A 42345-nucleotide genomic window follows, 5' to 3' on the forward strand; every position below is an offset into this window, starting at 1 on the left:
ACCTCGATCCCTGCCGAGCTAGAGCAGGCATGCCTCGATGCATGCGCTCGTTGGCTCAAGCGTCGTGATTTCATCGGGCAAGATTCCATCACCGCTGATGGACAGACGACACAGTTTGACAAAGATGATGTGCCAAACACCGCTAGGAACGTATTAGACCAATATGTTCGCCGTCGTTAAGTATTAAACAATATGCAACACGAAGCGATATTTCGAATGTTTTTGACTCCCTCAACTCCTGTTTATGGGTGGGTGTACCTAATCACCAATATGGTGAATGGGAAGGTATACATCGGCCAAACAACACGAACCCCTGAGCGATATTGGAAATACCAGCATTTGGGTTCAGTTCGATCAAAGCAGAAATGGGGCAAGTATCTCTATCAAGCGATTCGAAAGTATGGCAGGGACAAATTTACGTTTGAGATTCTTGCAGAAGCACCGGACAAGGCTTCACTGGATCATTTCGAGGATTTCTACATTCTGTCATTTCGGTCAATGGATCGGACACGAGGCTACAACCAAAGGCGGGGTGGGCATCGCGGGAAGCTATCAGCAGAACACGCCAAGAAACTGCGTGCATCAAGGGTTGGAGTTCCACGGCCAGATTTCAGTGAGTACCAAACGCTTCACAACGTAGCTACCCGCCCAGAAGTCGCTGCCAAAATTTCTGCTGCCTTGACGGGCAGAAAACAACCACGGAAACAAGTGGAACGTCGGGCGGCTGCTCTCCGCATGCGTTGGGCAATTACCCCGCGTCCACCAATTTCAGAAGAGACCCGGCAGAAAATGCGCGACTCCGCTAGAAACAGACGGTATCCCCAATGTCCATCGAAGTAAGCTTCAACGGGTCGAATGAGCGGGTTGTCAGCTACATCCGGAATACGGGCCGTAGGGTCGTCGTGGAACTGCTGCGCGAGATGGAGCGGCAGATGATCATGCTCCGCGACCGGGTAGTGGCGACAAAACTGAGCGGTCAGGTACTGAAGAACCGGACAGGAACTCTGCGTAGAAGCCAGCATTACAGCGTCACGCAGACTGAGACCAGCATTACAGGCATCGTCAGCACCGATCCGGCAGCCAGCAAATATGGCGCTGTCCACGAGTACGGCGGCAGCTATACCGTCCGGGCGCACTTGCGTAAAGGACATCTGGTGAAATCTCACACTGTCACGTTTTCGGAGCGCAGCTTCTTGCGGAGCACGCTGCGGGAAAGCACCCCCGGCATCATGGACGGGCTACGCGCTGCCGTACAACGGGCTATTAAGGAATCATAATGAACGCACCACGAGAAGACATTTACGCCGCACTTTTCACGCTGCTGAACGGCCTTGCGGATTGGAAGTTCACCGACCGCAAATATGTACCCATCAGCCAGATCGGCGATACCAGCTTTCCTGCCATGATGATGTGCCAGAAAGACGAGCAGCCAGAGGTCAATGGCCGAGGCATTCCCATCAAATGGCACCTGAATGTTGAGGTAGTGATCTACGTGGACACGGGCGGCGACCGAGAGGACATGGTACCGGCCCAATTGCTGAACCCATTGCTCGATACCATCGAGAATGCCATCCAGCCTGATCCCACCATCAGAGGGCCGCAGACGTTAGGTGGATTGGTCTCCCAGACCCGCATCAACGGCAAGGTTGAAACAGATGGAGGCGTCCTACTTAACCGTGGCTGGGCTGTTGTGCCTGTCGAGATCATCGTGCCTGCTTAAGCCTCTGCCTAAATCCCTGCATTCCTTCCGCAACACCGTATGAGTAACTGACGCCAATTAGGTGGCGGAAGGATTCATACATGATCTACTTTGCTAACGGCACTTTGTTTGGAACGCCTAACGCAGGCAACCTTGCACCCAACCCGACGCCGATGAAGTTCGGGTTCTTACAAGACATTTCAGTTGAACTCTCTGGCGACTCGAAGCAGTTGTTCGGTCAGTACCAGTACCCGGTTGACACGGCTCGTGGCAAGACCAAGATCACGTGGAAAGCAAAGTTCGCCCAAATTAACGGCAAACTCTTCAACGATCTCTTCTTCGCCGAGACGATGACGACTCCGATGAACCTCGTCGCCGTTGACGAAGCGGCTGCGATTCCGGCAAGCCCCTTCACCGTGACCGTTGCGAATTCCGCAAAGTTTGTCGAGGATAAGGGCGTCGTTGATGTCTCGACCGGACACCAGCTTGTCAAAGTTGCTTCGGCTCCCGCTACGGGTCAGTACAGCGTCTCGGCTGGCGTTTACACGTTTGCCGCTGCGGATACTGGCAAGGCTGTTTTGATCAACTACACGTACAACGCTGCAACTGGCGTGGGTATGCGTATTCCGATCACGAACCACTTGATGGGCTTCGGGCCGATCTTCAGCATGACGCTGACAAACGCCTACAAGGGGCAGAACCTCAGCATGACGCTGAATGCCTGCCGTGCAGAAAAGTTGGCCTTCGCTACCAAGCAGGACGACTACATGATCCCCGAAATTGACGGCTCAGCTTTCGCCGATGCCTCAAACAACATCGGGTACCTCGATCTCAGCGAATAACTAATCCTTCAAGGGGCTACGGCAAGTAGCCCCTACCACCTTCCGGAACCCGATCTGGCGTTCCTCAATTCATCTCAGGAAACCTACCTATGTCTAACGAAGTAATCGAATGCCTTTCTGATGCAGACATTGCCGCCGAAGTGCGTGCGACAAACAAGATCAAAGCTGTGCCTGCGCCTCCCGTTGAAGGACAGTTGTTCAAGCTGTGCGGTGTGGACGTTACCGTCCCCGCGCTCAAAGTTAAACATCTCGTGAAGTATGCCTCGCAGATGCAGCAGCTATCCAAGGTGACAAGCGATACCCCGCCTGAGGAAATCTTCCTCGCGGCTCTGCCGATCATCACCGCTGCCTTGCAGCGCAACTACCCAAGCCTGACCTCCGACGACGTGACCGAACTGCTGGACGTTGCCGTCCTGCCTGCCGTGACGATCTCGATCATGGGCGGCAGTGGCTACCGGGCACTCAAGCCGGGGGAAAAGTAACCGGAGAGGGACAGCCCAATTGGGGGTGGATATACAGCCACATCCAAGCCTCGACCGGAATGAATGCACGGGAAATAGACGAGTTGGAGTACAGCGAAGTAGCCGCACTTTTCGACTACTGGAAGGAAACTCCTCCGGCTCACATCCTCGTTAAAGCGTTCTTCAAGATGGGCGGCGAAGAGCCAGAAAGCAAAGAAATCACAGACGAACAGTTCAACGAACTGGCGTCGATGTTCCCAATAAAGCAGACGTAACATGGCCGACAATCAACTAGACATACGGGCAACAGCAGACTTCGGACAAGTAAATGAGTCGTTCGATGCTACTGCTACCAACACTCAGAGAAACACTGAGTCCATGCAAAGCGCATGGCAACGGTTGCGCCAGAGTGTGTCGTCCGCCATGAGCGGAGTCGCGTCATCCGTGCGTGAGGGTGCTACTGCCGTAAGTGCGGCAACCACGGAGATGAAAGAGAAGTTGGTCGAGACTGCGGAGGCAGCGAACCTTGCCAAGGGCGGGTTCAATGCATTCGGTGCAGCCACGGCTGTTCTCGGTGCTGGTGCTGTCGTCGGCATGTTGGGCGAGATGGCCCACAAAGCCGCCGAATCCGCGATTCAAATTGGAAACCTCTCTGACGCTACAGGCATTGCGGTCAAGTCGCTCTCCGAGATGCAGTACGTCGCTGCCCGTCAGGACGTGTCGTGGGAGAGCGTAGAGAAATCTATTCGCAAGATGACTGCCGCGATGGATGCGGCTCGTAACGGCGGTCAGCAACAGGAAGAAGCGTTCAAACGTTTGGGCGTGTCGATGGCCGACTTGAAATCGAAGTCGCCTGAAGAAGTCATGCTCAAAATCTCCGACTCGCTGAACAAGCTGGAATCTCCGGCTCAGCGTGCCCACGCTTTGACGACGCTGTTCGGTCGTGGATGGGTGGATGCCGCTACGTTCCTTCGTGGCGGATCAGACGAAATCAAGAAACTAATGGAGAACGCCGACGCGCTCGGCGGTGTCCTCAACGATGAAGCTGTTGCATCTGCTCGTGAGTTTGACGATGCGATGGACGACCTCTCACAACAGTTGAAGTCGCTTTCCATTCCCCTCATCGAAGGAACCAACTACGCCCTCAAGGGTCTGCTCACCGGGTTCGGTGCGCTTAAGGTCGGCATTGTCGTTATCGGCGACACGGTCGCTGCCTTCCTACTCACGCTTTATGACGGAGTGGTGGGCTCTGCGAAGGCTCTGGAGCGTTTAGCTCATCTTGACTGGAGCGGAGCAAAGGCAGCCGCATCGCAGGCTGCGGACAACATCAAGGGTAGCTGGAAAGCCGCTCTCGATGACATGACCGACTCCGCTGTGAAGTTCGATGAGAGCCAGCAGCGGCTATGGGCCAAGCCGTCACAACGCCCGAAGGACGGCAAGCTCGGACTCGCTGATGACAGCGGTGCTTCAAGTGCGGGTAAGGATACTCGCCTACAGCAGTGGCAACAGGAACTTCAGCAGAAGAAGGACGATGAAGACACCTTCCACGAGTTGAGCAAGGAAGCGGAAGCGCAATTCTGGCAGAGCAAACTCTCGAAGGTCAAAGAAGGCACCGAACTATACAAGCAGGTATCCCACCTGTTCCGGGAAGCTGAAAAAGCGGCGGACAAGGAATACCTCAAAGACGTAGACCAAGACGAACGGCTCAAGATTGAAGCCACAAAATCAGGCACACAGCAACGCATCAACGCGATCAACGATGCGATGAAAAAGGTCGAGGCGATTGGTGGCACCGAGACCGAGGCTTACAAGGGACTTCAGAAGGCTAAGGTCGAGGCTGAGAAGGCACTCCACGAGCAGGAAGTTAAAGACGCTCAGGATGCCGCCAAGCGTTTGCAGCAGATCGCTCAGACAACCGCAGAAGGCGAACTTGCCGCTGCCAAGTCAGCAGCCGACGCGAAGCGTCAACAGTCTGACTTCGAACTCCAACTCGGGCAGATCAACTCCAAGAAACATTTAGCGATGCAGAAGCAGGCGCTTGATGAAGAGTATCAGGCGCAGCTTCAGGCATTAGAGAAAGAGCGCGACCTGCTCAACAAGCTGAGCCCGGATTACCCAAACGAGTTCCTGAAGAACAAGAACAAAATCTCTGCCCTTGAAGCGCAGTGGCGTCAGAAGTCTCAGCAGCTTGATCAGAAATTTGTTCTCGACAAGCAGAAGACTTGGAACAGCTTCTTCAACGGTATCAGCCGAGGATTCAGCGGCACCATTCAGGGCATGATCCAAGGCACTCAGACGTTCGCACAGGGCATGGCGAACATGTTCACTAACATCCTATTGAGTTTCGTGGACATGCTCGTCCAGATGGGCGTGCAGTGGGTCGCTAACTGGCTATTCATGCACCTGTTCAAACGGTCGCTGGATGCCTCTTCAACTGAAGCGGCGATTGCAGCAGCATCCGCAGAGGCGGGTGCTAAAGGCACAGCGTCATTCGCTGGTGCGCCGTGGCCCATTGATATGGGCGCTCCTGCTTTCGGTATGTCGATGGCTGCGGCTGCGGCTGGCTATTCGTCCTACGGCTTCGCCGAGAAGGGCGCTCTGGTTCAGGACGATCAGCTATTCCAGCTACATAAGAACGAGACGGTTCTCCCGGCTGAAATCTCAAACCCGATGAGGGCAATGCTTTCAAAAGGGACTTTCGGTGGACGAGATCAGCAGATTACTTCGAACACCACCCTCAATATTCAGGCATATGACGGCACGAGCGTTAAGCAGATGTTCGAGACGCACGGCGATGTGCTCGGTCGAATCATGGTTACCAAACTCAAGAAGGCTGTGAAGAACGGCGAGTTCCGGGGGAGCATGTAATGAGCAATTCATTCTTCCCACAGGTGCCCGGTCTGGCATGGGACGTTAAGAAGAAACCATTCTTCAACAACATCATCCAGACTCCGGCCAATCTCCGGAATGAAGTCCGTGTCGCTGTCACAACGCAGCCACAATACCAGTTCGAATGCAATTTCGAGTTTCTTCGCCAAGACGGATCACGCGGTCTGTCTGAGCTATCGACCATCGAAAGCTTCTTCCTCGCACGTGGCGGCAACTTCGATTCGTTCCTGATCGACCTCTACAACTTCACCGGGGACGGAAACGACCATCAGGTGACGAATGCCCCTGCCATGGTGAACGGTGACGGCACCACGAAGATATTCCAGCTTGGCCGTACGTATGGCAGCTTCCGCGAGTCGGTCGATGCCGTGGACTCCGGAACCTTCCAGTTGTACGTCGGGGGAGTATTACAAAGCAGTGGCTACACCCTACAAAACAACACAGGGTACGTGACCTTCACTTCAGCGCCGTCGAACGGCGCGGTGATCACGTGGAGCGGCTTTTATTACTACCGCGTCCGTTTCTTGGAGAACAGCTACGAATTCAATTTGATGCAGAACAAGCTTTGGGAACTTCAGACCCTCACCTTCCTGCAAATCACGACGTAAACGACAGTTTGCAAATTTGTCGTCTACAGACCCCCACATTAGGAGCCCCTATATGAGTTTCACCGCAACAGACATTTGCCTTGATGGCTACGAAGACAAGCCATTCAGTTTCAGTTTTGACAGCCACAAAGTAGCTAAGCAGCTTCGAAGACTCGCAGACGACCTCGACGTTAGCCCGGCTGAAGACCCGAAGTTCCCCGTTGACCGCGAGTTCCTGTGCCTTCAAAGCGTGGGCCAGAGCGAAGAATCGGTACGGGACGATTACACCATCACCACGATCACATTCAAGCTCGTGAGAAACCGCACGAAGTAACTCAATGAAGACCGCTTCAAGCACGTTAATCGCTAATTTGGCCAACAACGCTGAGTTTTACAGAGCCGATCTGTGGACGATTGTCCTTCTGAACGGCTACGGAACGCTCCAGTACACGTCTTGGCCGAATCAGATAACGACGACCGACGCACGTACTTTCCTTCCCGGCCCTCCGAACTTCGTCCGTAACAGACTGACCTCCGAGATCGGGGTGAAGGTCACAACACTAAATCTTGAACTGCATGCCTCCGACACGAACACCATGCCGGACGGTACGCCCCTTATTAGGTTCATCGCTGGCGGTGGATTCACAGGAGCAACGTTGACGCTGGAGACAGCGATCATGCTCAACCCCGGCGATACGTCCGCAGGCACGGTGGTGGAGTTTGTTGGTGAGGTTGGTGGAGCAGACTCAATCGGTCGATCCTCAGCCAAGTTCACGGTCAACGCGCTGACGAACAGACTGAATCAGCAAGTGCCTCGCAACGTAATCCAGCCGTCTTGTCCTTTTACCTTGTTCGACTCAGCCTGCACGCTCAACCAAGCGTCGTTCGCAGTCAACTGCACGGTACTGTCGGGCTCTACGGCGAACCAGATCAATGCCAGCCATGGTAAGGCAGCCAGTTACTTCGCCCTCGGGAAAATACAGTTCACGTCCGGCCTCATGAACGGACACTGGTTCTCGATCCGCGACAACACCACATCGGCATTGAGCCCCGTAAAGAACATGGGCTTCACTCCTACGGCGGGTGACACGTTCACCGCATATCCCGGATGCGACAAGCTGCAAACCACTTGCAATACCAAGTTCAGCAACCTCGTTCATTTCGGTGGTTTCCCGTTCGTTCCGGAGCCAGAGGCAGGAATTTAAGCATGACTCCAGCAGAAGCAAAAACGGTTATCGAAGAGTCCCGTACATGGATCGGAACGCCGTATGCCCACATGGCGATGGTCAAGGGTGCGGGTGTCGATTGCGCCATGATCTTGAAGGCTGTGTACGAAAAAGTGTTCCCCGAACTGTTCGCGGGTGTCGAGATCGAATACTACCCACCGGATTGGCATCTCCATCGAGACGATGAACGTTACGTGGACAACATCCTCCGGTACGCCGAAGAGATTCCGGAGTCCGAAGTGCAGCCGGGCGACATCGTCGTCATCAAGTTCGGACGCAGTTTCGCTCATGGGGGAATCGTGACGGGATGGCCCAACGTCGTGCATGCCTACATGAATGCACGCTGCGTCATTGAAGAAGATTTTCTGAAGAACAAGGAACTGGCTGGACGCCCTCGGCGATTTTTCCGGCTGAAGAAGTGTAAGGAATAGCGATGGGACTCAGTAGAGGAAAAGGCGGCAAGAGTACACCACTGGCACAGCAGCAGACGATCCTGTCTGCGATCCGCGTGCAGACTGCGAACTTCGGTTCGGCAGAAACGCTGGTCTATGGTCAGCAGCGTGTCTCCGGCAAGCTGCTTGATTACACGGACTTCCTTCCCATTCCTCATACTTCTACCACTCGCACAGGAGGCAAGGGGGGCGGTGGTGGACAGACCACGACCACAACGACCTACACTTATCAAGCTGCATGCGTAATCGGTATCTGCGCAGGCCCGATCACCGCACTTAAAAATGTGTGGGACACCAAGGGCAAGCTGGCGTTGGTTTCTGGAAGCTCCACCTATACGATTCCGGTCGGCGGTGGGAGCTACACCCCGACAATCCCGAGCAGCGGTCAGTACCACGTGGATGAAGGCGCTGGATATTACTCGCCTTATAGCTTTTCAGCCAACGATTACGGCTCTGACGGATCAAGGCTTTACTCCGGCACACAGACGGTTCCCTTGCGGTATGTGGCTTCCGCTCCTGCGGCAGGTCAATACAGCGCGAGTGGGGGAACATATACCTTTGCTGCTGCCGACGCTGGCAAGCAAGTCGTTCTCAATTATGTGTATAGCGTCCCGGATTCTTCCGGCGATGCCTCTGCACCAGCAACCAAACTGAGCTTATCTCTGTTCACGGGCGACCTCGGCCAAGCGCCTTGGGGCTACATGTCCTCGAAGCATCCTGACCGCGCCCTCGGTTACTCGGGCATGGCTTATGTGGCCTCGTCCGCATTCGACCTTGGTAGCTCAGCATCACTGCCCAACTACAGCTATGAAGTCGCCGGACTGTTGCAGTTCGGGGCAGGCATCGTTGACGCCAATCCAGCGGATGTGGTCAACGACATCATCACGAATCCATACCACGGAACCACATTCCCGTCCGCTAACTTGGGCAGCCTCACGCAATACAGCAACTACTGCGTAGCGAATGGGCTGTTCCTGTCTCCCGTGATCGATTCTCAGACCACAGCCGGAGACATCATCAACCAGATCACCAGCCTGACCAACACCGCAGTCGTGTGGAGTGAAGGCAAGCTGAAGTTCATTCCTTACGGGGACACCACGGCTGTCGGTAACGGTGCGACGTTTACCCCGAACACCACTCCCGTGTATGACCTGACAGATTCGGATTTCATCTGCAATACGGGTGAGGAACCGATCACGATCAGCATCGTCCCTCCGGAAGAACAGTACAACGTCTGCAAACTGGAAATCCTCGACCGTTCGAATTCTTACAACCCGTTGCCCATCGAAGATAAAGACGACGCTGCCATTCAGGTAAACGGACTTCGCACTCAAAGCGTAATCACGGCGCATGAGATTTGTGACTCGGGCGTTGGCAAGAAGGTGGCAATGGCGATCAATCGTCGCACTTGCTACATCACTCGCCAGTTGCAGTTCAAGCTCGGTCTCAAGTACATCCTTTTAGAGCCCATGGATTTGGTCACGGTTACCGATTCCAGACTCGGGCTTAATCAGTATCCCGTTCGCATCCTCTCCATCGAAGAGGATGAAGACGGCTTGCTCCAGATCACGGCTGAAGAGTTTCCATGGGGAACGGCGACCGCGACCGAATATCCAGCACAGAGCCCGTCGTCTTACTCCCCGAACACGGGAGTCGATCCGGGAAGCATCAACACGCCGATCATCTTTGAAGCTACGGATCGCCTGTCTGAGTATCGCGGAAACGAGATCATCATCGCCGCATCCGGCTCCAACGCCAATTGGGGTGGGTGCAATGTCTGGGTTTCTCCCGATGGCACGACGTACAAGCAGATCGAAGGGGGAACAATCTCCAGTCCGGCTCGTATGGGCGTTCTGACGGCCCCATTGGCATCGGGCTCCGATCCAGACACGACCCACACTTTGTCCGTCGATCTGACGCAGAGTCGTGGCACGTTGAGTTCCGGCACTGTAGATGACTGCGACAACTTCCGCACTCTCTGTTGGGTGGACGGCGAGTTGATCAGCTATCAGACGGCCACTCTAACTTCCGCTTACCACTACAACCTTGGAACCAAGCTGCATCGAGGAGTCTACGGAAGCACGATTGGTTCGCATGCAAGCGGAGCGCAGTTCGTCTTTTTGGATGGCGCTGTCCTGAGCTACAACTACGACCCCACGTGGGCTGGAAAGACAATTTATCTGAAGTTTACGTCTTTCAATTCCTTTGGTGGGGGTGAGCAGTCGCTCGGCAGCGTGACGCCATACACGTTCACAATCCCCGGCGTTTACAAAGGAGCCGTTAATTCAGGTACGGGTGTCGTTGTGCCGACCTCGGTGGATTTCAGTCAGGGTTACGTAAACCAGACGCTTGACTACATTGCCGATGGCACAACCAGAAAACTTGGCAACGGCTACGTCGTAAAGAGCCGCACATCGAACTTTTCGACTGTGGCTTGGGACGTGAACCTAGTGAACACGGGCACGAGCACCGTCACGGGAACGCTCCCTGCGGCAGGAACGAACGATAACAACATCATCATCTTTAAGAAGGTTTCGGCGGACTCGAACACCCTAATCATTAACCCGATAGGTGGAGACACGATTGAAGGGACGAGCAACTTGGTACTGAACTACAAGAACAGTTGCGTGACCCTGATCAGCGACGGAACCAGCAATTGGGACATTTTGTAAGTGAGGCATCATGAGCTTTTTTGAGCAGATTAAACAAGGCAGTGGCGGATCAGGGACAGGCATCAGCTTCAGTGATTCGTGGTACGTGACGTTGACTGACGGCACACAGGCAATCGGCGTGTCCGGGCATCCGGTGGTTGTCAGCATGAGTGGGACTGTCGATGTTAGCGACCGGGCAGGGCGTCAGCTTGGTCTTGTATATCAGGGCACCAGCCCATGGGTGACAAACATTTCGCAGTTTGGCGGCAACGCCGTTGTAACGGGGACGGGGGCAAGCGGCTCCGGAATCCCTCGTGTCACTGTTGCGAACGATTCCAAGATTCAACTTTGGGATGGCACGCATACCGCAGCGGTAACAGCGGGTGGAAGCCAGAGTATCAGTCTGGATGAAGTTGGTGGTGTGGCCACCACGCTTGGTCAGAAGACCATGGCGAACTCGATCCCTGTGGCAATCGCATCCGACCAAGACTTGACGGTCACGGTGGGCGCGGTCTTCACTGAGACAACGGGTGTCGTTAACAGCGGTACGCAGGGTCAGTCAATTGGCAGCAGCAATCTCATCATCAACAACCAGTTCAAGTACACGACACTGATCATCGTCTTCGACGCCACGGGGGTGTTGGGTACAGGCGGTGTCATCGAGATTCAGGGATCGACGGACAATGGTAATTTCATTGCAATGCCATTCGAAGTTTTGACGAATGACATCACCTTCGAGACCACACAACTTACCACGGATGAAATCAACGCCTCGCCATACAACGTCGGCGGTGGTGGTTTGGTCGCGGTGCGTCTCAACACAACGGGCTTCCCGTATGTTCGCATCTACACGACCACAGGATGGACAGGCGCACCAAGCCTCGGTTACGAAGTATCGCAGTCTACAGGTATCAACAACTTCTCAACCGCATCCACGATTGTGAGCCCGGTCACGGCTCTCGGCACGAGCGCCACGAAAGCGGTCAACACGATCCTGCTGGATCAGGCAGGCAACACGATCAACACCCTGCCGTGGCAATATCAGTACACGAGCACGAACGTCTTCCGTCCAATCTTGGTGCAAGCTGCGCCGTATGGTGCTTCAAGCTTCACGAAGACACTGACAGTGGGCAACGCCGTAATATCCATCATCGTCGCAGCGAAAGGTTCCGGTCTCAGCGGATATGCCAACGAGCTTTATGACAGCGCAGGTAACCTCTATACCAAGGTCAACGGCTATGTCGGTGGCAATGGCACCTACATCGTCTACTACGGCGTAATCACACAGGAGCACGACCTGCTGCCGACTGGCTTGCCGGGCACGATGAACTTTGAGTACCAGAATTTAGGCGTGCTCCAAGCCGCAGGTATTCAGTTTTACACAAGCACAACGTCATCCACATCCGGCAGTCAACAGGATGTCGTCGGCCCTTCGATCACCGCAGGCCCGGCTGAGTTCATTGGCTTCGTCAATGCTCAGTACCCGCACAGCACAATCACGAACGTTTCAATCAACGGTTCGAACGTAGCAACCCTGACTGGATCGGGGATGACCTTCTCGTCCGGTCAAACTGTGCATCTGAGCAACTTCACGAACGCCACGTTCCTGAACGGTCAGACGGTCACTTTAACGGGCGCTACGTCCACGACGCTGACGTTCAACTTCACCCACGCTTCATACAGCACGGGAGACACTGGATGGGCAACAACCTACGGCGGAAGCGTTCCACTGACATTGGCCAGCGCCATCGACAGCTACAGTTCGCTAACGCCCATCCGTCAGCAGTTCAACCCGGATGCCTATACGGCAATTGCGGTTGCTGACTGCTATTTGCCGTCCAGCAACACAGAAGCGATTAGCTGGTACTCGGTAACGAGCGCCAACGTCTTTGTCGCCGATACGATCCTCATGGCGTACAAGCCTGCTCTTAAAGGTCAGACTATGTTGGGCCTTTCAAGTGATGGCACCGTTGAGCCTCTGAGTGTCGATGCGTCAAGTGGTGGACTGAAAGCGTATGTCACTAATCTTGCTTCAACGTTGAGTGTTGCAGGTACGAAGACAAGCAACTCAACGGCGGCGAACAACGAATGCTTGCAGACTCTTCCGGCAGTTGCAACGACCAGTGCCCCGACCTACGTGTCTGGGCGGTCGGTCGCTCTCTCAACTGACCTGAGCGGAAACGTGCGCATGGTCGGCAGCGGCACCACATATTCCTCTGGCGTTCCGACCGGAACCACCTACCCGATTCAGGTCGATAGTCAGGGACGTTTGGTTCTGCCAGTCACTTCTGTCACCGTACAGAACACCAGCATCCCCGTTACTCAATCGGGTGCGTGGTCAATTAGTGCAACCAATCCGTCTGTCAGTGGTACAGCAGCAGCGGTTCCTGCTTCGGCGACCTATCTCGGGGGCAATAAGAGTGGCAACTTAGTTGGACTCACACTCGATTCCTCATCGAATCTGAATGTGGTGGTCAACAACACGGTTCCGGTCTCTGGATCGGTGTCTGTATCAGGCACGATTGCAGCTACACAGAGCGGAACATGGAACGTTGGAACGCTCACATCGATCACCAACGCAGTCACGGTTGCACAACCCACCGCAGCAAACCTCAATGCTACGGTTGTCTTCCCATCCGCTCAACCTGTCAGTGTTTCGTCTCTTCCAGCGGTTGTCGGCAACCTCACCAACAACAATGCAGTCCCCGTTGCGAACAACATCGGCGTGCTGCCTGCTGTTGTTGCCCCGACTGGAACGACCTACACAACAGGCGACCAAGTGTTGCTCACGACAGATGGCACTGGCGCTCTGCGTGTCATCGGCGCGAGTGGTCAACAATACTCTGACGCAACTCCGGTTGGAACCCCAACTGGTGTCGTGAACATGGGATACGACGGGGCAAGCGTTTATGCGCTTCGTCTCGACGCCTCGAAGAACCTGAAGGTTGCTCAGCAAGGCACCGTCACGGTAACCGGATCGGTTTCCGTAAGCAATTTCCCAAGCAACCAAACTGTGAACCTGAGTCAGTTTGGCGGTACACCCGTAAGCCTTGGACAAGGCTTCATGTCGGCATCCCTGCCCGTTTGCATTGCTTCGGATCAATCGAGTATTCCAGTCACGGTATCCGGCACTGTCTCTACTACTTTCAGCGACCCCGCTGAAGGAAGCACGAGTGCCGCCGTGCCGAGTAAAGCAATCTACATTGGCGGCAACCAAAGCGGAAACCTCGTTGGGTTATCGCTCAACGGGTCGGGTCAACTCAATGTTGCCGTCAACGGCAGCGTGGGTCAGGGCAGCCCGGCAACAGTAGCCAACGCTTGGCCGATCAAGATCACTGATGGAACTAACACGGCAACCATCGCTGCGTTGACGAATTCCAAAGCGCAGCATGTCGCCATTGTCGATGCTTCCGGCAACCAGATCACGTCGTTCGGCGGTGGCACACAGTATGCGCAGTCCACGTCGAACTCTACTCCGACTGGTACGGTCGCAATGGGTCTCAACCCATCAAACCTGCTGAAAGCGATCAGTCTCGACGCTAACTCTGCTCAGTACGTGAACATCCTTGCTTCTTCCACCCTGAACGTCGCTCAGAGCGGAGCGTGGAATGTTGGACAGACGGGAACGTGGAACTTCAATCTTCCCACGGGCGCTTCGACCAATGCTGGTGCGGCAAACGGAGCAAGCGGTCAGGTGTCCATCGCAACCACGGCAACTTCTATTGTGTCGGCTCGTGCGACTCGACGCAGTATCAAAATCACGAATCTTGGCACGACGGATGTCTACATCGGCTTTAGCAGCGGTGTGACCACATCGACAGGCGACTTACTACTTGGCTCCAAAGGATCGTTCGTCAGCTTCCCGACGAGTTCAGCGGTCTACGCCATTGTTGCGTCAGGTACGCAGAGCATCAGCTATAGCGAGGTATACGACTAATGAGTGACATTTATGCAGGCATCGCCCCGGCTTCCGGTGGAGTAAACGTCGTTGGCACGGCGACGAAAACAAATCAAACAGCCAGCATCGGCAGCACGACTCTGTACGCAATGCCGACTACTGGCATGTATCGGGTCTCGTATGTGCTGATGACCAGCGCCACAGGTACGGGCGGCACCGTGACTCTCACTGTCGTTAACGGTTACTCGGGGCTCGGCCAAACTACGTCAGCCTTGTCGCTGACCGCTGCTGTGGGTACACAAGTCGCCGGGGACTTTGTCCTCTGGGCGACTGGTGGTAACAGCATCACGTATTCGACCACTGTGTCCGGAGGCAGCGGAAGTTTCGCGTATCGGCTCGATCTTCGAGTTGAGCCTCTGAGCTAGTAGTCAGCACAAAATATGGAAGCCCCGGCAAAAAAGCCGGGGCTTTTTGCTGCCTCAGCGAAATCCTGCTCTGACCATGTTTTGCGCCGTATGAGTAATTGTGGGTCGAACCGAACCACAACACTATTTCGGACTTATACATGACACCTTACGAGACAGTAGTCGAATTCATTAAATCGCTCACGTGGCCGACGGTGGTATTAGGTTTCCTCGGCGTATCAGGGAGCATCAGCGCATTGGGATGGAAGCTACGCGGCGGGGCGAATCGCCTTCAAAGCACAGAAAACTACGTCGAACAGATGGCCACCAACGACTTCCCGCACACCTTTCACACGCTCCTGAATATCGACAAAAACATCGCCAAATTTACTGGCGGAACAGAAGTCAATTTCACTGAGCTTGAAGCGGCACTGGCAGCCAAGAGGGCAGCCCGTAAGAAGTAAGGAATACATGTATCCGGTTTACCTCATCACGTGTTTTCACCCTGAGTATGTCCAACACCTGAAGCCATATGTCGGCTGCATCGTGACTGCCGGAAAGACGGTTGAGGACAGATTCGCTGAACATCTGAAGGGTCGCAGGAGCGGAGCCGCTTATCTCCAACGAGCGATTAAGAAGTATGGCAAAGAGTGGTTCCGCGTCGAGCAGGTCGATGCCGGGAATACACCGGAGCAGGCTCTTGAGCTTGAGGCATGGTGGGTAAAACGCCTTGGCACGCTTGCACCAGAAGGTGGTTACAACCTGACAGCGGGTGGTCGTGGTTCTCGTGGACGTAAAGCAAGCGACGAAACCAGACAGAAGATGTCTGACTCGCTCAAGGGATTGACGCCTTGGAACAAGGGAAAGACGGGTATTTACTCCGCAGAGACTCGCCAAAAGATGTCCAAAAGCCGGATCGGAAAATCTTCGTGGAACATGGGCAAAGCATGGAATGAAGAGATGAAAGCCAAGCTCAGCGAGGCTCACAAGGGATATTGCCCCCCACCTGAACGAGTGGAGAGGATGCGAATTGCTCTGACAGGAAGGCCGAAACCCGACAGTTGGAGAGAAAAGAACAAGCTTCGCCAGAGGGATGAAGAAGGTAGGTACTTATAAAATGCCAACATTTGAAGCACAACTACAGACGGCAAGAATGTTTGCGGAGATGGCACGCGCTGCCAATCATCCGTTTCCAGAAATGGCAGCGGCGGAAGCTTGTTTGGAGTCTTGCTTCGGCAAGAGCCATTTGGCTGTGGATGGACACAACCTGTTCGGGGTCAAGCAGCATGCGCATCCCATCTACGACACCATCGTTATCCCTACCCGCGAGTTCATTGACGGTCAGTGGGTGATCGACGGCAACACAGCATGGGTCAAATATCCCAGTTTCAAAGAGAGTTTTGAGGATCGGGTAGCCACTCTTAAGCGGCTGGCCCCGAAATACCCGCACTACAAAGCGGCACTCGAAGCCAAAAACCCAATCGCGTTCATCACTGAAGTATCGAAGACGTGGAGCACCGATCCGCAACGCGGTGACAAGTGCATTCACTTCTTCAAGTCGTACTTCCCGGCGCTCTACGCCGAGGCGACCGCGCAGCCGGAAGTAACGGAAGAGACGCCAGCAGCATAAAAGCTAGGCCGCAAGCCTAGCTTTATACACCTTGCGCCGGGGCGGCACGTCACCGCCCTTCTTGTAGCATTCCGCCAATATCTGTAGACGTTCCCGGCCAGCGACGAACACGTTCGATGCCCATCCGAGCATCACCTGAGCGTCACGCAGAGTGTTAGCGGTGGCGATTGCATCCATCAACGGCAGCAGATCGGGATCATGCTTCGCCACGAACTCCCGATAACCCCACACATGTAGCCTCTGCTCTTGCTTCACGTGTTCGGCTTCCGCCGTCTCCTGAGATACATCTTCTATTCCAAGATCGAGCACATCATCGGTGCTACGCTCAGCGCCATGGAATGCCGATCCTAATGTGCCATCCGGATTGATCGGGAACGCATTTGGCTTGCGTAGATAATCCCGCTTGCGGTGATCGAGCAGATCACGGAAGCGGTTCCAGAGGATGGCATCGAGGTAGCGGAACCAGCGGCTCTTCGAGGCACCCTCACAACGACGAGGGTCAAAAGTCTCAATGGCATCGGAAATTTTGCGTGTCTTCTGCCGAGGTTTGCGCTGCATCAGGAACAGCAATAGCTCGTTTGTCCACTCTTCGACATCAGCACGGTCGTAGGTGAGCGACCGCAGGTTCATCGCTACCCAACGCTGCGCGTAGTTCGGGAAGCGATCATAGAATTCCGCAAAGTCTTTGGGGCAAACAAAGCCGTCGGCTCCGACCCAATGTCCCTTACGTCGGCGGAAGGCTTCCGGTTTATGCTTCATAGCCGGAACCCGCCAGTTCAATCAGAATGTTGTCCCGTGTTGCCTCATCCAGAGTGGCCCAAGGACGCAAATAACTGCCTTCGAAAATTCCCAATAGATAGCCCCGGTGGACGTACACAACTCCGTGCCGGGTGTTGATCCGTCCAGTGACGTGACCAGCGAGGTAACGTTCCATACCAGCCTCCTAATGAAGAGGCCGAAAGTTCAAAAACTTGGAACGCACGTGTTCTGGTGCTATCGGGTTAATACTTGCGGAGGGGAGTTTTGCGGGGAATCACAGTGCCTTGCTGAGGCCCAAACCGATCCCGATACCGATGCCAATCGATTTCGCGGTGCCTTTGACCTTCGACCAGAATCCCTTTGGCTTCTTGAGGCTGTCTATTTCTTTCTGCTTTTCCGCTGTGATCGCTACCTGCTTCTGGTAGTTGTCATCGTTCTTGGCTGCGATTTTCGTTTCCGTGTCGAGATTCTTGGTGCAGGCATCCAGCTTAGCGTCAGTGATCCGGCATTGACTGAGTGTCGTGAAAAGCGGAATGGCTTTAACGGCGCTGTAGTCCGGAGCATCTGGGATGCTGTGCGCATCCAGTTCAGGATTAGTCTCTGCAATTGCAGGGATTGCTTGTGCTGGAGTCTTGACCCGCTCCTGCTGCTGGACGATGACATCGATCTTCCTCTGCGCTGCTTTATTCACATCATCAATGGACTTTTGGAGGGTTGCGATCTGATCGTTGTTTGCCTTGATTTGATCCTTCAAGCCTTTGACCACTTGCTCACTGATCTTGATCTGCTGCTCAGCGAGTAGCCGGGCGTCCCTCTCTTGTAAATACGAGTGCAGGCCCACATATCCGACCACGAGAGCGATAATCCAAATCAAATGACTAAACAGCCAGTGTTTCCAGTCCAAATTCATACTGCTTTTCTTTCCAAATACTCCGCTGCTTTCCGCAAAGTCACAGGATCATCATCAAACTGACCGATGGCTCGGTTGCATTTGTCGTGCAGCAAACCTCGGACACAACCTCCACACGTTCGGGAGCCCGGACAGCAGCGATGGTCATGATCCACGACTGGCTTTAACTGCTTATCACCTTCGACGAATGGCTGATCACAAATCAGACAGCGATGCGCTTGCGCCTGTTTCATCGCACCAAAAGCTTCGGAGCTTAATCCGTATGTGGTCTTCAGATGCTTTTTGGCTCCGGCTACCTTATGGCACGTCTTGCATGAACGGTGGCCGTTGGTACGGATATACGCATTGTCAGGAGTCAGTTCATGACCACGGGCGCAATGAGTCTTTCGTGGTGTCGCTACCGTGCGTAGTTTCGTCTTACCCTTCGTGGCCCTCGACAGGTTTGCCCGATGCTCGGCCGAGAAAATTCTCCCTTTCAACCCTCGGGAGATTCTTGCTCTGTGTTCCGCCGACAGATGTGACCCTAATCTCACGCTTACTTAATACTCAGTTTTTGTTGATGTTCTTCACGATGTAGGCTCGGCCTTCGGCTCTTCCGGGGGCTTGTTGTCCTTCTTGCGAAGAAGCCAATCGCCGATGCGGTTAACTCCGTACGGACTCTGACTGAACACCGCTAAGGCTCCGATGATGTAGGGCAGGTTTGGGAGCCACACGGCTAGCTTGTCCGCTGGCTGGCACATCAGGTGCCGGAACAGAACCGCCAGAATTAACAGACTGCCCATGCTCAGGATGAAGCTCACGACCCGGCTGGATGACGGTGCTCCGTTGTCCGAGAACACTCCCTGCACGAACTGCTTTATCGGTAGTTGAAAACGATCATCCGCCACGTTCATCCCCTAATGCCTCATACGGGACGAGAGCGGATCATGCAGAGCCTTACCAAAACTCGGCTCCTCCCAATTTTCTCCGTATTAAGTCAGTGGAACGCTAACGAGTGAAATTCTCGCTATCGGATGCCTTAGTAGGAGAACCAAATGTCAGATTTCACAATTACCAATCCCAAGAGATTCATCCTCGGCACCGGAGGCCCAAGCCTCGCTGACGTGCTCGACCGCCTCGACAAACTAGACGACCGCATGGCCGTCGAAGATGAGTCCAACGATGTGCCCCTCTTCATGCGTGTCGCTGCCATCGAGCGTCGTCTCGATGCAGTGAAATATTCCGGCCTGCGTCCGCTCACAGATCAAGAGAAGAACACACCGATTGTCTGTCAGTCAGGGACATGGAAGGCTGTGGACTTCACCCCCGCACCATCTAAGAAGATCACGCCCAAGCAGATTTGCGAGATTGCGGACGAGTTCATTGGTCGTCCTATTACGAAGCGGCCTCCGGTGACGGAAGCATTCGCTCGTTATCTCGCCGACAAGATCAACGAATTTTTCAGGGCAAAGTAGATGAACTACACCGACACGCTGATCTGCACGGTGCTCACGACCAAGAACGAACGCAAGATGGTAGAAGTGCCCGGCTATTTCTTCCGCATGCATCCGACCCAGCTTGCGCAGTATTGGCGCAAGAATGGCGTCCGATCACTTCTGGCGGCAAAGGCAAAAGAACATGAATAAGAAATCCATCGAGGCAGTACGGTTGGAATTCGACCGCACGTTAGCCCGGTACATCAAAGAGAACCCGGCTGAACCTTATAAAAGCATAGCCACGAAATTCGAAATTGGTATCGATTGGGTGATCCGTGTCGCCAAGGCAAATGGCATCACCCGGCCTCGTGGTCGTAAGCCCCGCCTCGCAGCCTAAATCCCAATTCTTCTCGGAAATTTCTATGTCAACGGAACTCGAACTCGAAGTGTCGCCAGATGAAGTGTCCCCCGACGTATCTACGCCGGAAGAGGCCACGAGTGCCGAGTTCGTCGCACCCAAAACTTTCGAAGAGTTTCTGGAGCGGTATCCCAAACTTGTACGCAGCTTCGTGTACCGCAATCCTCGTATTCCTCAGCCGATGAAAGATGACTTGGTGCAGGAGCTTCTGCTCAAGCTGGTCAAGAGCCGTGCCATTGAACGATTCGATCCTGCTAAGACAGGTGGTACCGATAAGAGGCTGTTTTTCAACTTCGTGTACATGGTCATGCGCCGGGAGATGGCAAATCAGGTTAATAAACATCAAACCGATGCATTCGGCAACCTGATCAGAAATGAGGAAGAAGGATCGGAAGACATCAAGAAGCAACTCAAAAGAGCCGAGATGTCGAACACCACAACCCCTGACATCAGCGCCATTGAAGAGTTCCGTGCGTTTGTCAGCAAGCATCGCCCGTATCTGCTGGACACGTTGGACATGATTCTCGACGGGCATTACTGCTACGAGATCGCCGATGCTTACGGGTTGCACATTGGAAGTGTGACCAGCCGTAAGAGCGTTTTGCGAAATTTGTACCGCGACATGTTGCAGGGAAAGCAGCCACGACCGATCAGGGGTGGCAGGCCGCCTCGTTTGGCTCAGAAGAAAACCCGTAAATAGATTTCTCCAATATCAAACCCTCTCTTTAGAAGCCCAATCAGGGCACCTGAGGGAACGATGAAAAAGAGAAAAGCAATAGAGAAACCTGCCGACCGGAAGCTTAAGGCGATGTCGCCGACGCAGGTTGAGAAGGCACAGAAAGCAATTGATTGGTTATATGAGCATGGCGATGCGAAGTTTTACAGCGAACAGTGGTACGCGCAACAGAAGGCTCACATCCTCGAATGCTCGAAGCTATGGGGGCAGCAATGAAACGTGCAACGAATGACCCGCTCTACGCCCAGTACATCCGTCGCAACGCCGACTGGTTCAAGCAGCAATTTGGAAAGCTTGCAGCAACACGCCCGGACATCTGGGTATGCAAAGACAACGTAGCTCGTATCAGCGAGGTCGTTTATGAACTCTGGCTGATGCACGACGGCGACTGGCTTCCGGACTGGCAGGAATTTTCGGAAATCGCCAACCTGCTCGGGCCTGAACTCACACCCTATCCACATGCTTACGTGCGACCGTCCCGATTCAAGCCGGGCGCAAGCCTGAAATTTCCTCGTGACGATTTCTATGAGTTTGCGATGCGCTTGTGGCGACAGACGCCCTACGAGCCGTGGGGGGACATCCGAAAGACGAGATTGCCCTGAATACCGACCACCACATTAGCAACAGTCTGCAAAGTCCGAACCTGTATCACTCAGATTTTGCAGACTTTACAATTTTGGTGTCCGCAATTCCGGGCAGCAAACAAATAATTCACAGGACATTCCTGTTCTGGCCGTAGTATCCGGGAGCTATGTCTTGCTGTATGTCGAAGCCGTGGATTGAGTTGAAAGAAGCCCGAGGCAAGACGGTCAAGAAAATGACCGTCGCCTTCGACCCCGACTACAACTGCATCGAAGTCGAATTCACAGATGGAACCTGCATGGCTGTCGATGTCGTGTCCGCAGTAAGGTTGCGTCCCCAATTTCAGAACATCAAGACAGGTGATACCAAGATACTTCGCACGTATCGTTCGAGACTTTCGATAGCGGGGCAATTCTAGCCTCGCTTTGCCTTCGCCCAACGCTTCTTGGCTGCTTCGCTGAGCTTCTTACGTGAGGCAGCCGAGAGATGCCTCTTCCCCTTGCCAGTCGAATTCGCAACCTGCGGCGTAGTACCTGAGGCACCAGTCTTGCTCATTGCTCTCGTCAACTGCCTGATCGCAATATCCAACTCCGCTCTTTCAGCCTGAAGCTTCGCCAGAAGCTCCTCACCAGTAATGTTACGTGCCATGCCTCGTTCCTCTCTTGTAAGCAACGAGGCATTGTAACGAGATGCTGGAATTTAGGCCAGTATACGAGATTCCGACTACCAAATTCATAGGCAGAAAACAGTAGGCCGAATTGAGCCTCTGTGCTAGTTTAAGCGTGGAATCAGAAGCCTAGTTAAGCTGTTGAAAACGCTCAGGGCACCCATACTCGAACCGCAAACTGCCTTGGGCGCAGGGGGTCGTAGGTTCGAATCCTATCGCCCCGACCATTCAAATCCAGGGCGAGCGGCCGCTCAGAACCCTCAATCAAATCTTCCTGCATCCAGCATGTTTCTAAGTGGCTGAAAAAAAGCATGTTGATCCTGCCAGATGCTCGTGCCTGAATGTGCCAACCAATCCTCACGAATTGAGATACAATCCCCGGCACTTGTGGGGGCACCATGGCCACTGTACCGGTTCGTGTGAAATCGCCTCGTGAACGAGAGCGTCTGATCTTTACAGCGGCATCCATTGCTGCGGCACTTGTGGTGGTCGCTGGATTTTCGCGTACCTATTACCTGAAGGAACTGTTCGGCACTCCGCAGCTTTCGCCACTCGTGCATCTCCACGGATTGCTGTTCTCGTCGTGGGTGGTGTTGTTCATCGTTCAAGCGTGGTTGGTTTCGTCGAGGCGAACGCGGCTGCACATGAAATTGGGGATCGCCGGATTCCTGCTGGCGGTAACGATGATTATTGTCGGCACGCTGACGGCGGTTACGGCAGCTCGTCTGGGACACGCTCCGCCGGGCGCACCTCCGCCGCTGATCTTCTTCGTCATACCTTTCTTCGATATGGTCGTATTCACGATCCTGATCGCCGCGGGATTTCTCTTTCGCCGACACACTGACTACCACAAGCGCATCATGGTAGTGGCGACGCTTGGACTGCTAACGGCAGCGTTCGGAAGGCTGACGATCATCTTTCTAGGTTCAGGAAAGCCGATGCTCGCGATGGCCGGGACGACACTGCTGCTTATCGGGATTGTCATTTGGGATTCGCATTTGCACCGGAGACTGCATCCTGCGTTTGCATGGGCCGGCGCGCTTCTCGTCCTGTCGTACCCAACTCGATTTCTCGTTGCGCAGACCGGCGCCTGGATGCACTTCGCCCGCTGGATCACCGGATAAATTCAGCCACGCTGCAGGATCTGATGGACCATGTGCACGGCAATCGAGCCTTCGCCAACGGCCGAGGCGACACGCTTCACATTGCCTGAACGGACATCGCCGACGGCGAGAACACCGGGCAGGCTGGTCTCCAGCAGGTAAGGCTGGCGCGTGAGCGGCCAGTCGGCGCCGAGCAGTTCGCGCTCATTCAGGTCCCGACCGGTTTTGACGAATCCTCGCTCATCGAGTGCGATGCAGCCTTCCAACCACTTAGTATTCGGAGCGGCACCAGTCATCACGAACACATGCCGGATGGCATGCGTTTCCTCAACCCCTGTCTTCTTGTGTTTCCAGCGGACGCATTCAAGATCATCCCTTCCGTCGAGCGCGGCGATCTCGGTGAATGTGCGCAACTCGATATTGGGGTTTTCCTCGATGCGGCGGATAAGGTACTTCGACATGGTTTCGGCAAGCCCCTGCGATCGAACCAGCATATAAACCTTGCTGGCATGTTCGGCGAGGAAAACCGCAGCCTGTCCGGCTGAGTTTCCTCCTCCCACAACAACAACCTCTTCACCGCCACACAATTGCGCTTCGATGTAAGTTGCGCCGTAGTAGACGCCTTTGCCTTCGAAGCGCTCGAGGTTAGGCACGGCGAGTTTGTTGTAGGCGGCCCCGCAGGCGATGATCACGGTGCGTGTCGTGATGCACGTGTCCTTGTCTAGGCTGACCACGTACGGCTGCTGGTCGCAGTGCAGTTGCGTGGCCGATTTTGCTACCACGATTTCTGCCCCGAACTTCTGCGCCTGGGTGTAGGCGCGTCCTGCGAGATCCATGCCGGAGATGCCGGTCGGAAATCCTAGATAGTTTTCGATCTTGGAACTTGACCCTGCCTGTCCGCCGGGGGCACTGGTTTCCAGAACGACCACGTCGAGCCCTTCGGAAGCGGCATAAACGGCAGCCGCAAGACCTGCCGGTCCCGCACCAATGACCGCCACATCGCGGATGTCTTCGTGACTGAGCTTCGGGTTCAGGCCCAGGCACTCAGCCACTTCGTGATTGGTCGGATTCTTTAGAACCGTTGTGCCACGGCAAATCACCACCGGCACGTCGAGGACACTGACATTGAAGCGCTCAAGCAGGTGCTGCGCTTCTTCGTCGCGGTCAAGGTCCACATAGGTGTGAGGATGGCCGTTGCGTCCGAGAAATTCGCGGACCCTCAACGTGCCCGCCGAGTGACGCGAACCGAGGACTACTACGTCTCCGAATCCACTTTCGATGAGCGCAAGACGGCGCAGGATGAACGCGCGCATGATGGTCTCACTGAGGTCGGCTTCAGTCTGGATGAGGCCGCGAAGTTTCTCCTGCGTGATCTCAAGGACCTCGCCATCGGTGATCATGCGGCCGCGAACCAGCGATCGGCGATTCCAAAGCATGCTGACTTCGCCGGTGAAATGTCCCGGGGTGTGGGTGGTGATCGGACGCTCGGTCGACTCGGTGGGCTGGACGATGTCCATGGTTCCTTCAAGAAGAACAAAGAATGGAACCTGCACGTCTCCCTGTTCGAACAGGATTTCGCCACGGTGGACCGAGCGGCAATCTCCGAAGCGGCGAAGGCGGTCGATCTGCGCTGTCGTTAAGGTGGGAAATGCCTGTTCCGGCTTGGTATGGACCGGAGCAACGGGATTCACAACGGTTTCCATCGGGCGCCTCCTTGCGAGCGGCGGTTAAACCTCGATCTGATCTACGTAACACCAGCGCCAGTCTTCTCCGGGCTCGAAGGACTGGATGATGGGGTGCTTCGTGGCATGGAAGTGTTTCGTGGCGTGCCGGTTGGGGGAGCTGTCGCAGCAGCCAACATGGCCGCAGGTGAGGCACAGCCGCAGGTGGACCCACCGGGCGCCGATCTTAAGACAGTCTTCGCAGCCCTTGGCGGAAGGGGTTACGTCCTGGATCTGGGAAATGTGCTTACAGGCGGGTGCCATGGCCATCCTCCGGGAGACACGGAGCTAGTACAGATGATCCAGAAGGAAGAAGGATTCAGGGCAGACTCTGGATATAATCCCTGCACCATGGATCTTGCCCAGAAACTCGAAGAATTGAAACGACGTGATTCGGCGGCCGAAGCAGGTGGTGGGCCGGAGCGCAGAGAGCGCCAGCATAAAGAAGGAAAGATGTCGGCCCGCGAACGGATCGAGTTCCTGCTCGACGAAGGTACGTTCGAGGAGACCGACAAGTTGGTGACGCACCGGTGCAACGACTTCGGCATGGACAAGCAGAAGTACTACGGTGACGGCTTCATCACCGGATACGGGCGGATCGAAGGCCGGCTGGTGTTCGTTTTTGCGCAAGATTTCACCGTCTTCGGCGGCTCGCTGTCGGAGGCCAACGCCGCGAAGATCGTCAAGGTCATGGACATGGCGATGAAGGTCGGCGCACCGGTGATTGGCCTGAACGATTCAGGCGGAGCGCGCATCCAGGAAGGCGTGATGTCGCTGGCGGGCTACGCTGATATCTTCCTGAGGAATACGCTCTCGAGCGGGGTGATCCCGCAGATCTCAGCCATCATGGGCCCGTGTGCGGGCGGTGCGGTGTATTCACCCGCGATTACGGATTTCATCTTGATGGTGGAGAACACGTCGTACATGTTCATCACCGGACCCGACGTGATCAAAACCGTCACGCACGAAGAAGTCACGAAGGAACAGCTTGGTGGCGCCATGACGCATAACCAGAAGTCTGGCGTGGCGCACTTCCTCGCCCATGATGACGCCGAGTGTTTGTCGGAGATCCGCGAACTGCTGAGCTTTATTCCGTCCAACAATTTGGAGGATCCGCCGAGACGCGAGTGCACGGACCCCACCGACCGCAAGGATGAAGCACTGGATTCGATTGTTCCGGCGGAGTCGAACAAACCGTACGACATCAAAGATGTCATCCGCACCGTGATCGACGACGGATACTTCTTCGAAGTACACGAGCATTACGCGACGAATATCGTGGTGGGATTTGCGAGACTGAATGGAAGGCCGGTCGGAATTGTTGCCAATCAACCGGCAGTCTTGGCAGGCGTGCTCGACATCAATTCCTCCATTAAGGGTGCCCGGTTCGTGCGCTTCTGCGATGCGTTCAACATCCCGCTGATCACGTTTGAGGATGTACCTGGATTTTTGCCCGGAGTGCAGCAGGAGCACGGGGGCATCATCGTGCACGGCGCGAAGTTGCTGTTCGCGTTTGCCGAAGCGACGGTGCCGAAGATTACCGTGATCACGCGCAAAGCGTATGGCGGGGCTTACTGCGTAATGGCGTCGAAGCACATTCGTGCAGACGTCAATTATGCGTGGCCCACCGCCGAGATTGCGGTGATGGGTCCGGAGGGCGCCGTGGACATCGTCTACAAGCGCGAACTGGACAAAGCGAAGTCTCCGGATGAACGCGGCAAAAAACGGGCAGAGAAGATCGAAGAATTCAAAGAACGGTTCGCGAACCCATATGTTGCGGCTGATCGCGGATTTGTGGATGCGGTGATACGTCCGCAGGAGACGCGGATGAAGCTGATCCAGGCGCTTGAGATGTTGCAGACCAAGCGGGACAAGAATCCGCCGAAGAAGCACGGCAATATTCCGCTGTAAGCAGACGATTTCAAAGACCAGCGGCAATTTGTCTCTGTTGAAAACTTCGTCCCAAAGTCCCTTCCGGTTTCGGAAGGTGAGGCGTACTATTCTCCCGCTCCAACAGGAGAGGCCCCAGACCTCGAGTAAGAGTGGAGGTTCTGCATGTCGGGGGACCACCAAACGACGCGGATTCTTGAGGAGATCCGCCGACTTGAAACTCGCCGCGCGGAAGTGGAAGCGATGATCAAGCGTGACCGCTCCGCTTCGCAACAACGTCAACTACAACAACATTTGGCCACCGTGGAACGCACACTCGCCGCTTTACGCCAGCAACAGCGTTCACGATAAATCACACACGATAAGTCACAAGGATATTGGGCAGAGGCCGGTTGCGACCGGCCGTCTATCTTTGCTCGGTACCAGGCGGAGTGTAGCTGAGATATTTCTCCATCGGGATCTCGAAGTACATGAGTTCCTGTCCCTCATGATTCGTAAGCCCGGTGAAGAAAAGGCGCGCGCCCGCGAGCGGCTGCGAGATTCCACTGACGTCGAAAAACATGAACCCTGCCTGGCTTTCGCCGGGAGCCACTGCCTTGGCCGAAAACAGCGCCATGCCGATTTCATCACGGCTGTTTTTCTTCACGCCGACATCCGGACCGCCTCCGGGCAACGGGATGGGAAGCGGATTACGGCGGGCTTCATCGCCGCGGCGCCGGATCTTGGAGAACCGCCGATAAAGGTCATCTTCGTCCGCGGGCTGAATTTTGTCGCGGTTGCGGGTGATCAACTGCACCTTCATCTCGTTCATGGCAACGGGTTGATCGCCGTCGTTGGTGAACACGACGAAGATGGGCAGGTATCCCTTCGAGCGGTAATCGATGGTGAAGACCGCAGCCTTGTCAGCCATGTCGTAGGGATCGGCTGCGATCGAGAACCTTTCCATCGGGTGATCGTCATGCGCTGGATACGTCTTCGCCGGATACACCTTTGGCATGACGAATTCCTTCGCGGCGAAAGCAACTACCGAAGCGAACAGCAGAAGAACAAAGCACAGCCTGACCACGCGTTGCATGACTAAATTATGGTCCCTCGCGCACCTAAGTACAACTTGGCGGTTATCGCGGAAGATCGGCATCATTGCTGAATTCGCTGGGCTCCCAGCGGTACTTCTTTCCGTCCCAGAAGACCAGGGCGTTGAGTCCGCCGCCTTCCTTTGCGGCGATACCGGTCACGGTCCGCTTCTTATAGGGAACTGTACCCAAACCAAGTGACTCGAACGGCAGATTAATAATCACAAACTTGGCTTTGGGTTTTTGGTTACGCCAGTCGTGGATTACGTTCACACAGTGCGAGGTGCCGTCTCCGAAGCCGCTGAAACGGGCTGTAACTTTCGCATCGCCGAACCCGAAGTACTCGTCGTACGGGTCGACGACCTTGTAGTTTTTGTCGGCGCTGCGAGCCAGCGGATCTTTTCCAAACGTCACGATCGCGACGTCCTCAACCCCGTCACCGTCGAAATCGGCAGGCAATGGATGGAACTTCGGATCAACCTTGAATCCTTCGCCAAATTGCGAATCCAAAAATTGCTGGAGGGAGTTTTCCGGTACCGGGTTTGCCGCGGGCTGTTGGGCTGGTGCTGCCACAGAGGCGAAAAGAAACGAGGAAAATAGTACGATTCGGAACAGCATGCCGCTAATGTAACCCGGAAGTACCCCGATGCAACGAAAGGAATCGCATCGGGCAACAATGGGCGGCAGTTTTCCGTGGGAGGGAAAGATGAGGATCGTGGTAACGGGAGCCAGTGGACTCATAGGCTCAGCGTTGGTGCAGTCGCTCGAGGCGGATGGGCACGAAGTCATCCACTTAGTGCGTCGGGCGCCGGCAAACGACCGTGAGCGGCGGTGGGATCCCAACGGTCAGCCCGATCCGGAAATGGTCGAAGGCTCCGATGCTGTCGTTCATCTGGCGGCCGAAACGATCTCCGGCTGGTGGACGGAGAAGAAGAAGTCTCGAATCCTCAACAGCCGTGTGCGCGGTACGGAAACGATCGCAGCGGCCATCGCGCGGGCCGAGAAAAAGCCCAGGGTGTTTCTCTCGGCTTCGGGGGCCGGCTACTACGGCAACCGGAAAGACGAAGTCCTCACCGAACAAAGTACGCCGGGTTCGGGATTCCTGGCGGACTTGGCAAAGCAATGGGAAGCAGCAACGAAGCCGGCTTCCAGTGCAGGGGTACGCGTGGTGCTCATGCGGATCAGTGTGGTGCTAAGCAAGAACGGGGGCGCACTCCCCCAGATGTTGCCGTCTTTCAAGATGGGACTGGGTGGAAAGATCGGCAACGGCAAGCAGTACTGGCCGTGGATCACTATCGACGACGTCGTGCGGGCAATCCGGTTCGCCATGGAGAACGAATCCCTGAATGGTCCGGTCAATCTTTGCTCGCCTCAGCAAACCACGAACAAAGCTTTCACGAAAGCACTGGGGCGCGTACTGGGGAAGCCGACATTTTTCCCGCTGCCCTCGGTGGCCGTCACCCTCATGCTCGGCGAAATGGGGCAGGAGGCGCTACTTAGCAGCGGGCGGGTGGAACCCGCAAAGCTGAAGGCCGCCGGCTTTCAGTTCCAGCATCCCGAAATCGAGCAGGCGCTGAGGTCCGTTCTGGGTTAGCGCACAGCCTTACCAAGTTGCATCTAAGAGTTCGGCGGATTGTCGTCCTCCGCCTCTGACTATCTCTGGAGTGAGTACGTGGCTGATCGACAACCAGACGCCTATCCGCTGATTCGCAAGCTTCTTCCCTACACGACTGCCCTCCTGGTGATCGTCACGATTTATGTGGGCTACATCGTTTACTCGCGCTGGAAAGACCGTCGCGACGCCGCTGAGCAGGTATCGACCGAAGAAGTGCAGGGAGCGCAGAAGAGCTACGAAGCCTACGGTAAGGGCCAGGTAAAGGTACTCAACTTCACGGCCGACCCGGGAGTCGTCCATCCGGGGCAGAAGGTCAGCATCTGCTACGGCGTGTCGAACGCCAAAACGGTGGCAATTGAGCCCAAACCCGAGGGCGAGACCTGGCCATCTCTGGCGCGATGCGTCAGCGCCTCACCGACGAAGAGCACTGCCTACACGATCACCGCAAAAGACGAGAGCGGTAACGCGGACACCAAGACCATCCAGGTAAACGTGGATTAGCGACATCCCCGATGTTCGCCAATTTTTAGTGCTGTCCTGCTCCGACACTCTCTTGTTGCTGCTGCCCGAAGACCTTGCCGAAGTAGTCGCCGGGGTTCCAGTTCGGACGCGAGTTCATGTTCGCAATGGCGTACCCGATCGCGTAGTTCAGGCGGGTGAACCTCGCCGCCGCTTCGAAGCTTAGCGGTTGGCTCATGTCGTCTTGCGGAGAATGGTAGATGTGCTTCATCCATTCGCGGGTTACGGCCGCGCCGTCCACCTTGGCATCCGAAGCTTTGTCTCCACCGGTTATGGCCACCGCCGGAATGCCTTTCTGAACCAGCGAGTATTGGTCGCTGCGGACAAAAAAGTTCTCCTCCGGCATGCTGTCGGGACTCAGTTCCACGTCCTCGGACCTGGCAGCGGCCTCAACCAGCGGGCCAAGGCTCGAGTGATCGGCGCCGAGGGCTACCAGATCCTTGAAGTCGAAGGTCATCGGGATTTCGTCCATGTTCACGTTCGCGGCGATTCGCGTGATCGGCACCGTCGGGTAATGTGCGAAGTAGTCTGAGCCGAGCAGGCCTTCTTCTTCCGCGGTTACGGCGAGGAACATGATCGAACGTCGAGGCGGACGAGGCGCCGTGGCGAATGCATGAGCCATCTCGATGAGAGCTGCTGTGCCGGAGGCGTTATCGAGCGCACCGTTGTAAATGCTGTCCCCCTTGACGGCCCTGCCGATGCCGAGGTGATCGGCATGCGCGGTGTAGAGCACGTATTCATTCTTGAGTTGCGGATCGGATCCGGGAAGTATTCCGGCCACGTTGGCACTCTTCAAGTTTTCGTGCTTCGAAACCTGGTGGATGGCGACCTTGGCCGCGAGTGGGAACGTCGGCAACTTGCCGAGAGATTCGGTCGCCATCACTTCGTCGAAATTCTTCGGTGCACCCTGGAACAGCACCTTCGCGGCTTCAACGCTCAAGTAAGCTGAACCCTTGATCTGCGGACGCACGTCGCTGGGAACTCCTTTCGGATCAAGCCAGCGCATACCCGGCAGGCGAAGGAACCCGGCGAAGCGGTCAAATGGCGTTTTCGTCTCCGGTTCTCCGGCCCAAATCACTAAAACTCCAACCGCTCCGTGATCGGCAGCAACTTTCGTCTTCTCCACTGATCCGGAGAAATGGGCGCGCTCCGCAGCAGGAAACGTTTTTGGCGCGCCGTAAACGAAGGCCACGATCTTGCCTTTTACGTCGAGCCCTTTGTAGTCGTCGTGGTTGAACTCAGGCGCGACCACCCCATATCCGACAAACGCGACCGGCGCTTCGATCGACGTGTTCTCGTACAGAGGACTGCCGGTCATCATGAAATTCTTTTCGAACTGGAGTTTAGTTTCACGACCATTGTTGATGATGCTCAACGACGACTGTTCCGGCTCGATCACAGTTCGACGCAGCGGCACCTGCTGGAAGTAGCTGCCATCCGTCCCGCCTGGCTTCAGCCCGATCTCCTGGAACTGCGCCCGAATGTAATGCGCCGCAATGTCGTACCCGCGCGTACCCGCCTCGCGTCCTTCCAGCAGGTCGTCGGAGAGAAACTCCATGTGGGCCCGAATGGCTTCCGGCCGTATTCGCTGCAGAGAATCTCCCGAAGGCAGTGGTGGGGCAGCAGCGCTTTCGGCGACGAGCGACGAAACAGCGAGCAGGGCAAACGCGAAGATAAGTGCGAGTCGGTTGAACATGGAGTTTCCTTGTCTGGCGATGGAATGTGCCTGGCACCGGTGGTGCCCGCATTTCCGAGTTGATTTCATCCTAGGTACAGACGGAAAGCTGGTCAATTTGGCCCCTGGAGGCATACCGGAAACAGAGCAGTCCGTCCCATGCAAGTGCACGAAACACGCCGGTTTCCACTTAGTTGCGTGCTGTCGGGGTCGACCCCCGTCCGGGTGTTATGTGATGCAAATCACAGGGGTTTGTGCTCAGTTTCCCCCATGGGAAGGCCTTCCGGGGTGCTAAATTGAAAATGAATGTCAGCACCAGATTCCATTTTCGTAAAGGCCTGCAAGGGCCTTCCTACGCCGGTCACGCCCGCTTGGTTCATGCGGCAGGCCGGACGCTACATGGCTGAGTACCGCGCCGTCCGCAAGCACCACTCGCTGGTTGAGATCTGTAAGACACCGGCTCTGGCTGCGCAGGTAACGATTGAAGCCGCAGAAATCCTGAAGGTCGACGCCGCCATTATCTTTGCCGACCTCCTGTTACCTCTCGAAGTGATGGGACTTCCCTTTCGCTTCGAGGCTGGCGAAGGTCCTGTAATCGAGAAGCCGGTCCGGACGGAGTCGGATGTCGCACAGTTGCGCACCGACCGAGCTGCCGATTTGGCCTATGTCGGCGAATCGATTCGACTGGTCACGCGCCACTTCGGCGACAAGCTGCCTTGCATCGGTTTCTGTGGTGCTCCGTTTACGCTCGCCAGCTACATGATCGAGGGCGGCGGTTCGCGGCATTACGTGAATACCAAGAAGATGATGTACAACCAGCCCCGCGCGTGGGACGCCCTGATGGAGAAACTCATCAGCGTGCTTGCCGAATACACCGAAGAGCAGGTTCGCGCCGGCGCAGACGTTGTGCAGGTCTTTGATAGCTGGGTCGGCTGTCTCAGCGTGGACGATTATCGCCGTTACGCCTTGCCGCGCACGAAGGAGCTGGTCCAACGCCTGAAGAAGACCGGCGCTCCTGTCATCTACTTCGGAACCGACAGCACCACGCTATTGCCTTCGATGCAGGAAACCGGCGCCGACGTCATCGGACTGGATTGGCGCGTTCCGCTCGACGAAGGATGGAAACTGCTCGGGAATCGCGGGGCCGTGCAAGGGAACCTCGACCCAATCGCGCTGTTCGCGCCGCAAAGCGAAATCAGAGCGCGAGTAGCGGATATTATCCAACGCGCTGGCGGACGCCCGGGACACATCTTCAACCTCGGACATGGCATCGTTCCGGAAACGCCAGTAGAAAACGTAAAGGCGCTGCTCGAAATGGTACACGAACTTTCAGCTCGCACCGTAACGCAGACGGTTTAGCGGAGACCAACTTGTCGGAGCAGACACAATCAACAGCCGTGTTGTTGCTCGCGCACGGTAGTCCTGAGAGCGTGCAGGACATCCCGGAATTTTTGCGCTACGTCACGGGTGGTCGAGGGCTGCCTGAATCCGTAGTGAAGGAAGTGCAGCACCGCTACAGCTTGATCGGCAAATCGCCTCTCACGGAGATCACCTTGAAGCAGGCTGCGGCCGTTGAGCGAGAGCTTGGCGTTCGCACCTACGTCGGCATGCGCAACTGGATGCCGTTTACCAGCAAAGCAATCGCGGATATGAACGCGGCGGGCGTGACGCATGCAGTCGCTATCTGCCTGGCCCCGCATAACTCGCGGACCAGCGTCGGTTTGTACCGGAAGGCGCTCGAGGGTGCTCCGTTCGAGATCGATTTCGTGGAAAGCTGGCACGATCATCCACTGCTGATCAAAGCATTCGCGGAGCGGCTTCAGCAGGGATTCTCGCGAGCAAGCGAAGAAAACGGCGGCAAGATGCCGATCATCTTTACTGCGCACAGCGTTCCTCAGCGCACGGTGAACGAAGGTGATCCCTACGAGTGTCAGACGGTGCACAGTGCGCAGTTAGTCGCCGCGGAAGCCGGGTTCGCAGCAGCAGACTGCAAGTTCGCCTTCCAGAGCCAGGGCATGAGCGGAGGGCCATGGCTAGGTCCGACGGTGGAAGAAACCATCGTCGCCCTGAAAGCCGAAGGGCACACAGCCGTCTTCATCCAGCCGATCGGTTTTGTTTGCGATCACGTCGAAGTGCTCTACGATATCGATATCGCCTTCAAGCATTTCGCCGAAGAACACGGGATGAAACTGTGGCGAGCCGAGTCGCTCAACGAGTCGCCCACGTTCATCAAGGCCGTGGCTGATGTGGCGCGGCAACGTCTGGCATTGAAAGCCGGCGCTTAAAAGAGAACATTTGAAGACCATCGCCATTATCGGAGCTGGAGTATCGGGCCTTGCTGCCGCGACCGCGCTACAACGCGCAAAGGAAGCCGGCGCCGACCTGGAGTTCACGCTATACGAGCGCAGCGAACGGCTTGGTGGGGTGATGGTTACCGAGCAACTCGATGGCTGCCTCATCGAGGCCGGTCCAGATTCATTTCTTTCCGAGAAAACTTACGGCACGGATTTCTGCAAGCTCTTCGGACTTGGTGACCAGATCATCGGCTCCAACGACGACGAACGTATCACCTACATCGTGGTAAAGAACCGGCTCATCGCGATGCCAGACGGCCTGATGTTCATGGTTCCCACCAAGATTCTGCCGACTGTCACCACACCCCTGTTTACCTGGGGAACCAAGATCAAGATGGGCTTGGAGTTCTTCTCGAAGCCTCCGGTCAAGAATGGCGATGAGACTGTCGGCGATCTCGTGCGACGTCATTACGGACAGGAGGTTGTTGAGCGGCTTGCCGATCCGCTGCTCTCCGGTGTGTACGGCGGTGATGCCGACAGCCTAAGCGTTCAGGCTGTGCTGCCGCGCTTCGCCGACATGGAAAGCAAGTACGGGAGCCTGAGCAAAGGCATGCTCGTAGCGCGCAAGAAAATGGCGGAGATGACGAAGAAGATGGGGCCAAACTACAGGCCGCGGCCTCTGTTCTCTTCCCTCCACAACGGCATGCAGCAGTTAATCGATGCCGTGGTGAAATTTCTCCCTGCGGATCGCATTCGAACCGGGGTCGCTGTCGATTCCCTCCAGCGCGAAGGGAATCTGTGGCGAGTGGCAATCAACGGGGAGCGACGATTCTTTGACGGTGTGGTGATCGCAACTCCGGCCCACGCCGCTGGAAGGCTGTTGCGGCCGCTAAGTTATGCGCTCGCTTCTGAACTCGAATCCGTTTCCTACAGCTCTTCGGTAACTGTCGCTGCCACCTACAACCGCAGTGATCTTGCGAAGATGCCTCCCGGCTTTGGATTTCTTGTACCGAAGTCGGAGCGCCGCCGCATACGTGCGCTTACCTTCGTTCACAACAAGTTTCCTCACCGCGCACCGGCCGATAGGGGCATCGTTCGAGTGTTTCTCGGAGGCTTGAGCGACGAAGGCGTGCTTTCGCTCAGTGACGACGAAATCCTCGGCACGGTCCGCCGTGAGTTGCGCGAGATGATAAAGCTCGAAGCCGAGCCCCGAACCGAGCGTGTTTATCGGTGGAACAAGTCGATGGCACAGTATGGGCCGGGACATCTCGATCGCGTGAAGCGGATCCGCGAAGCTGTCGCCGCGGCACCAGGTCTTGCTCTGGCGGGAAATGCTTATCAAGGCATCGGCGTGCCGGACTGCATTGCTTCTGGCCTGATCGCCGCCAACTCCCTGCTCGACCAGTTTTCCATTCCAAGACCGGAACTCGGCATCAACTTGCAGCCGGTCGCGACGCGCTAGTCTGCGCCGGCAGTTGCGGGTACCAATTCCTCAACCGGCTTCGGTTTTTGCGCGGGCTTGATCTTGATCGCCGACGACCATTTCTGAGACGGCGATTCCACCCAGCGGTATAACAACTGGGCAGCGGAGAGAGATGCTGCGATGGCCGCGACGTCAAGCGCCAGTAGGTACGATCCCGAATACGGCAGGTGGGACCCGAACTCGATCACCCGCAATCCAATCGGGATGTGCAGCAGGTACAACGAATAGCTGATCTCGCCCAGCCAGTTGCCAATTCGATTTTCGAATGTGACAAAGGCAATCAGCAGGCCCGTCACGGCTGAAGTCGAAGCGACCGGCATACCGATGGGCACCTTCATCAACGCGAACATGGCAGCAATCGAGATCAGCATGCGCCACATGCTGCTGATGCCCATCTTGTATTGGAAAACGAAGATACCGATGAGGAATACCGGCGAGATATGAAAAATGATGTACTCGTTCGGGACAAGTCGATGCCCGAGTAGAACGATCAGCGCACCGGCAATTTGCATCGAAGCGCGCCGGTGCGCAATCAACGGAAACACCAACCCAAGCAGCAGGTACCACTGCAACTCGATACCGAGCGTCCAGTAGACGACGTTGATCCACGGCTTACCGAGCAGGTCGTTCAGGTAGAAGAAGTGCGACAACAACTGCTGCCAGCTAAAGTCGGGTAGTTTCCAGGCAGGAAACAGCGCGAGCGTATAGCCGATCGCGAGCACCACCACCATAGAGACAAGGTAGGGCGGATGCAGGCGTGCAATTCGCTTCCCAAGAAACCGGAAATAGTCCCGGATTGAGTACCGGTATTGGTAAAGGCTATATGGGATGATGAAACCGGAAATGACGAAGAAGATGTGAACGCCCAGCCAGCCGTACTTGGCCGACCATCGCAGGAAGGTGTCCTGACCCGAGACAAAGTGGTACCAGCAGACGGCGAACGCAGCGAATCCGCGCAGCGCGCCCACGATACCTATCTTCAATTTGGGTCGTTCGAGCACCAATCAGAATAGCATCCTGCCGACCCCGCTCTTGTGCGCATCCTCACCGGCTTCCGGTTGACAGCTCATGGCTAAGTTCTTTAGAACTGCGGCAAGCCCGGAGACGAATCCCATGAAGCGAACCCTCGCGATGGTTCTGGCAGTAGTCGCCTTTGTATCCATTGTTACAGCCCAGCAGCGCACCAACACCCCTGCCATTACCTACATCCGGGCAGGCCGATTGTTTGACGCGACCGGCGATAAGTTGAGAACGAACGTGGTCATTATTTTGGAAGGCGACCGCATTCGGCAGGTTGCGCCAGCCAACGAGGTTCAGATCGCCCCGGGAGCTACGCTCGTGGATCTCTCCAATGCCACCGTCCTGCCTGGGCTCATCGATTGCCACACCCATCTCGGCTCTCGCGCCGACCATTACGCCGAGATCTACGACTTCAAGGACACACCTTTCGACAGCGCTTTCAACGGCGTCCTGAATACTCGCAAGACCCTGATGGCCGGGTTTACCACCGTTCGCGACCTCGGTTCCATCGCATTCCTCGGAGTTGACTTGCGAAACGCGGTCAACCGTGGCGACCTGATTGGACCTCGCATCGTCGCCTCCGGACCAGGTATCTCGATCACCGGAGGCCATGGAGACCTCAACAACTATGCGCCTCAGGTGGAGTACAAGTGGTTTCCCGAAGAGCGCGGCTTTGCCATCGCCGATGGTACCGATCAGATGCGCCACACCATTCGCGCGCAGGTGAAATACAACGTTGACCTTATCAAGGTCATATCGACCGGAGGCGTGCTCTCAAAGGGCGACGATCCCGGCGCGCCGCAGTACACCCTCGATGAGTTGAAGGCTGCCGCCGACGAGGCGCACATGGCCGGACGAAAGATTGCGTCGCATGCTCATGGCCCGGAAGGCATCAAGCGTGCCATTTTGGCCGGCGTCGATTCCGTTGAGCACGCGTCTCTCGTGGATGACGAGGGCATCAAGTTGGCGAAGGAACGTGGGACCTATTTTGTGATGGACATCTACAACGACGATTACCTGCTCGGGAAAGCGATTGAACTCGGCCTGCCCAGGGAGAACATCGAGAAGGAAAAGATTGTGGGCCGCCTCCAGCGGGAGAACTTCCAGAAAGCGTTCAAAGCCGGAGTGAAGATGGCTTTCGGTACGGATGCCGGCGTGTATCCACACGGCGATAACGCCCGGCAGTTCGCTTTCATGGTGCGTTTCGGTATGACTCCCGCCGAGGCGATCCGTGCCGCAACCTTCAACGCCGCCGACCTCCTCGGCCGGTCGAAAGACATCGGCACGATTGAAGCAGGAAAGCTGGCGGACCTCATCGCCGTAACCGGCGACCCGCTCCAGGATGTGCGCGTGCTCGAGAATGTCGGCTTCGTGATGAAAGGCGGCGTGATCTACAAGGATGTGGTGACGGGTAAAAACCTCGCCGTGGCGGCCGACTAGATCTTTTTGGCTTGTGGACCATCCGTTGGGAGCGCCAGCAAAAGACTGCCAATGCTTTGCTTCTTCACTGGATGGCGTACATCAGGAGCAATCTCCGCCAAAGGCTCCAGCACGAATCGGCGCTCGTGCATCGCCGGATGCGGAATGACAAGGTTCGGAATCTTCAATACTTCGTCACCGAACAAAAGAATATCGATATCGATGATCCGTGGGCCCTTCGGTTGTGTCCGTTCCCGTCCCATCTTTCGCTCAATGCCGAGCACAGCGGTGAGCAGGTCCCGCGGCATCTGGTTCGTTTTGAGTTCAACTGCGCAGTTCAGGAACCACGGTTGCTCGGTGAACTCCACCGGTTCGGTTTCATAAAAGGACGACACTTTCCTCACTTCGCCGAACTCCGAAAGACACCGAATCGCCTCGCGCAGGTTTCCCTCGCGATCTCCGATGTTCGATCCTAGTGATAGATAAGCCGTCTCACTCACACAGATATTTGAACATTCATCCGGAAGCTTAGCCACGAATCTCTTTGCGCAACCGTGAGCCTGCGGAAGCCATGTAGAATCGCGGCAGATGTCCACACCTGCGCCATCCGGCCTGATGCAGCGCGTACTTCGCGTGCTGCGACCCTCGCACCAGCACTCCGCATTTTCGGCCACATTGCTCCTCATGAGCACGGTGATGCTGTCGCGCATCATCGGCTACATCCGCGAAGCATACATCGCCTGGGCCTTCGGCGCGGGTCTTCAGACTGACGCTTACGTTGCGGCGTTTACGTTGCCGGATTTCCTGAACTACATCCTCGCTGGTGGGACGACCTCGATCACCTTCGTCGCGATTTACACACGCTACCTTGCCAATAACGACGAAGAAAGTGCCGACAAAACATTCTCAGTCATTGTCACCGTGATGTCTGCCGTACTAGTCGTGGGAATCGTGCTGGCGACCATATTTGCGCCACAGATCGTGCGCGTCATTTTTCCCGACTTCACGGCCGAACAAGCACAACTCTGTGTCCACCTCACGCGCATCCTGCTTCCGGCGCAGCTCTTCTTTTACGTTGGCGGTGTGATTTCGGCGGTACTTCAGTCGCACCGGATGTTCCTGTTCCCGTCGTTGAGCCCCATCATCTATAACGTCGGTATCATCCTTGGAGGAATCCTCCTCTCGCGCCAGTTCGGCATTGCCTCACTGGCAATCGGAGCCGTCGCTGGAGCCGTGCTGGGGCCATTTCTGATCAACGCGTTGGCGGCCCGCCGGACTTCCATCAAATTTGCCCTAAATTTCGACATCGGTGATCCCGGATTTCGTGAGTGGATACGAAAGACGATCCCACTGATGCTCGGTGTCTCGCTGGTCACGGCCGACGATTGGATTCTGCGCTACTTCGCCTCTGGCGGTGCAGGCGACATTACGCGACTGAACTATGCGAAACGGTTGTTCATGGTGCCGATGGCCGTGCTCGGGCAAGCTGCGGGAGCGGCTTCGCTTCCATTTTTCGCGCGGTTATTCAATGAGAAGCGTATTGAGGAGTTCTCGCGGTCGGTGAGCGACTCCGTGTATCGCATTTCGGCTGCCTCGTTCCTGATTTCTGCGTGGATGTTCGCGACGGCGCTGCCGGTCATCGACCTCGTCTACCGTCGCGGACGCTTCACCTTCGCCGACGCCCGCGAAACCGCCGTTTTCTTTCTTTGGTTCGGACTGTCACTGGCCTTCTGGTCAGCGCAGGCAATCTACTCGCGGGCATTCTATGCGGCAGGCGACACGCTCACACCCATGATCGCAACGTCCGTCATCACCGTCGCGGTCGTTCCGGTGTACTGGGCACTGTTTCACGGACTCGGAATCGTGGGCCTGGCCATTGCCTCCGATATTGGCATCCTCATGAACACCCTGGTGTTTGCCTTCATGCTGAGCCGGGCTGGAACAGTCCCGCTCAGCGCATTGCGCTGGAAGGAACTCGGCAAGGCATTGCTGACGGCGGTGATTGCCGGCGGACTCAGCTACCAGGTAGCCAATGTGATTCAACTCGACGGATCGCGGGTTCGTGACCTTGAGCGGCTGGCTCTCGCCACATTGACTTGGGGCGCAGCGGTAGCGGCAGGCCTTTGGATCACCCGCTCGGAACTGCCCATGGCCCTTCGGAGGCGAAAGACCGCTTAGGCTTTCCGGTGACGGAAGACTCGAGGGAAAAAAGAGCTACTTCACCATCCGCATCTTCGACCAGTCATAGGGAAACTTGCGGCCGCAGTCCAGGCACACCACGTAGTGGCTTGGCGCTGAATCGACTACGTCCCAATCACCGCTCGCTTTGGCGGTTTTCACCGACGAGGAGGCCGTGAAGGGTTGTGTAGTTCTGCGATGCCGGCAAGACAGGGAGAGAATACTAAGCAACTTCTGAACCATAGGGGACCTACAGACGGATGCATACGGGTGCCGCGAACGGCACCCGTGCTCCCGAACAAGAAAGACTCGTCCGCGTTACCGCGCGGCTGCGGTGGCTTCCGCCGTATCCTTCGCTTCGCCGTTGGGCTTGCGATCGGCCGATTGGCCGGGCTTGCGGATATCGATGCCGCCCTTGAAGAAGGCGCCATCTTCGATCGAGATACGCTGGGCAACGACATCGCCCGTCAGCGAGCCTTCCGTACGGATGTCCACGCGATCGCTCGCGGCCAGATTACCGCGAACCTTGCCGAGTACGACGATCTCACGAGCCGAAATATTGGCGTTCACCACGCCGTTGCGTCCGACGGTGACGCGGTTGCCGGAGAGGTTAATGGAACCTTCCACGCGGCCATCGATATAAAGCGATTCGGATCCGGTGACTTCGCCCTTGATCACAAGCGATTTGCCGATGGTGGCCTGATCGGCGGTGTTCAGGGTGGCGTTGCGGGGTGCGGTGACGGGCGTGGGTTCGTTCACGGTCGTCGGGGTTGGCGTCGGACGCTGCGGCTCCGGCGTGTGCTGGCTAGGTTGCTGCTGATTGGTGGGCTTCCACATTTACTTCTACATCCTTTCTTGCGGGGGATAGGTATTTTGTATCGCACACGAATGACCAAACATTTCCTCAGCCTCCGCGTAACCAGCGCGTTCGTGAGTCACTGAATCTAAAGGCGAGTTTCTGGATTGTCGTTGTGTCGCGATCTCGTGGCGATACCGGCGCCACGAAAACTTTCCTCAACCATGCAAATTGTGCTGGTCACGCTCAGTACGATATATCCGAAGAAGTACCTATACAAGCCAGCTTCATTCCCTAGTACTGTGGATAAGGTGAAATTCCGTCCAGGGCGTGTCATTTCCGCTGGCTCTCGTTCGACATACTGGTGAGGAGTTAAAACCTACATGTCGAAGATCAGTCCGTTTTTGTGGTTCAACAACGAGGCCGAGGAGGCCGCCCGCTTCTATACCTCCATTTTCAAGAACTCGAAGATCACAAAAATCAGCCGCTATGGCGACTCCGCCCCGATGCCGAAGGGGACCGTCATGGTGGTGGAGTTTGAAATGAACGGGCAGACGTTCATGGCGCTCAACGGCGGCCCGGTGTTCAAGTTCAACGAGTCGGTCTCGTTCGTCGTCCACTGCGAGAACCAGGAGGAGGTTGATTACTACTGGGAGAAGCTGACGCAGGGCGGCAAGGAAGTGCAGTGCGGCTGGCTCAAGGACAAGTACGGCCTTTCCTGGCAGGTGGTACCCACGGCTCTCGGGAGGCTGACGAGCAGCGGCGACGCCGCTCAGTCCAGCCGGGTGATGGCTGCCCTGATGAAGATGGTAAAGCTGGATATCGCCGCGCTCGAGGCGGCGGCGAAGGGCTAGCGCTAAGTACCGAACCGTTCAGCGGCGCGGGCCTTCGCCTTGGCGGCTTCTTCTTCCCGGTTGCGCGGCGGCGCCGAGGTTTGCAGCGTGAGCAGCAGGCGGGTGGCGATGGCGGAGATCTCTTCCACGGCGGCGTTGAACGGTTCTTCGTTCGATTTCGATGGCTTATTGAAGCCCGAGATCTTTCGCACGAACTGAAGCGAGGCGGCACGCACCTCGTCGTCGGTGACCGGCGGGTCGAAGTTGAACAGAATTTTGATGTTGCGGCACATCTCGGCTCACCCCTTTCAGCCTATTTTAGACTGCCGGCACATCTGCTCCTGCGTAGCTCGATTTGTGGGTCCCCCCACCCCCCTCCCGGATTTGAAAACAAACCACTTACACGACAGACTATGAAAACAAAGGACTTATAAGTTGCTGATTCTACAGCTACTTACAACATCAATTTGATAACAAAGGACTTAGCTGCGAGGCACAAG

48 protein-coding genes (1 of these 48 cut by a window edge) are annotated in these 42345 nt (G+C 55.9%); 35 read left to right on the top strand and 13 right to left on the bottom strand.

What is annotated here, in order from left to right; translation table 11 throughout:
* The 17 genes from VN577_10070 to VN577_10150 form a co-directional block, all read left to right on the top strand.
* Positions 1-180, top strand: partial view of a hypothetical protein gene (locus VN577_10070; protein HWR15165.1) — the 3' end only. It extends 723 nt beyond the left edge of the window; the window shows 180 of its 903 coding nt (coding positions 724-903); its start codon lies off the left edge, out of view; it ends in the stop codon at positions 178-180.
* 644 nt (positions 181-824) lie between these two features.
* A complete protein-coding gene (locus tag VN577_10075; GenBank protein HWR15166.1) occupies positions 825-1277 on the top strand; it encodes a hypothetical protein in 453 nt (150 codons plus the stop codon).
* Positions 1277-1720, top strand: a complete 444-nt coding sequence (locus VN577_10080; GenBank protein HWR15167.1) for a hypothetical protein — start codon at positions 1277-1279, stop codon at positions 1718-1720. The genes VN577_10075 and VN577_10080 overlap by 1 nt, the downstream gene beginning before the upstream one ends.
* 80 nt (positions 1721-1800) lie before the next feature.
* Positions 1801-2541: a hypothetical protein gene (locus VN577_10085; protein ID HWR15168.1), complete on the top strand. Its 741-nt coding sequence runs from the start codon at positions 1801-1803 to the stop codon at positions 2539-2541.
* 89 nt (positions 2542-2630) lie between these two features.
* The gene (locus tag VN577_10090) at positions 2631-3023 is read left to right on the top strand and encodes a hypothetical protein (protein ID HWR15169.1); all 393 of its coding nucleotides are present in this window, start codon (positions 2631-2633) and stop codon (positions 3021-3023) included.
* Positions 3024-3082: 59 nt separating this feature from the next.
* Entirely contained in the window at positions 3083-3277 is a 195-nt protein-coding gene (locus VN577_10095) for a hypothetical protein (GenBank protein HWR15170.1), read from the top strand.
* A 1-nt stretch (position 3278) separates the two neighbouring features.
* The gene (locus tag VN577_10100) at positions 3279-5870 is read left to right on the top strand and encodes a hypothetical protein (protein ID HWR15171.1); all 2592 of its coding nucleotides are present in this window, start codon (positions 3279-3281) and stop codon (positions 5868-5870) included.
* Positions 5870-6499 (top strand): DUF2460 domain-containing protein, encoded by a 630-nt coding sequence (locus VN577_10105; GenBank protein ID HWR15172.1) that lies wholly within the window; start codon positions 5870-5872, stop codon positions 6497-6499. Before VN577_10100 ends, VN577_10105 begins: the two co-directional genes overlap by 1 nt.
* A gap of 52 nt (positions 6500-6551) precedes the next feature.
* Positions 6552-6812, top strand: a complete 261-nt coding sequence (locus VN577_10110; GenBank protein HWR15173.1) for a hypothetical protein — start codon at positions 6552-6554, stop codon at positions 6810-6812.
* A gap of 4 nt (positions 6813-6816) precedes the next feature.
* Positions 6817-7683 carry a DUF2163 domain-containing protein gene (locus tag VN577_10115; GenBank protein ID HWR15174.1) on the top strand — a complete coding sequence of 289 codons (867 nt, stop codon included), beginning with the start codon at positions 6817-6819 and terminating at the stop codon, positions 7681-7683.
* Between the two features lie 2 nt (positions 7684-7685).
* Entirely contained in the window at positions 7686-8135 is a 450-nt protein-coding gene (locus VN577_10120) for a hypothetical protein (protein ID HWR15175.1), read from the top strand.
* 2 nt (positions 8136-8137) lie between these two features.
* Positions 8138-10828, top strand: coding sequence for a phage tail protein (locus VN577_10125; protein ID HWR15176.1), 2691 nt, complete (start codon positions 8138-8140; stop codon positions 10826-10828).
* Positions 10829-10838: 10 nt separating this feature from the next.
* Positions 10839-14744 carry a hypothetical protein gene (locus VN577_10130; GenBank protein HWR15177.1) on the top strand — a complete coding sequence of 1302 codons (3906 nt, stop codon included), beginning with the start codon at positions 10839-10841 and terminating at the stop codon, positions 14742-14744.
* Positions 14744-15130 carry a hypothetical protein gene (locus tag VN577_10135; GenBank protein ID HWR15178.1) on the top strand — a complete coding sequence of 129 codons (387 nt, stop codon included), beginning with the start codon at positions 14744-14746 and terminating at the stop codon, positions 15128-15130. Before VN577_10130 ends, VN577_10135 begins: the two co-directional genes overlap by 1 nt.
* Before the next feature lie 140 nt (positions 15131-15270).
* Positions 15271-15573 carry a hypothetical protein gene (locus VN577_10140; GenBank protein ID HWR15179.1) on the top strand — a complete coding sequence of 101 codons (303 nt, stop codon included), beginning with the start codon at positions 15271-15273 and terminating at the stop codon, positions 15571-15573.
* 7 nt (positions 15574-15580) lie between these two features.
* Positions 15581-16225, top strand: a complete 645-nt coding sequence (locus tag VN577_10145; GenBank protein HWR15180.1) for an NUMOD3 domain-containing DNA-binding protein — start codon at positions 15581-15583, stop codon at positions 16223-16225.
* Position 16226: 1 nt separating this feature from the next.
* Complete coding sequence (locus tag VN577_10150; GenBank protein HWR15181.1) at positions 16227-16739, top strand: glucosaminidase domain-containing protein; 513 nt, start codon at positions 16227-16229, stop codon at positions 16737-16739.
* Positions 16740-16742: 3 nt separating this feature from the next.
* On the opposite strand, the gene VN577_10155 is transcribed toward VN577_10150, so the two are convergent.
* The 4 genes from VN577_10155 to VN577_10170 all read right to left on the bottom strand — a co-directional run bounded on the left by VN577_10155 (position 16743) and on the right by VN577_10170 (position 19295).
* Positions 16743-17498 (bottom strand): hypothetical protein, encoded by a 756-nt coding sequence (locus VN577_10155; protein ID HWR15182.1) that lies wholly within the window; start codon positions 17496-17498, stop codon positions 16743-16745.
* Complete coding sequence (locus VN577_10160; GenBank protein HWR15183.1) at positions 17488-17673, bottom strand: hypothetical protein; 186 nt, start codon at positions 17671-17673, stop codon at positions 17488-17490. Before VN577_10160 ends, VN577_10155 begins: the two co-directional genes overlap by 11 nt.
* A gap of 99 nt (positions 17674-17772) precedes the next feature.
* Entirely contained in the window at positions 17773-18408 is a 636-nt protein-coding gene (locus VN577_10165; GenBank protein ID HWR15184.1) for a hypothetical protein, read from the bottom strand.
* A gap of 566 nt (positions 18409-18974) precedes the next feature.
* Positions 18975-19295, bottom strand: a complete 321-nt coding sequence (locus VN577_10170) for a hypothetical protein (protein ID HWR15185.1) — start codon at positions 19293-19295, stop codon at positions 18975-18977.
* Positions 19296-19442: 147 nt separating this feature from the next.
* Here VN577_10170 and VN577_10175 point away from each other — a divergent pair, with 147 nt between their 5' ends.
* The 7 genes from VN577_10175 (at position 19443) to VN577_10205 (ending at position 21977) form a co-directional block, all read left to right on the top strand.
* Complete coding sequence (locus tag VN577_10175; GenBank protein HWR15186.1) at positions 19443-19862, top strand: hypothetical protein; 420 nt, start codon at positions 19443-19445, stop codon at positions 19860-19862.
* The gene (locus VN577_10180; protein ID HWR15187.1) at positions 19863-20033 is read left to right on the top strand and encodes a hypothetical protein; all 171 of its coding nucleotides are present in this window, start codon (positions 19863-19865) and stop codon (positions 20031-20033) included. It abuts the gene before it with no gap.
* The gene (locus VN577_10185; GenBank protein HWR15188.1) at positions 20026-20220 is read left to right on the top strand and encodes a hypothetical protein; all 195 of its coding nucleotides are present in this window, start codon (positions 20026-20028) and stop codon (positions 20218-20220) included. Before VN577_10180 ends, VN577_10185 begins: the two co-directional genes overlap by 8 nt.
* A 25-nt stretch (positions 20221-20245) precedes the next feature.
* The gene (locus VN577_10190) at positions 20246-20941 is read left to right on the top strand and encodes a hypothetical protein (GenBank protein ID HWR15189.1); all 696 of its coding nucleotides are present in this window, start codon (positions 20246-20248) and stop codon (positions 20939-20941) included.
* A gap of 57 nt (positions 20942-20998) precedes the next feature.
* Positions 20999-21193: a hypothetical protein gene (locus tag VN577_10195; protein HWR15190.1), complete on the top strand. Its 195-nt coding sequence runs from the start codon at positions 20999-21001 to the stop codon at positions 21191-21193.
* On the top strand, positions 21190-21579 hold the full coding sequence (locus VN577_10200) for a hypothetical protein (protein ID HWR15191.1): 390 nt from the start codon (positions 21190-21192) through the stop codon (positions 21577-21579). Before VN577_10195 ends, VN577_10200 begins: the two co-directional genes overlap by 4 nt.
* 161 nt (positions 21580-21740) lie before the next feature.
* Positions 21741-21977 (top strand): hypothetical protein, encoded by a 237-nt coding sequence (locus VN577_10205; GenBank protein HWR15192.1) that lies wholly within the window; start codon positions 21741-21743, stop codon positions 21975-21977.
* Here VN577_10205 and VN577_10210 read toward each other — a convergent pair.
* On the bottom strand, positions 21974-22207 hold the full coding sequence (locus tag VN577_10210) for a hypothetical protein (protein HWR15193.1): 234 nt from the start codon (positions 22205-22207) through the stop codon (positions 21974-21976). The genes VN577_10205 and VN577_10210 overlap by 4 nt on opposite strands.
* A gap of 417 nt (positions 22208-22624) precedes the next feature.
* Between VN577_10210 and VN577_10215 the strand changes: the two genes are divergently transcribed.
* Positions 22625-23350, top strand: a complete 726-nt coding sequence (locus VN577_10215; GenBank protein ID HWR15194.1) for a hypothetical protein — start codon at positions 22625-22627, stop codon at positions 23348-23350.
* A gap of 2 nt (positions 23351-23352) precedes the next feature.
* On the opposite strand, the gene VN577_10220 is transcribed toward VN577_10215, so the two are convergent.
* The gene (locus tag VN577_10220) at positions 23353-25032 is read right to left on the bottom strand and encodes an FAD-dependent oxidoreductase (protein ID HWR15195.1); all 1680 of its coding nucleotides are present in this window, start codon (positions 25030-25032) and stop codon (positions 23353-23355) included.
* Between VN577_10220 and VN577_10225 the strand changes: the two genes are divergently transcribed.
* Complete coding sequence (locus VN577_10225; protein ID HWR15196.1) at positions 24997-26961, top strand: acyl-CoA carboxylase subunit beta; 1965 nt, start codon at positions 24997-24999, stop codon at positions 26959-26961. The genes VN577_10220 and VN577_10225 overlap by 36 nt on opposite strands.
* 144 nt (positions 26962-27105) lie before the next feature.
* Positions 27106-27291, top strand: coding sequence for a hypothetical protein (locus tag VN577_10230; protein ID HWR15197.1), 186 nt, complete (start codon positions 27106-27108; stop codon positions 27289-27291).
* A 55-nt stretch (positions 27292-27346) separates the two neighbouring features.
* Here the strand turns inward: VN577_10230 and VN577_10235 are convergent, their stop codons facing one another.
* Together VN577_10235 and VN577_10240 are read right to left on the bottom strand one after the other, a co-directional pair.
* Positions 27347-28015: a hypothetical protein gene (locus VN577_10235; GenBank protein HWR15198.1), complete on the bottom strand. Its 669-nt coding sequence runs from the start codon at positions 28013-28015 to the stop codon at positions 27347-27349.
* A gap of 43 nt (positions 28016-28058) precedes the next feature.
* Positions 28059-28523, bottom strand: coding sequence for a hypothetical protein (locus VN577_10240; GenBank protein ID HWR15199.1), 465 nt, complete (start codon positions 28521-28523; stop codon positions 28059-28061).
* A gap of 196 nt (positions 28524-28719) precedes the next feature.
* On the opposite strand from VN577_10240, the gene VN577_10245 reads away from it, so the two are divergent.
* Together VN577_10245 and VN577_10250 are read left to right on the top strand one after the other, a co-directional pair.
* A complete protein-coding gene (locus VN577_10245) occupies positions 28720-29607 on the top strand; it encodes a TIGR01777 family oxidoreductase (GenBank protein ID HWR15200.1) in 888 nt (295 codons plus the stop codon).
* A gap of 78 nt (positions 29608-29685) precedes the next feature.
* Positions 29686-30129: a hypothetical protein gene (locus tag VN577_10250; protein HWR15201.1), complete on the top strand. Its 444-nt coding sequence runs from the start codon at positions 29686-29688 to the stop codon at positions 30127-30129.
* A gap of 25 nt (positions 30130-30154) precedes the next feature.
* On the opposite strand, the gene VN577_10255 is transcribed toward VN577_10250, so the two are convergent.
* Entirely contained in the window at positions 30155-31843 is a 1689-nt protein-coding gene (locus VN577_10255; protein HWR15202.1) for a M28 family metallopeptidase, read from the bottom strand.
* 285 nt (positions 31844-32128) lie between these two features.
* Between VN577_10255 and hemE the strand changes: the two genes are divergently transcribed.
* From hemE to hemG, 3 genes are read left to right on the top strand one after another with little or no spacing between them, the layout of a single operon-like run.
* Positions 32129-33181 carry a uroporphyrinogen decarboxylase gene (gene hemE / locus VN577_10260; protein HWR15203.1) on the top strand — a complete coding sequence of 351 codons (1053 nt, stop codon included), beginning with the start codon at positions 32129-32131 and terminating at the stop codon, positions 33179-33181.
* An 11-nt stretch (positions 33182-33192) separates the two neighbouring features.
* Positions 33193-34107, top strand: coding sequence for a ferrochelatase (hemH, locus tag VN577_10265; GenBank protein ID HWR15204.1), 915 nt, complete (start codon positions 33193-33195; stop codon positions 34105-34107).
* Between the two features lie 10 nt (positions 34108-34117).
* A complete protein-coding gene (gene hemG / locus VN577_10270) occupies positions 34118-35578 on the top strand; it encodes a protoporphyrinogen oxidase (protein ID HWR15205.1) in 1461 nt (486 codons plus the stop codon).
* Here the strand turns inward: hemG and VN577_10275 are convergent.
* Complete coding sequence (locus tag VN577_10275; GenBank protein HWR15206.1) at positions 35575-36600, bottom strand: acyltransferase; 1026 nt, start codon at positions 36598-36600, stop codon at positions 35575-35577. The two genes, hemG and VN577_10275, sit on opposite strands and share 4 nt — an antisense overlap.
* A gap of 112 nt (positions 36601-36712) precedes the next feature.
* On the opposite strand from VN577_10275, the gene VN577_10280 reads away from it, so the two are divergent.
* On the top strand, positions 36713-38059 hold the full coding sequence (locus VN577_10280; protein HWR15207.1) for an amidohydrolase family protein: 1347 nt from the start codon (positions 36713-36715) through the stop codon (positions 38057-38059).
* Here VN577_10280 and folK read toward each other — a convergent pair.
* Positions 38056-38574, bottom strand: coding sequence for a 2-amino-4-hydroxy-6-hydroxymethyldihydropteridine diphosphokinase (gene folK, locus VN577_10285; GenBank protein ID HWR15208.1), 519 nt, complete (start codon positions 38572-38574; stop codon positions 38056-38058). The two genes, VN577_10280 and folK, sit on opposite strands and share 4 nt — an antisense overlap.
* Before the next feature lie 52 nt (positions 38575-38626).
* Between folK and murJ the strand changes: the two genes are divergently transcribed.
* Entirely contained in the window at positions 38627-40216 is a 1590-nt protein-coding gene (gene murJ / locus VN577_10290) for a murein biosynthesis integral membrane protein MurJ (protein HWR15209.1), read from the top strand.
* 318 nt (positions 40217-40534) lie between these two features.
* On the opposite strand, the gene VN577_10295 is transcribed toward murJ, so the two are convergent.
* Positions 40535-41053 (bottom strand): polymer-forming cytoskeletal protein, encoded by a 519-nt coding sequence (locus VN577_10295; GenBank protein ID HWR15210.1) that lies wholly within the window; start codon positions 41051-41053, stop codon positions 40535-40537.
* Between the two features lie 342 nt (positions 41054-41395).
* Here VN577_10295 and VN577_10300 point away from each other — a divergent pair, with 342 nt between their 5' ends.
* Complete coding sequence (locus VN577_10300; protein ID HWR15211.1) at positions 41396-41866, top strand: VOC family protein; 471 nt, start codon at positions 41396-41398, stop codon at positions 41864-41866.
* 2 nt (positions 41867-41868) lie between these two features.
* On the opposite strand, the gene VN577_10305 is transcribed toward VN577_10300, so the two are convergent.
* On the bottom strand, positions 41869-42138 hold the full coding sequence (locus VN577_10305) for a DUF2277 domain-containing protein (GenBank protein HWR15212.1): 270 nt from the start codon (positions 42136-42138) through the stop codon (positions 41869-41871).
* Positions 42139-42345 lie beyond the last annotated feature (207 nt).

The sequence above is a fragment of the Terriglobales bacterium genome, assembly GCA_035561515.1.
Lineage (GTDB): Bacteria > Acidobacteriota > Terriglobia > Terriglobales > Acidobacteriaceae > DATMXP01.

Coding starts and splice junctions, on each gene's coding strand:
- VN577_10075 (HWR15166.1), top strand. CDS start 825: ATGTCCATCGAAGTAAGCTTCAACGGGTCGAATGAGCGGGTTGTCAGC.
- VN577_10080 (HWR15167.1), top strand. CDS start 1,277: ATGAACGCACCACGAGAAGACATTTACGCCGCACTTTTCACGCTGCTG.
- VN577_10085 (HWR15168.1), top strand. CDS start 1,801: ATGATCTACTTTGCTAACGGCACTTTGTTTGGAACGCCTAACGCAGGC.
- VN577_10090 (HWR15169.1), top strand. CDS start 2,631: ATGTCTAACGAAGTAATCGAATGCCTTTCTGATGCAGACATTGCCGCC.
- VN577_10095 (HWR15170.1), top strand. CDS start 3,083: ATGAATGCACGGGAAATAGACGAGTTGGAGTACAGCGAAGTAGCCGCA.
- VN577_10100 (HWR15171.1), top strand. CDS start 3,279: ATGGCCGACAATCAACTAGACATACGGGCAACAGCAGACTTCGGACAA.
- VN577_10105 (HWR15172.1), top strand. CDS start 5,870: ATGAGCAATTCATTCTTCCCACAGGTGCCCGGTCTGGCATGGGACGTT.
- VN577_10110 (HWR15173.1), top strand. CDS start 6,552: ATGAGTTTCACCGCAACAGACATTTGCCTTGATGGCTACGAAGACAAG.
- VN577_10115 (HWR15174.1), top strand. CDS start 6,817: ATGAAGACCGCTTCAAGCACGTTAATCGCTAATTTGGCCAACAACGCT.
- VN577_10120 (HWR15175.1), top strand. CDS start 7,686: ATGACTCCAGCAGAAGCAAAAACGGTTATCGAAGAGTCCCGTACATGG.
- VN577_10125 (HWR15176.1), top strand. CDS start 8,138: ATGGGACTCAGTAGAGGAAAAGGCGGCAAGAGTACACCACTGGCACAG.
- VN577_10130 (HWR15177.1), top strand. CDS start 10,839: ATGAGCTTTTTTGAGCAGATTAAACAAGGCAGTGGCGGATCAGGGACA.
- VN577_10135 (HWR15178.1), top strand. CDS start 14,744: ATGAGTGACATTTATGCAGGCATCGCCCCGGCTTCCGGTGGAGTAAAC.
- VN577_10140 (HWR15179.1), top strand. CDS start 15,271: ATGACACCTTACGAGACAGTAGTCGAATTCATTAAATCGCTCACGTGG.
- VN577_10145 (HWR15180.1), top strand. CDS start 15,581: ATGTATCCGGTTTACCTCATCACGTGTTTTCACCCTGAGTATGTCCAA.
- VN577_10150 (HWR15181.1), top strand. CDS start 16,227: ATGCCAACATTTGAAGCACAACTACAGACGGCAAGAATGTTTGCGGAG.
- VN577_10155 (HWR15182.1), bottom strand. CDS start 17,498: ATGAAGCATAAACCGGAAGCCTTCCGCCGACGTAAGGGACATTGGGTC.
- VN577_10160 (HWR15183.1), bottom strand. CDS start 17,673: ATGGAACGTTACCTCGCTGGTCACGTCACTGGACGGATCAACACCCGG.
- VN577_10165 (HWR15184.1), bottom strand. CDS start 18,408: ATGAATTTGGACTGGAAACACTGGCTGTTTAGTCATTTGATTTGGATT.
- VN577_10175 (HWR15186.1), top strand. CDS start 19,443: ATGTCAGATTTCACAATTACCAATCCCAAGAGATTCATCCTCGGCACC.
- VN577_10180 (HWR15187.1), top strand. CDS start 19,863: ATGAACTACACCGACACGCTGATCTGCACGGTGCTCACGACCAAGAAC.
- VN577_10185 (HWR15188.1), top strand. CDS start 20,026: ATGAATAAGAAATCCATCGAGGCAGTACGGTTGGAATTCGACCGCACG.
- VN577_10190 (HWR15189.1), top strand. CDS start 20,246: ATGTCAACGGAACTCGAACTCGAAGTGTCGCCAGATGAAGTGTCCCCC.
- VN577_10195 (HWR15190.1), top strand. CDS start 20,999: ATGAAAAAGAGAAAAGCAATAGAGAAACCTGCCGACCGGAAGCTTAAG.
- VN577_10200 (HWR15191.1), top strand. CDS start 21,190: ATGAAACGTGCAACGAATGACCCGCTCTACGCCCAGTACATCCGTCGC.
- VN577_10205 (HWR15192.1), top strand. CDS start 21,741: ATGTCGAAGCCGTGGATTGAGTTGAAAGAAGCCCGAGGCAAGACGGTC.
- VN577_10210 (HWR15193.1), bottom strand. CDS start 22,207: ATGGCACGTAACATTACTGGTGAGGAGCTTCTGGCGAAGCTTCAGGCT.
- VN577_10215 (HWR15194.1), top strand. CDS start 22,625: ATGGCCACTGTACCGGTTCGTGTGAAATCGCCTCGTGAACGAGAGCGT.
- VN577_10225 (HWR15196.1), top strand. CDS start 24,997: ATGGACCGGAGCAACGGGATTCACAACGGTTTCCATCGGGCGCCTCCT.
- VN577_10220 (HWR15195.1), bottom strand. CDS start 25,032: ATGGAAACCGTTGTGAATCCCGTTGCTCCGGTCCATACCAAGCCGGAA.
- VN577_10230 (HWR15197.1), top strand. CDS start 27,106: ATGTCGGGGGACCACCAAACGACGCGGATTCTTGAGGAGATCCGCCGA.
- VN577_10235 (HWR15198.1), bottom strand. CDS start 28,015: ATGCAACGCGTGGTCAGGCTGTGCTTTGTTCTTCTGCTGTTCGCTTCG.
- VN577_10245 (HWR15200.1), top strand. CDS start 28,720: ATGAGGATCGTGGTAACGGGAGCCAGTGGACTCATAGGCTCAGCGTTG.
- VN577_10255 (HWR15202.1), bottom strand. CDS start 31,843: ATGTTCAACCGACTCGCACTTATCTTCGCGTTTGCCCTGCTCGCTGTT.
- hemE (HWR15203.1), top strand. CDS start 32,129: ATGTCAGCACCAGATTCCATTTTCGTAAAGGCCTGCAAGGGCCTTCCT.
- VN577_10280 (HWR15207.1), top strand. CDS start 36,713: ATGAAGCGAACCCTCGCGATGGTTCTGGCAGTAGTCGCCTTTGTATCC.
- murJ (HWR15209.1), top strand. CDS start 38,627: ATGTCCACACCTGCGCCATCCGGCCTGATGCAGCGCGTACTTCGCGTG.
- VN577_10295 (HWR15210.1), bottom strand. CDS start 41,053: ATGTGGAAGCCCACCAATCAGCAGCAACCTAGCCAGCACACGCCGGAG.
- VN577_10300 (HWR15211.1), top strand. CDS start 41,396: ATGTCGAAGATCAGTCCGTTTTTGTGGTTCAACAACGAGGCCGAGGAG.
- VN577_10305 (HWR15212.1), bottom strand. CDS start 42,138: ATGTGCCGCAACATCAAAATTCTGTTCAACTTCGACCCGCCGGTCACC.